This is a genomic window from Stenotrophomonas sp. STEN038, from assembly GCF_056759895.1.
In genome coordinates this window covers 1-54,271 of the sequence record NZ_JBRRDW010000022.1, presented here as the reverse complement: position 1 = coordinate 54,271, position 54,271 = coordinate 1, and the positions used below count along the sequence as shown (strand labels likewise).

Genomic DNA, 54,271 nt, shown 5'->3' with positions numbered 1-54,271 from the left:
GATGCGCGGCGCCGGCGTCAATGCCTTCTTGGTCGGCGAGACCTTCATGCGCGTCGAAGAGCCGGGCGAGGGCCTGCGTCAGCTATTCTTCCCGGCATGACTGATCCCTACCCGAACCCGCGTGATGACGCGCAACTGGTCGTCTTCGACTTCGATCACACCCTGTACGACGGCGATTCCGGCAGCCACCTGTTCGCTTGGCTGATCAAGCGCAATCCCCTGCGGCTGCTGGTGGCCATCCTTGCCACGCCGCTGCTGGGGCCGTTGGTGGCGATGCTGCCGACCCGGCGCTTCGGCATTTCCGGCTATGTCTGGATTGCCACCTTCGGCCTGCACCAGGCACGTGAGTTCAACAAGGTGATCGACAAGTACGTGCTCAAGCACGAGGACGAGATCCGCCAGCACCTGCTGCCGCATGCCTTGCAGGTATTCGCCGCGCACCGCCGTGCCGGCGACCGGGTGATCGTGGCCACCGGCGCACCGCCGGAGCTGGCCCGCGCCATCCTCGCCTTCGTGGCCGAACAGGGCGTGCCGGTGATCGGCAGCGAAGTGGGGCCGCGCATGGGTGCGATGGGTGCCACCCGCCACTGCCACAACGAAGAAAAGATGCGCATGCTGCGCGAGCGCGGCTACGGCGACATCGCCATCGCCTACTCCGACAGCACCGCCGACCTGCCGCTGCTCAAGGCCGCCAAGGCGCCGGTGGTAGTGAACCCCAAGCATTCGCGCGTTGAATACTTCGGCAAGGTACTGCCGGCCGGCACCCCGATCCTCAACTGGGGCTGCCCAGGGCGCGGCGGCAAGCCGCTGCCCAGGTAATCCAAAGCGGAGGGCAACGATCCAGCCGTTGCCGACATCCCTTCTCCCGCTTGCGGCAGAAGTTACCCGTAAGGGCGGATGAGGGGGTTTTTGACGCACCAGCAAGGCCTGCCGAAGCCGACATCGCTTCTCCCGTTTACGGGAGAAGGTGCCCGAAGGGCGGATGAGGGGAGCTTTTAAGGCTTTAAGGCAAAAGCTGCCCTCACCCCAACCCCTCTCCCGTGAACGGGAGAGGGGCTATTAAGAGCAAGACCGCCTCAAGCGCCTCATGCCCCACGCAGCTTCACCACCGCCATTCCAATCTGGAACAGGCTGATCGACAGCACCAGCACGCCGACGGCGATCAACACCCAGCGCTCCTTGACCCGCTTCACCAGCAGTGCCGCCACCGGCGCGGCCATCATTCCGCCGACCAGCAGACCGGCGACGATGGACAGGTGCTGCAGGCCCATCGACAGCAGGAAGGTCGCCGAGATCGACAAGGTGACCACGAACTCCGCCGCGTTGACCGAGCCAATCGTGGTGCGCGCCTGGCCACCACGGGCCAGCAGGGTGGACGTGGCGACCGGTCCCCAGCCACCACCGCCGGTGGCGTCCAGCAGGCCGGCGAAGAAGCCCAGAACCGGCACCCGCTTCACTTCCTGCTTGGCCACGAACCTACCGGCAGCGCGGGCCAGGATGAAGATCGCCAAGACCAGCAGGTAAAGGTAGATGAAAGGGCGAACGAGATCGCCAGGCAGCTGGGTCAGCACGTAGGCGCCGATGGCCCCGCCGATGGCGCCGGGTATCGCCAGCCGAAAGAACAGGCGCTTGTCGACATTGCCGGCCACCAGATGCGAGACCCCGGAGGCACCGGTGGTGAACACCTCGGCGGTGTGGATGCTGGCGCTGACCGCAGCGGGTGGCAGCCCCATGCTCAGCAGCACCGAGGACGAAATCAGCCCGAATGCCATGCCCAACGCACCGTCCACCAGCTGCGCGCCCAGGCCGATCAGGATGAACCAGTAAAATTCGTTGCCAAATTCCATGCCGCAAGCCTGCGGGCCACAGCAGGGCAGGTCAAGGAAAGCTGCATCGGTAAGTATTGGCCCGGGTCGATTTCTGACCGATATCAGCGCCGAATTGTCATCATCACGCGGCTATGTCTGCGAAATTTCCAAGCGCTGAGGTGGCCGGAATGACAGCTTGTGCGCGGCATCGAGCCATTGCGGGAAATATCAGTTCGCAAGACGGAATGAGATTTCAGGCGCTGACAGACATCACACTTCAACGCTGTCGCCCGGCCGACGTAACGCCCGCAGGAAGTCGGCGAAGATCGCATCAATTGGCGGGGGCTGAGGATGTGGCCATCAACGCATCAAGAACCCCGGGTGCATGTCCGCCTTCCCGGGCTGCCAGAGCGCAGGCCAAGGGCTTTCCTGAGATAAATCAGACCAGACAGCCCCCTTTGGTAAAGGGGGGGGGCGCGCCGACAGGCGCGGGGAATTGGAGGGCAGGAAGCCGGGGCCCATGGTTTGCAAAGCAAACCATGGGGTAACACCCGCCGAGCGGGTGCTACCGCGTCCCGTAAAGCACCACGGTCTTGCCGCGGGCATGCAGCAGGCCATCGGCCTGCAGCTTCTTCAGCACGCGGCCGGCCATTTCCCGTGAGCAGCCTACCAGCCGGGCGATTTCCTGGCGGGAAACGCGCAGCTGGGTGCCTTGGGGGTGGCTCATCGATTCCGGCTCCTTGGACAGGTCGTGCAGGGTACGGATGATGCGGTCGGTCACGTCCAGGAACGCAAGGCGGCTTGCCTTGCGGCTGGTATGCAGCAGGCGCCGGGAGATCTGCGAGCCAATGGCGTACAGCAGCTTGGGCGCGTCCACCGACAGTGGACCCAGGAACAGCTGGTGCAAGCGCTCGTAGCTGATCTCGGCCAGCTCGCAGGGGGTGCGGGTGCGCAGGATGACCTCGCGCTTGTCCGACTCGATGAACAGGCCCATTTCGCCGACAAACTCGCCGGCACCGAAGTAGCCCAGCACCAGTTCCCGGTCATCGTCTTCCTCGGCAATGATACTGACCGAGCCGCTGATCACGTAATACATGGTCCCGGCAGGGTCACCCGGGCGGAACACATCGGTCCGCGCCGGGTAGCGGCGGCGGTGGCTATGGGCCAGAAAGCGGTCGATGGTCGCAATGTCCAGCGCCAGCGGGCTGGAGGCAAGACGCACGTTTGACGCGGTGGTGGCGTTACCTGGGCTCATGATGGCGTTCACAGTTTGGATGAACTTGCTTAATGGGCAAGCTTAACGACGCTGAGCATAAGGGGCAAACGGGCATAACGGTGCAAGTATCACAGCGGGCCACTTTGCCCCATACTTCCGCCTTTCCCACCATCTACAGGATCGACCGCCGTGGTCAAGCCGTTGCCTCGCCTGAGGTTGCAAGGATTCAACAACCTCACCAAGGCCTTGAGCTTCAACATTTATGACGTCTGCTATGCGCGTACCGAAGAGGAGCGCCAGCGTTATATCGAGTACATCGACGAGGAATACAACGCCGATCGACTCACGCAGATCCTCACCGATGTCGCTGAGATCATCGGTGCGAACATCTTGAACATTGCGCGTCAGGATTACGACCCCCAGGGTGCCTCGGTCACAATTCTCATTTCCGAGGAGCCGGTGATCGACAAGAAGCAGGCCGGCAAGGAGTTGATCTCCGACGCCGTGGTTGCGCATATGGATAAGTCGCACATCACCGTGCATACCTATCCGGAAACGCACCCGCAGGAAGGTATCGCTACCTTCCGTGCCGATATCGACGTGGCAACCTGCGGTGTGATCTCGCCGTTGAAGGCGCTGAACTACCTGATCGAGAGTCTGGAATCAGACATCGTGATCATGGACTACCGCGTGCGTGGCTTCACCCGTGACATCAAGGGCAAGAAGCACTACATCGACCACAAGATCAATTCGATCCAGAACTTCCTGGCCAAGAACATCAAGTCGCGTTACGAGATGTTCGACGTCAACGTCTATCAGGAAAACATCTTCCACACCAAGATGCACCTGAAGGACTTCGACCTGGACCAGTACCTGTTCGAAGAGAAGGCCAAGAACCTGTCGTTCAAGGAACGCATGAAGATCGAGGCGCTGCTGCGCCGCGAGATCGAAGAGCTGTTCCACGGTCGCAACCTGGCCGAATAAGCACTACCTGCGCAGCGCCGGCATGCCGGTTCTGCGCAAAGAAAACAGGCGGGACGGCCCGCCCTGCAGTGATGCAGACGTTTGTCGACGGCGGCTCGGTGCGAAATCACCGGGCCGCTGTCTTTTTTGTAGAGGAAATTGCGATGCCCTGGATCTACCTGCTGCTTGCGGGCCTGTTCGAGATTGGATTTGCGCTGGGCCTGAAGTCCAGCGAAGGCTTTACCCGGCTCTGGCCGAGCCTGTTCACCGTGGTGTTTGCCGGCATCAGCCTGTGGCTGCTGACCCAGGCCCTGCGCACCATTCCGGTAGGTACCGGTTATGCGATCTGGACCGGTATCGGCGCGGTTGGCGTGGCGATTGCCGGGGTGATCCTGTTCGGCGACAGCGCCACCTGGCCACGCCTGCTGTGCATCGGCCTGATCGTCACCGGTGTGATTGGCCTGAAGCTGGTCAGCTGAGATAGCCAAGGTAGTGCCGAGCCATGCTCGGCAGGGGCTTCATGCAAAAGCCCAGCCATGTAGTGCCGAGCCATGCTCGGCAGTGCTTTCCCGGTAGAGCCCCAGCCGAGCATGGCTCGGCACTACAGGTGAAGCGCTCTTCAGCCGAGCATGGCTCGGCACTACAGGTGAAGCGCTCTTCAGCCGAGCATGGCTCGGCACTACAGGTGAAGCGTTTCCCTGCCGAGCATGGCTCGGCTCTACAGGTGGGGCATTAAATTCTGTAGGCCACGGCCTTCATCGCCTTGGAGGCCAGGGCCATTACCGATGGGATCGGGAACGGCAGCTTGCGTGCGCCGGCATGTTCGGCGTGCTCGGCGTGGCGCGCTTCATCGAGCTTCATGACCTTGAGGATCTCGCGGCTGCGCTGGTCGGCTGGCGGCAGGGTCTGCAGGTGCTCGTCCAGATGCGCTTCCACCTGGCGCTCGGTTTCCACCACAAAGCCCAGGTTCCAGCCGTCACCGCGCAGGCCGGCCAGGGTGCCGATGGTGTAGCTGCCGGCATACCAGAGCGGGTTGAACAGGCTGGGGCGGCTGTCCAGTTCGCGCAGACGGTCCCCGCACCAGCTCAGGTGATCGGTCTCTTCCTGTGCGGCTTCCAGTAGATGTGCGCGCGTGGCCGGGTCGCGGGCGACGGCTGCCTGACCGAAATACAGCCCCTGCGCGCAGACCTCGCCGACGTGGTTGATGCGCATCAGCCCGGCCGCGTGACGGACTTCGGCCGGTTCCAGGACCACCTCCGGGGTGTCGCCGGCCGGGTTGGGGCGGGCAGCCGGCGGGTTGCCGAACACCGTGTCCAGGGCGCGTTGGGCTTCGGTCAGCAGGTGGTCCAGCGGCGTATGTACGCGGGCGGTGATCATGGCGGGGCAGTGCAGTGGGGTATGCCCGATTCTCGCCGCTGGCTGTGAAGCTGCCAAGGCCGGGGCAGGGTGCCCGTTCAGGCGTCGGGTTGCGCCGGGGGCGTACGGCCAGTACAATCCCGCCTCTTCTGTTTCACCTTCACAACGCGTGGCAAAGTTCCGGTGGTTCATCTCGCCGAAATCAGCCCGACCTACCTGAGTTCTTTATGAGCACTTTCACTGCAAAGAACGAGACCGTCCAGCGCGACTGGTACCTCGTTGACGCCGCCGGCAAGACGCTGGGTCGTCTTTCCACCGAGCTGGCTCGCCGCCTGCGTGGCAAGCACAAGCCGGTTTACACCCCGCATGTTGACACCGGTGATTACCTGGTCGTCATCAATGCCGACAAGATTGCTGTTACCGGCAAGAAGCTGAAGGACAAGAAGTACCATCGCTTCACCGGCTACATCGGTAACCTGAAGACCGAAACCCTGGAGCAGGCGCTGGAGCGTCACCCGGAGCGCGTCATCGAGACCGCCGTCAAGGGCATGCTGCCGAAGGGCCCGCTGGGTCGTCAGATGTACCGCAAGCTCAAGGTCTATGCAGGCACTGAGCATCCGCACGCAGCACAGCAGCCGCAGGTTCTGGATATCTAATCATGGCTATCACTCAAAACTACGGCACTGGCCGCCGCAAGTCCTCCACCGCTCGCGTGTTCCTGCGCAAGGGCACTGGCAACATCACCGTCAATGGCCGTCCGCTGGACGAGTTCTTTGGTCGTGAGACTGCACGCATGATCGTGCGCCAGCCGCTTGAGCTGACCCAGAACACCGAAAGCTTTGACATTCTTGTCACTGCTGCCGGCGGCGGCACCACCGGGCAGGCCGGTGCGATCCGTCTGGGCATCGCCCGTGCACTGGTCGAGTACGACGAAACCCTGAAGTCCGAGCTGCGCAAGGCTGGCTTCATGACACGTGACGCCCGTGAAGTCGAGCGTAAGAAGGTCGGCCTGCACAAGGCACGTCGCGCCACCCAGTTCTCCAAGCGTTAATCGCTTCGGGGTGGGATTCTCCGGAATCCCACTGGGAAGGCAAAAGCCCGGCTTCGGCCGGGCTTTTGTCGTTTTTAGGGCTGGGAATGGGGTTGGGGATTCGCCAAGGCCTGGGCCAAAGCCAAAGCCAAAGCCAAAGCCAAAGCCAAAGGCAAAGGCAAAGCCAAAGGCAAAGGCAAAGCCAAAGGCAAAGCCAAAGGCAAGGCCAGGGCCAGAGCCGGAGCCGGAGCCGGAGCCGGAGCCGGAGCCGGAGCCGGAGCCGGAGCCGGAGCCGGAGCACCCCTCCCCAGCCCTCCCCTGCGCTATGCGCAAGGGAGGGGGGCGCTTCCGATGCATATCCAGCGCGGGGGAAGTGCCGCACTCGCTCCCTCCCTTGCGCGCAGCGCAGGGGAGGGTTGGGGAGGGGTGCTTTGGCTCTTGAGCTTTTGCTCCTGCCAATCCTCCAATCCTCAATCCAGGAACTTCAGCCACAAAAAAAGACCAGATCTTTCGATCTGGCCTTTTCATGAATGGCAGCCCCGGAAGGATTCGAACCTCCGAGTGTCTGAGTCAGAGTCAGATGCCTTACCGCTTGGCGACGGGGCTATGGTGCGTGACGATTATCGCACACCCGGCCTGCTGGTTGGTCTGGGTGTGATGATCTGGAATAGAAAAAAGGCCTGATCTTGCGATCAGGCCTTTTCATGTTTGGCAGCCCCGGAAGGATTCGAACCTCCGAATGTCTGAGTCAGAGTCAGATGCCTTACCGCTTGGCGACGGGGCTGTAGTGCAGGTTCAACCTGCTTCCCATGGTGGCTATAGGTGGACTCGAACCACCGACCCCAGCATTATGAGTGCTGTGCTCTAACCGGCTGAGCTACATAGCCTTGGGAGCCGGTAATTCTGGTGGTGTCGTGCCGTTTTGTCAACAGGTTTTTCTGTGCTTGTGGCATGACAGCAGCCATGTCAGAGTCCCCGACAGTAGAAATTTTAGGAGTCCGCATCGTGATCGATCCGGACGGCTATCGACCGAACGTCGGCATAGTGCTGATGCGGGAAGACGGGCAGGTTTTCTGGGCACGACGCGTGCGCCGGGATGGCTGGCAGTTCCCGCAGGGCGGCATGAATACCGATGAAACCCCGGTCGAGGCCATGTATCGCGAATTGCAGGAAGAAACCGGCCTGCTGCCTGAACACGTTGAAGTCCTGGGGGCGACCCCCGGTTGGCTTCGTTACCGGCTGCCTCCGCGGGCCATTCGCCACACCGAGAAGCAGGTCTGCATCGGTCAGAAGCAGGTCTGGTTCCTGCTGCGCCTGACCGGCGACGAGGCGCATGTGCGGCTGGATGAAACCGACACACCGGAGTTCGATCACTGGCGTTGGGTCGACTTCTGGTATCCGGTGGAGCACGTGGTCATCTTCAAACGTGGCGTTTACGCGCGCGCGTTGCGCCACCTGGCGCCCTTGGCGCGGGGGATCGCCGGCCAAGGTGTGCAGGCGATGCCTGCGTCCGCACAGGAAGCCTGGATGCCGGGTAGCAGTGCTGGTCATGAACGGCCGCGCAAGCGTCCGCGGCGTCCCGGGACGTGGCGCGGCAAGAAGATTAATAATGATTAACGCCCGGAATTGACAACCATTCGCATTTGCGATTGAATGCTGGCACGGCCGCTACGTGCCGGGTTCAGGGGCGTCAAGCCGTGTACGTTTGCATCTGCAATGGAGTTACCGATCACCAGATCCGTGAAGCCGCGCTTGCTGGCTGCGATACGGTGTCTGAGCTGACAATGCGCACCGGTTGCGGCTCCAACTGCGGTTCCTGCCTGGATATGGCCGCCGGCCTGCTGGAGCAGGCGCGCGCTACCCGCGAGCTGCCGCTGCCGTTGCTACGGGCAGCCTGAGCAGGCCCTGCTGCCACCGCCAACGGCGGTGGCTAATGATCACGATTCGCGTTCCTTCATTGTCCGCCGGCAACCGGTAAAGTGCGCTCGTTCCTCTAGTCGGAGTCAGCGCCATGAAAGGCGACGCCAAGGTCATCGAATTTCTCAACAAGGTCCTCTACAACGAGTTGACCGCCATCAACCAGTACTTCCTGCACGCCAAGATGCTGAAGAACTGGGGCCTGAACGAATTGGCCGAACACGAATACAAGGAATCGATCGACGAGATGAAGCACGCCGACGTGCTCTCCGATCGCATTCTGTTCCTCGAAGGCCTGCCCAACTTCCAGGCACTGGGCAAGCTGCGCATCGGCGAGAACCCCACCGAAATCCTCAAGTGCGATCTGGCGCTGGAGAACGAGGCGGCGCTGGTGCTGCGCGATGCAGTCGCCTATGCCGAATCGATCAGCGATTACGTCAGCCGCGAGCTGTTCGTGAAGATCCTCGACTCCGAGGAAGAGCACATCGATTGGCTGGAAACCCAGCTTGATCTGATCGAGCGCATTGGTGAGCCGAACTACCTGCTTACCAAACTGGAAGACTGATCCCGCCGCAGCGGGATCACTCCTGCGCTTGCGCGCGCTGATCGGCCTGATAACCGGCCAGCGCCATGCGCGCGCGCGAGAACTCGGCCACGATCAGCGCCACCATCACGGTGGGCCGCTCCAGCGTGCCACTGCGCGCGCCGTGCTCAAGCCGGCGCGCGGCTTCGGACAGGGCCAGTACGCCGACATTGGCACTTGAAGACTTCAGGCTGTGCGCCAGCTCGCCCAGCCGCTTCAGATCGGGCATCACCGCTGCTTCCTGCAGATGCCGCACCAGTTGCGGGGTCTCGTCCAGGAACACGTCAATGATGGCGTTGATCTCGTCACCGGCGATCTCAAACAGTTCATCCAGCACGCTGCGCTCCAGTATCGAGGCGGTGATGCCATCGGTGTGCGCGGTGGAGGCGGCGGCCAATGCATTGGCGGAAAGGTCGGTGCTGGGCATGCTGGTAACCGGTTCGGCAGTTGCGCTGGATGCGGGCTTGAAGGCCAGCAGGCAGTTCAGGAGTTGTGTGCGGGAAATGGGTTTGGACAGGTACTCGTCCATGCCGGCGTCCAGGCAGCGCTGGCGGTCGCCAGCCATGGCGTTGGCGGTCATGGCGATGATAGGCAGGCGGTTGCTGGCGCCGCTGCTGGCCTCGTGCTCGCGCCAACGTCCGGTGGCGGCAAAGCCGTCCAGTACCGGCATCTGGCAGTCCATCAACACTGCGTCGTAGCGCTTGGCGTGCATCTTTTCGAGGGCGATGGCACCGTTTTCGGCGGCTTCGGTGCTGGCGCCGAGGACCTTCAGCAGCTTCTGCGCGACCATCAGGTTGACCGAATTGTCTTCGACCAAAAGCAGTAGCATGCCGGCCAGGTCAGCGCCTGCGTTGGCGTTGCTGGTGACCGCGGCTGATGCTGTCACCGGCTTGCTTTGCGCGCTTGCCGGGAAACCTGCAGGTGCAATCGTTGCCGTTGTCGAAACAGGCGTTGTCGCAGCCGTAAAGGCATTGCTCGGCAGGAGTGAGGGAGTTGGGCTGGCAGCAAGCTGCAGCGGTTCGGCCAGGGCGTTGCGCAGCTGGGTATCGGGCAGTTGGCGCGGCAGCAGCGTGGCACCGTCGCGCAGTCCTTCGGCGATCGGGGCATCGCCATACAGCCACAGCAGGCGTGGACGGTTGTCGTCCATGCGTTCTATCGCCCGCTGCAGGGCCGGGGTACTGTTGCGCAGGGGCTCCAGGTCGCCGATCACGGCATGGAAGATGCCGGACACGGCGGGCATGCGCAGGCGTTCCAATGCTTCCTGCAGGTTGTTGGCGACAACCGGTTGGTAGCCCCAGTTTGGCAGTATCAACTGCAGCCGCTGGCGCAGACGCTGCTCAGGGGTGACCAGCAGCACCTGGCGCACTTTGCGCAGGTGATCGGGTTGGTGCAGGTCGCCGATGACTTTCAACAGCGGGATTTCGAACCAGAACGTGGAGCCGCGCAGGGGCTCGGAATGCACGCCGATGCTGCCTTGCATCAGGTCGACGATGCGCTTGCAGATGGCCAGCCCCAGCCCGGTGCCGCCGTACAGGCGGGTGGTGGATGCATCGGCCTGGGTGAAGGCGTTGAACAGCCGTTGTTGTTGGCTTGTATCCAGGCCGATGCCGGTGTCACGCACTTCAAAACGCAGGCGGTGCTGGGCAGCGGTTTCGCCCAGGCGCTTTACATGGATGCTGATTTCGCCAAGTTCGGTGAACTTGATCGCGTTGACCAGCAGGTTGCCCAGTACCTGCCGCAGGCGCACCGGGTCGCCGCGTACCGACAGGCGCACGGCAGGGTCGATGTGCAGCGACAGGCGCAGGCCTTTGTGCTCGGCCGCACGCTGCATCAGTCGCAGCATGCCGTCCAGGGTTTCGCGCAGGTTGAAGGTGGTGATTTCCAGCTCCAGCCGGTTCGCTTCCAGCTTGGAGTAATCGAGGATGTCGTCGACGATGCGGAACAGCTGCCGTGAGCTGTCGGTGGCGGTATCGAGCATGTTGCGCTGGTCCAGGCTCAGCGGACCCTGTGCCACCAGCTCCAGCATCGGCAGGATGCCGTTCAAGGGCGTGCGGATCTCATGGCTCATCGTGGCCAGGAATTCGCCCTTGGCCAGAGTGGCGGCTTCGGCGGCCTGCTTGGCTTGCAGCAGTGCTTCCTGCAGCGCGTTGTGGTCCTGTGCGGCAACCTGCAGGCGGGTGTTTTCCAATACCCGCTCTTCGAGCTGCAGTTGCAGTGCATGTGCCTGCCGCCGTTGCCTGCTGGCCGCAACGGCTGCCAGCAGCGCGGTGACCACCGCAACGCCAGCACTTGCAGTGGTGGCGACGGCAGGGAGGGCGGGAATGAAGCTGGCCGCGCCCGCAGCAGCGGCGCAGCCTGCTGCCAGCAGTGCCCAACCGCGCGCAGCACCCGATGCAGTCGCGTTCACAGCACCGCGTTCTGGAAGTCGAAGTTGAGCTCGCTGCCAGCGCGTTGCACCACATTGCCCTGGATGAAGTCGATACCGCCCATCCACATCGCGGCAGCGGCCTGTGGATCTTCGATCTGCTGGCCGATGATCTGCAGGTTGGCGCGGTGGGCAAGGTCGATCGTGCCGCGCAGTTCGTCACGCAGCGTCTGGTTGGTGTGGCTTTCGGCGTAGCGGGCGGCCATGCGTACATAACTCAGCGGCAGCTGGGTCAGCAGGGCATTGGCCTCGGCACCAGGTTCGAACTGGCTCAGGCAGAACTGCACGCCGGCCGGCATCAATTGTGCGCAGAACTGCTGCAGGCTTACCGCATGCACGAGTGCATCAGACAGGCGCACATCGATGACCAGCCCGTTGCCAGCTACCTGGCGTTCCTGCAATGCGCCCAGCAGCCATTCGGCATAAGCGCTGCGCGACAGCGAACGCAGCGACTGCGAGACGAACAGGCGCATCGGTGGCTGCGCGAACTGGTACAGGTGCAGCAGGCCCAGCGCATGTTCGACGACCTGTTGGTCCAGGTCGGCGATGCGCCCGGCCGCTTCGGCGGCGGGAATCACCTGGCCGGCAGACAGCAGGGTGCCATTGCTCTGGCGCAGGCGCAGCAGCAATTGGTACTGCGCGGTGTCTCCGCCAGCGACCGCGACAATGGGCTGGTAGGCCAGTTCGATCTGGCCATCGAGCAGGGCCAGGTGTTCGTTGTTGATGGCGACGTCGTTGCTTTCGTAGGCAGCAACACCGGTGTTGCTCAGGCGCGCCTGCAGGGCGGTACGCTCCACCGCTTCCAGCGCGGCGTCGGCGTCGTTCAGGCCCTGCGACAGGTTGGCGTGGCCGACCACGCAGCGCAGGAACACCGATTCGTCCTCGCGTGGTGCAAAGGGCTGCGCGGATAGGCCGTCACGAACCTGCTGCGCCAATGCCGGCACCGCGGTTTCTTCGATGTCGCGGGTAAGCAGCAGGAAGCTGTTGTCGTTGAGCCTGGCCAGCAGGTGCGGGCGCAGGTTCTCGGCCAGACGTTGCCCGGCCTGCACCATCAAACGCTCATAACTGGCATAGCCATAGCGCTCGCGCAGGCCCAGCGCGCTGGCAATCTCGATGAACATCAGACCGGCCGGTTGCTGTTCGGTGATGGCGGCCTGCAGCTGCTGCATCACGTTGTGGCGGGTCGGCAGGCCGGTCTCGGGGTTGTTCATCAGCGGGCCGGCGTCGGCCTTGCCTGGCGCCTGCATGCGGTTGCGGCGGATGCGGTTGGCGACGGCGGCGACCAGGTGGCGCGGCCGGATCGGTTTGACCAGCACATCGTCGGCGCCGCAGTCGAGGACTTCGAACTGGCGGTCGGGATCTGCTTCGCCGGTCAGGAACACGATGGGCAGAAGTTGTTGGTTTGGCTGCTGGCGGATCATCGCGGTCAGGCGCATGCCATCGAGCCCTGGCATGTGCAGGTCCATCAGGATCAGGTCCGGGCGGTGTTCACTGATGGCCTGCTGCACACCTTCCACATCCATCTGCACGAAGGCCTGCATGCCGGCGCCATGCAGCACGCTTTGTGCGAACAATGCCTGCGAGCGGTTGTCCTCGACGATCAATACGCGGTACGGCGTGTCATCGCCGACGTCGCTGGCCATGGCAGCCGCAGCTGCGTCGGCGCCGGGTTTGAGCTGTGCCTGCACGGCTTCGGTGGGCGGCGCATTGCGCACGCTCCAGCGCTGCCAGTAATCGGCGGGTGGGGTTTCCGCGCGTAGCGGGCGGTTAGCGGCGGTAAGAGTGTCGTTGCTGGCCATCGATGGGGATTATGCGGTCACGGGGCGGGTGGCAGCGAGTGGTTACCTGGTTTGGATGGTGCTGAAGCTGGCGCATCGGTGCTGGCGAAGACGCGCTTGAGTCCACGCCATAGCATGCGCCAGACCAGCCATACCGTCAGCGCACCGATGATGCTGGCGCTGAGCACGAAGATCAGCGCCAGCCACGGGTGTGCCAGTGCCAGCGCCAAGGCACCGATCACTACACTGTCCTCGGCAAACGAAGCCACCCAGTTGCTGGCAGGTTCCGGAGAGGTGTTGAGCAGGGCGCGGGTGCCGGCTTTCAGGCCGTGGCTGGTCAGCGCGATGCCGGCACCGGCAGCCAATACGCCGGTACTCAGTTCGCCATTGGGTGACAGGGTGGCAGCGGCAAGGAACGCGCCGGCCGGGACCCGCGCCAGGGTCTGCAGCAGATCCCAGATCGAATCCACGCCGGGGATCTTGTCGGCAAAGAACTCGGCCACGGCCAAGGCGCCGGAGGTGCCCAGCACCCACCAGGATTCGGTGGCCTGCAATGCCGGCGGCAGGTCCACCCAGCCCATCAGCCCGGCCATGCCGACGCCGAAGACGGTGAGGTAGACGCGGATGCCTGCCAGCCAGGCCAGCAGGATGCCGATGACGAATACGTGGGCTTCTGTCATGGGAAGTGATTCAGCCGGATACTGTGAGCAGGATCGCAACTATCGAGCATGCCTGCGGTGATTGCCAGCCGCCAGCGCATAAGCGCATGTACATAAGTGTCGTTTACACTGGTCCGTCGTTTCAGACCGAGCACGGGTGTCGCCCTTCCGGGAGCACTGGAGCCTGCCATGACCAACCGACCTTCCTCACGTTTCCAGATCACCCCCCGTGGTGGCGCGGCCCCGCGTCCAGGCTGGGTGCCGATCGCTGTCCTGGCGGCGGCATGGCTGCTGTCGCTGCTGCTGGTTGGCTGGTTGGCGGCACGCTACGCCTCGCCTGATGCCGGCGGCATGCGCGAAAAGCTGCGCCAGAGCGAGGCCTTGGTCGGCCAGCAACGCAGCCAGCTGGACGAACTGCGCCAGCGCCAGGCTACGCTGGAGGCCTCCGACAAGATCAGCCGCGCTGCCAACAGCGAAGTGCAGACATCCTTGGGTGAGCGCGACGAAGAGATTGCCGGCCTGCGTGCCGACGTTGCCTTCTATGAACGCCTGGTCGGTTCCACCAGCCAGCGCAAGGGGCTGAACACCCATTCGGTGGAGTTCACCCCGGAAGCGGCCGGTACCTGGCATTACAGCGTGGTGCTGACCCAGAATCTCAATCGTGGTGCGATCAGCCAGGGCCAGATGCGGTTCTCGGTTGAGGGTGTGAAGGACGGAAAGCTGACAACCGTCAGCTGGGATGACCTACACCAGCGCAAAGGCACGCCGGGGCAGGATTATTCCTTCCGCTATTTCCAGCAACTGGACGGTAGCGTGATGCTGCCCCGGGATTTCACACCGCAACGTGTGCGAGTCTCCCTGTCCGGATCCGGGGGGGGCTCCAACCAGACATTCGATTGGAAACTCGCCGGCAACGGCAGAGGGGAATAAACATGTTCAAAAGCAAGTCCAAGCACGACACCGATCTGGCCGTAGACGCCCTGATCGGCTCCCAGGTGGAAATCCGCGGCGATGTGGTATTCAGCGGCAGCCTGTACGTTGAGGGGCGCATCATCGGCAAGGTGATTGCCGAAGAAGGCGCCAAGGCCATGCTGACCCTGGCCGAGCACGGCCGCATCGAGGGTGAAGTGCGCGCCGCCGTGGTGGTGCTCAGCGGCAGCATGGAAGGCGATGTGCACGCCAGTGAGCGCATCGAATTGACCCCCAGCGCCCGCGTCACCGGCAACGTGCATTACACGGTGGTGGAAATGAGCGCCGGTGCCCAGCTCAACGGCCGCCTGCTGCACACCGCGGCGATGGCTGCGCTGCCGGCGCCGGAAGCCAAAGCCACCGAGAAGTCCAAGAAAGCTGAAGCCACTGCAGCTTGAAACAGGGGCTTGCCGCCCCCATCCTGAGCGCCATGAGCACCTTAGTTTCCCTGCCCGGCGTGCAGCCGGCGCCTGATTACCAGTCCTTGGACCGTCCGCTGAACTTCACGCCGGCGGCTGCCTCCAAGGTGCGTGAGCTGATCCAGGACGAGGGCAACGCAGCGCTCGCCTTGCGTGTCTATATCCAGGGCGGCGGCTGTTCCGGCTTCCAGTACGGTTTCGAGTTCGATGAAAACCGTGCCGAGGACGATCTGGCGGTGGTCACCGAAGGCGTGACCCTGCTGGTCGATCCGCTGAGCCTGCAGTACCTGATGGGTGCCGAGGTGGATTACAGCGAAAGCCTGACCGGTGCCCAGTTCGTGATCCGCAACCCCAACGCCCGCACCACCTGCGGCTGCGGTAGCAGCTTCTCGGTCTAAGCCGTTCTGGCCGTACTGCGGCTGGTTGCGCTTGCTGTGCTTTGTCGTCAGGCTCTGACGGATGCTGAATTCTGAATCCCGTTTTGTCGGGCACGCCTTTGTCGGCGCGCCCTTGGACCGTGCCGATGCGCTGCGTGCTGATGCCGATGCATTGGCCGCTTTATGGCCGACCGCGCAGGTATTGGTGCTGGACGTTGATGGCACTGCGTTTGCCGACGATGACCGGCAGCCGGCCTTGTTCAGCGGCACCGATCTGGGCGGTGGTCCGGGCACGGCGATCTTCCTTGGCTTGCGTGAAGGCCGCGCCTGGTTTGTCGCCGAGGCGGCGACGCTGGCGGTCAAGGCACCGCAGCGCATGGACCTGCGCCAGGCCGCAGTGACCTGGCCGGCCGAGGTGGCCGACGTGTTCTGTTATGCACGCGGGATGTCGTACTGGCATTCGCGCAATCGATTCTGTGGCGTTTGTGGCTCGCCGGTGCGATTTGGTCGCTTCGGTTTCATTGGCCATTGCGACCAATGCCGTACCGAGCACTACCCACGCGTGGACCCGGCGGTGATCGTCGCGGTCGAAAACAATGGCCGCTTGTTGCTGGGCCGGCAGAGCAGCTGGGTCGCGCGCCGCTATTCGGTGCTGGCCGGGTTTGTCGAGCCCGGTGAAACCTTCGAACAGACCGTGGCGCGTGAAGTATTCGAGGAAGCGCGGGTGCGGGTGATCCACGCGCAGTACCAGGGCACCCAGCCGTGGCCGTTCCCGGGCGCCTTGATGGTGGGGTTCCGTGCCAGCGCGCACGATGACGTGCCGACCGTGGATGGCGAGCTGGAAGACGCGCGCTGGTTCAGTGTCGAGGAGGTCGGCGCGGCGCTGCAGCGTGAGAAAAATGACGACGGGCAGGGCATCCTGCTGCCGCCGCGGCTGTCGATCGCGCGCACCCTGATCGAGCAGTGGTACCAGAGTCAGTGCCGTGGGGGCTGATGGCCGCGCAGCTTGCCAGCCGTTGCAATGCTGGCAGGGCCTACAATCAGGGGCCGGAGGGATCGCATGTTCACAACCTTGGTAGCGGTAATCGCAGCGCTGGTGCTTGGCCATCTGGCCCCGTCGCTGCTGGCGACGTTGCGGGATTGGCGCTGGTACGGGCGTTGCCTGGGCTGGCTGCGTGCCCAGCTGGGTGAATCTGCCGCGCGCTACAGTGTGTTGCTGTTGATCGCGCCCTGCGTGGTGTTGGTTGGTTTGCTGCAATGGGCTCTGGCCGAGCGCCTGTTCGGTCTGCCGGGGCTGTTGTTTGGTATTGCGGTGTTGGCGCTGTGCTGGGGCCCGCGCGATCTGGATCGCGATGTCGAGGCGGTGATCGATGCCGAGGACGAGGCCGCGGCAGCGCTGGCGGCATCCCGGCTGCAGGCTGCGGGCGGCAGCATGCGCGAGGACGCGCCGGGTCTGGTCGAGGCGACCGCGATCAATGCACTGCGGCGCTGGTTTGCACCGCTGTTCTGGTTCCTGTTGCTGGGGCCGTTGGGTGCGGTGTTGTACCGGTTGTTGGCGCAGTCCTCGCAAGGCCTGCAGTCACAGCTGCTGTCCACTGAAGAGCGGCGTTCCGGTGATTTGTTGCTGGCGGTGCTGGAATGGCCGGTGGCGCAGCTGATGACGCTGTCGATGGCCTTGGTGGGCAATTTCGACACGGTGTTTTCGGCTTGGCGTCGCGCCGCTGGCAACCGCTGGGCGCTGCAGCTTGGTTTTCTGGCCGAGGCGGCACGCGCCAGTGTTGGCGCCGAGCTGGTCGAGGAGGCTGAAGAAGCGCGACTGGCCGGGCAGGTGCCTGCAGACGAACGTTACCCTGAACTGCGCGATGCGATGAGTCTGGTCTGGCGCATGTTGCTGCTGTGGATGACGTTGCTGGCGTTGCTGGTGATTGCCGGCTGGGTAGGCTGAAGCAGGCGATTGGGGAACACCCCTGGCCTGGGCAAGCGCAGCACACCATCGGTTGGTCGGAGGTATCTCCGGCTGTCCGCCAAGTGCTCCGGGTGCGCTGTACTCAATTGGGCTGCACCACCGTGCTTTGTCGTTGCGCGTAGCGATACCCGGTGGCCGCTCGGGCTTTCAGGTTGGCGCGAGCAGGGTAAAGGGGAACCATGGCAGGTTGCGCGCGAGCCAATACGAAGGCAGCAGGAACAGCCAGAGCTTGGGCTCCATGACTACTCGCATCAGCGGATGCAACCAACGCGGCTGCCAGCCGGCTGACCACAGGGTCATCAGCGGAATCAACGCCAGCGTGATGAGGCCGAGCGGATTCATAGAGAAGGCCCGGGCCAAATCGCCGTGGGCCAATGCATGCAGTGCGCGGGTCAAGCCACAGCCGATGCAATAGTGACCGGTGAAGGCGTAGAACATGCAGGGCGGGAACGGGTTGCCTGCAGCATTCGGATCGAACTTCCACAACAACCACGCACCCGCCGGGACGGCGACAGCCATCCCGGCCAGTGCAAGCTTGTGGCTGGTTTTAAGCGTCAGCGCCAAGGTATTACTGGTACTGCTGCAGCATTTCCATGTAACCGGCACTGCCGACCATGGCGAAGTAGCCGATGTTGATCAGCAGGCCGAGGATGGCCATGCCGGTAGCAACCCAGCACCAGGTCTTGGCGTTGTTGGAAGCGCGACGGGCGCCTTCCAGGTCACCCTGGTTCAACAGCGTGTTGACCTTGCTGGAGAACACGATCGCAACGATGCCTACCAGGCCCAGTGGGCAGCACAGGCAGGTAGCCAGAACAGTGGCGATGATTGACCACGCCAGGTGGTTGGGAATGCTGGTGTTGGTGTTGACGGCGTTCATCCATTTCTCCGATAGGACAACAGGGGGGTTACTTGGACTTGCAGGCATTCGCCGCAGTCAGCGGCGAGATGATCATTGTGGCGATCCAGCACAGGGGCCACGTGATGAAGCCGATGAAGACAAAGCACAGCAGGAAGTTGACGAAGGCAATTGCCCAGTAGCCGAACATGATGATCAGCCCGGTGGCGACATTGCCCGCATACAGGTGGCCAATGCCGAAAACCTGGAAAAACCCCGGCAGCACTTCCAGCAACGCTGCTATTCCGCCGGATTTCTGCGGGTGATAGTAGTGGTGCACCTGCTGCGGCGCGGTTGGCGGCGCAGGTGGTACGGCTGGCAGTGATGGCGTGGCGTTGTCCATATATCCCCTTGCTCCTTGGCTGTGCTGCGGTCCCCGGCAGGCACATAGGGGGCTAGCCTAGCCACTTGTCCTATTTCTGGAAAGTGGTTTCCCCTACTCAGGCCTCATCACCACGCAACTTGCGGACCAGGATCTCGAGCTGCGGGGCATCGGTATGGGCTCCATCCACCGGCGGCCCGGCGACCACCTCGATATGCGCACGGAAGCGGCGCGGCACCCGCATCTGCCCGAGCCGGGAATCGCGGCGGCTCCACATGCTGGACCACATGCCCTTCAGCGCCATCGGCACCACCGGCACCGCGCGCCGGGCCAGGATCTTCTCCACCCCGGACTTGAAGGCGGCAATCTCGCCGTCCTTGGTCAAGGCACCCTCGGGGAAGATGCAGACCAGTTCGCCTTCGGCCAGCGCCGCATCCACCTCGTCGAAGGCGCGCTGCATCAACGCAGCGTCTTCCTTGGGGCTGGCGATCGGGATGGCCTTGGCGGTCTTGAAGATCCAGCGCATCACCGGCACGTTGAAGATCCGGTAATACATGACGAAGCGTGCAGGGCGCGGGATCACCGCTGACAGGATCAGCGCATCCATGTAACTGACGTGGTTGCAGACGATCAGCGCGGCACCTTCGTCCGGCACATTGTCTTCAACGCCCTTGACCCGCAGCCGGTACAGGGTGCGCACCATCACCCAGCTGAGGAAGCGCATCAGGAACTCGGGCACGATGCTGAAGATGTAGACCGCGACAACGATATTTGCGATGGCCAGCGCCAGGAACAGCTGCGGGATGCTCCACTTGAGCACGCTCTGGGTGATCAGGCCCAGCACCGCTGCGAGCACGATGAAGCCGGAATTCTGGATGTTGAGCGCAGCGAACACGCGCGACATCTCCGATTTCGGTGTGCGGCTCTGGATCAGCGCGAACAGCGGCACCACGAAGAAGCCGGTGAACAGGCCGATACCGAGCAGGTCGATGATGATGCGCCAGCTGCCGGCTTGCTGGACGAAGCCGGCAACATCCAGGCCTGCCACTGTCACCGCGCCGGTGCGCGCGAAATACAGATCCAGCAGGAACGCGCTCATGCCGAAGGCGCCCAGCGGCACCAGGCCGATCTCGACGATGCGCCCGGACAGCTTTTCGCACAGCAGCGAGCCGACGCCGGTGCCCAGCGAGAACAGCGCCAGCGCGAAGATGTACAGCACCTCGTCGCCGCCCAGGTTCACCACCGCATAGGTCGGCAACTGCGAGGTCAGCACGGTGCCGAAGAACCAGAACCAGGACACACCGAGGATGGCGTTGCGTACCGCCTTCTGCTTTTTGGCCAGGCGTAGCACCACCAGCGATTCGCTGATCGGGTTCCAGTTGATCTTCAGTTCGGGTGCGCCGGCATCCACGCGCGGAATCATGCGCGCGGTGATGTTGCCGATCAGGGCAAGTGCGATGATGGCCACGGCAGCAACGATGGGGCCATGGGCACCGGCCAGCGCGAAGATCATGCCGCCAGCAATCATGCCGGTGAGGATGGAAATGGAAGTGCCCATTTCTACCAGACCATTGCCGCCGGTCAGTTCCTCAGGCTTGAGGATGGACGGCAACACCGAGTATTTGACCGGGCCGAACAAGGTCGATTGCAGGCCGGTGCAGAACAGCGCCACCAGCAGCACCGGCATGTTCTGGGTAAGGAAGCCGACTGCGGCCAGCGACATCACCACGATCTCCATGGTGGTGGTGATGACGATGAGCTTCTGCTTTTCCAGCTTCTCGGCGATCTGCCCGGCGAGTGCCGAGAACAGGAAGTAGGGCAGGATGAACAGCGCCGGTGCCAGGTTGGTGTACAGCGTGCGTTCTTCGCTGCTGACGCCCAGGTAGAACAGCAGGCCGATGATCGCCTGGCGATAGATGTTGTCGTTGAACGCACCCAGCGCCTGGACGATGAAGAACGGGAGGAAACGGCGCTGCTTGAGCAGGGCGAACTGGTTGTGGCCGGACATCGTGACTCCTCGGTGCTGCGCGGCACATTAGCAGAACGGCATGGTGGTATTGGTCAAGCCGGGCGTTGCATTGCAGATGTATCTCAAGCGTCGCTGGCGGGTAACAGGCCCAGCAGCGCACGGGCCGCTGGGGTCGGATCGGCACGCCATACCGCGCAGGTGCGGAAACGGAACAGCTCTGCCAGTGGCCGTACGACCGTGCGCTGCATGCGTGCGGCCATGCTGTCCGGCACCACCGCCACCGCCAGGCCGGCGGCGACCAACTGCTGCTGCAGCTCGCTGTGGGTGACCTCGTATTGCAGCTGCGCCTGGATGCCGCGTTCGCGCAGGGCGTCGTCGAGCATGCGTCGCACCCCGGCGCCGGGTACCAGGGCAGCCAGGGGCAGGCCTTGCAGCGCCTGCAGCGGGATTGCCGCGAGACTGGCCAAGGGATGATCGATGGGCATCACCAGTGACAGGCCTTCCTCGTGCAACAGGCGGTGCTGCGGCGGCAGGCTGATCTGTGGGCCAACCCCGACCAGCGCCACGTCCAGGCTGCCTTGCTCCAGCTCGGCCAGCAGCACATCGCTCATCCCGGCCTTCAGGTGTACCTCGACGGCAGGGTGGGCGGCCCGGAACGCCGACAGCAGTGCCGGCACATCAACCACATTGAGCGAGGTGATCTGGCCGATGTTGATGCGGCCACGCACTGTGCCAAGGGTCAGCGCCATTTCCTCCTGCAGGCGTGCGGCCGCCTGCAGGGTCAGCCGGGCGTTGTGCAGGAACACCTCGCCGGCAGCGGTGGGCCGTACCCGCCGGTGGCTGCGCTCGAACAGGCGGGTGGCGAAGGCATCCTCCAGCCGCGCGATCTGGTGGCTCAGCGCCGACTGCACGGTGTGGCAGCGGGCCGCTGCAGCGGTGAAGCCGCCTTCCTCGGCCACGGCGACGGCGAATTCGAGCTGGCGCAGGGTAAACATGCCATCACTGAAACAGATGGATGGGATGAAAACAATACATTGGCGTCATTGATGGCGGCGGCCCAGACTTGCCCCTGTTCCCGCCGTGGCCTCCCCCATGAATACCCCCGCGTCCCCATCCCACCACCGTCCGCTAAGCCAAGCCCAGGTCCTGCTGCTGGCCGCGGCCACTGGCCTGATCGTGGCAGGCAACTATTACGCACAGCCATTGCTGCAGATTCTGGCCGAGGCCTTCCGGATCGGCGCCGATGAGGCGGGCTGGGTGGTGACGGTGGCGCAGCTGGCCTATGCCGCCGGCCTGCTGCTGATCGTGCCGCTGGGCGACCGGGTGGAGCGCCGCCGCCTGATCGTCGCCCTGTTCGTACTGGCAGCGGTAGGTCTGGCGATCAGCGCCACCGCCACCCACTTCGTGCAGTTGCTGGCGGGCACGGCGCTGTCCGGCCTCAGTGCGGTGGCGGCGCAGGTGATCGTGGCGCATGCGGCAGGGCTGGCCGAGCCCGAACATCGCGGGCGGGTGGTCGGCACCATCATGGCCGGCCTGCTGCTGGGCATCCTGTTGGCGCGCACCGCCTCCGGCGTACTGGCCGGGCTGGGTTCCTGGCATACGATCTACTGGGTGGCCTGCGTTGCCTTGGTAGTACTGGCGGTGGTGCTGGCGCGGCTGCTGCCGGCGCATCAGCCCAGTGCAACGCTCTCTTATCCGCGTCTGATCGGTTCGGTGCTGGCCTTGCTGCGCGATGAGCCGCTGCTGCGTCAGCGTTCCGTGCTGGGCGGCTTATTGTTTGCCGGTTTCAGCGTGTTCTGGACGCCGCTGGCCTTCCTGTTGTCGGGCCCGGCTTATGGTTACTCGATTGCCACCATCGGTTTGTTTGGTTTGATTGGTGCGGCCGGCGCATTGGCTGCCAGCAGCGCCGGCAGGCTGACCGATCGCGGTCATGGCCGCGCGGTGGCGCTTGGCGGCCTGCTGATGATGTTGCTGTCGTGGTTGTTGCTGGCGTTCGCGCCGGTGTCGCTGGCGGCGCTGATCGTGGGCGTGCTGTTGCTGGATATCGCCGTGCAGGCAGTGCACATCAACAACCAGAGCGTGATCTACCAGCTGGATGAAAGCGCCCGCAGCCGCATCACCTCGGCTTACATGACCTGCTACTTCATCGGCGGTGCCAGTGGTTCGGTGCTGAGTACGATGGCGTGGACGCGCCATGGCTGGAACGGCGTCTGCGCGCTGGGCGGCATGTTCGCGGTGATTGGCCTGTTGGTGTATTTCATGCCAGCCCGCAAGCAAGCCGCAAAGAATGTGGGAGCGGCATAAGCCGCGAAGCCGATAACGCGACCGTCGCCGAAGGGTGTGCATGCCAGGCTTTTGTAGGAGCGGCGTAAGCCGCGAAGCTGGCAACCATTCCGTTGACGGATCGTCTGCGCACTGGGCTGTAGATTGGTGGTTGAGGACTGACGCCAAAGCCAAAGCCAAAGCCAAAGCCAAAGCCAAAGCCAAAGCCAAAGCCTCCCCCCATCCGCCCTCCGGGCACCTTCCCCCGCAGGCGGGAGAAGGGACAGCGAATAGCAGCAGCCAAAGCCACAGCCACAGCCACAGCCACAGCCACAGCCACAGCCAAAGCTAAAGCTAAAGCAACAGCAACAGCCACAGCCACAGCCACTACGCCGGCAACATCGCCTCTTCCGCTGCCGCCCTCAGCTTCGGCAACAGCCGCAACATCAAGGCCAGCTGGGTACGCACCAGCCGCGACTTTTCATCGATCTCGTCCGGCATCTGTTCCAGCGCATCGGCCAGTGCTATCTCGTCTTCCTGCGCTTCCGCCGGCTGGCGCCTGCTCAAGGCTTCAGACAATGCAGCCAGGGACTGCTGCAGCTGCCGATGCCCACCGGCAACCAGGGCATCCTCGTTGACTGCATCCGCTTGCGCGCGATGTGCGCCCAGCGCCGACAGATAACCGAGCAAGGTGTTGGAGAGCCCAAGAAAACGAAAACCCGCATCCAGATTGCCGCGTGCATAGCCCGGCTCGCGCAGCATGTTGGCCAGGGCCACCGACAGTGCGACGTCGGCGTTGTGCATGTCGCGGCGCGCGATGCGGTAGGGCAGATCGTCGCGCATGCCGCTGCGGTATTGGCCCAGCACTTCATCCAGATAGGCGGTGCTGGTCGCGACCACCTGCGCCATCACCTTGTGCAGGCGCCGCCCTTCCCAGTCGGGCAGGATCAGCAGCGAGGCGATGGCGGCGATGATGCAGCCGATCAAGGTGTCGAGGAACCGCGGCCAGATCAGCACGAAGCCGTTGCCGATCAGGTTGAAGCACAGCAGTGCCATCACCGTGATTGCCGCTGTCGCCAACAGGTAACGGTCGGTACGGGTAAAGAAGAACAGCAGTGCTGCCGCCAGCGCCAACAGCAGTTGCAGGCCGGTGCCGGGGAACAACTGCATCAAGGCCCAGGTCACGCCCAGACCGAGCAGGGTGCCGGCGATGCGTTGCACCAACCGCAAGCGGGTTGCGCCGAAGTTTGGCCGGCAGACGAAGACGATGGTCAGCAGGATCCAGTAGCCATTGTCCGGGTGCACCAGTTTCAGCAACGCGTAACCGGCGATCAGCGCCAAGGCGATGCGCACGCCATGGCGGAACAGCAGCGAGCCCGGGGTCAGTGCCTGGCGCAGGCGCGTGCCCATTTCGCGCAGGGTGTGTGGCGAGGAATCACGCAGGCGCGTATCGATGCCTTCCAGTGGGGTATCGGCCAATGCCGCCTCGGACAGCTGCCGCTCGATGTTGGTCAGGTTGGCGGCCAGCAGCTGCAGCGAGCCAAGCAGGCGCGTCCACTGCGGATTGCGCTGCTCGCGCAGGTATTGCAACGAGGACTGCAGGTCCTGGCCGGCGACGCGGGCGCGCTCGCCATAGTCGAAGGGCTGGCGCAGGCGGATGGCCTCCCCCAGCGACTGGCAGGCCCTGCCCTGCAGCGACAACAGGCGCCGGCAGCGGTACAGCACGTCGCTGTGGAAGAAAGCGTCGGCCAGCGCTTCATACGGGTAGTGCGAGGAGCTGGCGCGCTCGTGGAAGTCCTGCGCCATGTAATACAGGCGGAAGTACAGGCCCGACTGCACGCCGGGGCGACCGGAGCGGCCAAAGCGGCTGAGGATGGCGGTCTTGGCGATGTTCAGCGCCTGCACCACGCGCACGTTCTGCTCGGCCAAGGCCAGCCGGCGCGCTTCCAGATCGCCTTGCCTTACCGGTTCGAACAGGTCGGCCTTGAGCTGCAGGTACTGGCCGAGTTCATGGAACAGCCGCGCCAGACGTTCGCGTACCGGGCGGTTGGCGAACATCGCCGTCCACAGGATCGACAGCAGCCCGTACCAGCTGGCGCCAACCAACAGCGGGATCACCTCGCGCAGTGCCTGTTGCTGGCTGGCGTTGTGGTGCTGGTCCATCGCGATCATCGCGTAGATCGCCAGCGTCACCGTGGCCTGGCCGATGGAGGCGTAGCGCTCGCCCAGCGCGCCGAGCAGGGTCAGACCGAAGGCAGTCAGCGCCAATGCACTGATGAAGGGAACGGGGTAGGCGAACAGTGCGATGACCGCCGCCGCCGCAGCGGCAAAGCACAGCAGCGACAACAACACGGATTTTGTGCGGCCCCACCAGTTGTCATCGGTCTCGGCGATGGCGCTGGCGATGATGCCCAGGAACAGGCCGGGGATGGCTTCGATATGGCCGTCATACCAGCCATAGGCGATGGCGGCAGTGAGCGCGATGAACACGCGCAAGCCGTAGCTGGCTTTTTCGTGGGCCCAGAGTTGGCCCAGGTGGCGGTCGAGACGGCGCATGCCGGGAGCGGGTACTCGCTGTGATCAGGCTGTCAGCTTGCGGTGCCGCCGCGATGCAGGCAAGCGCGATCCGTCTGCAAGTACGCGGGAATCAAGCTGCAGCGTTGGCCGCCCGCATGAAATCGAGGAACACGCGCAGCTTGGGTGCCAACTGTTCGCGCGAGGGGTAATAAAGATGGAAGCCGGCATAGGGCGGTTGCCAGTCATCCAGCAGTCCTTGCACGCGACCAGCGTCGATGTCGGTGCGGGCGATGGCTTCGAATATCTGCAGCAGGCCAAGCCCGTCGCGCGCTGCCTGCAAGGCCAGGGTGCTGTCGTTGAGCAGCAGTGGCCCGCTGACGTCGAGGGTGAAGTCGCGGCCCTCACGGCTGAACTCCCAGGGCATCACCCGGCCATTGCTGTTGCGGTGACGGATGCAGGCATGGCCGATCAGCGCTTCAGGCGTCTGCGGCGTGCCATGCCGTTGCAGATAGTCCGGCGCGGCGACCACCGTCCAACGCATTGGCGGCCCCAACGGCACCGCGATCATGCCGTCGGCCAGCGCTTCGCCCAGGCGGATGCCGGCATCGAAGCCCTCGCCGACCACATCGACCAGCGCTGCCTGCATCGACAGTTCCACTTCCACCTGCGGATAGGCGGCGTGGAAGGCGGGCAGGTGTGGCAGCAACAGGTACTCGATGGCGAAACGTGGCGCGGTGATGCGCAGCTGGCCGGTGGCGACATCGCGGTTGGCCTCCACCGCATGCAGGGCCTCGCCGATCCGGGCCAGCGCCGGGGCGGTGTCCAGCAACAGGCGCTGGCCGGCCTCGGTCAGGCCAACCCTACGCGTGGTCCGCTGCAGCAGACGGGTGCCGAGCCGGCGCTCCAGGTTGCGGATGGTCTGCGACAAGGCCGACGGCGATACCGCCAGTTCGACAGCTGCCTGGCGGAAGCTGGCATGCCTTGCGACACAGGCGAAGGCCGCCAGGGCTGGCAACAGGCTTGGGTCTACTGTGAAGTCAGGCTTCATGGTCAATACGGAGTATCCGCCTTTATCGACATAGTGGCGAGGGCCTACAGTTGCCTTCGTCCTTTCCCCGTTGGAGTTGCCGATGAAAACTCGAGTTCTGGGCCGCAATGGTCCCGTCGTTTCCGCGCTTGGCCTGGGCTGCATGGGCATGAGCGCGTTCTATGGCGGCCGTGGTGATGACGCCGCCTCGATTGCGGTGATCCATCGCGCGCTGGAGCGTGGCGTGACGCTGTTGGATACCGCTGACATGTACGGCCCGCATACCAACGAGGTGCTGGTTGGCAAGGCGATTGCCGACCGTCGCGCGCAGGTGTTCCTGGCTACCAAGTTCGGTGTGCGGCTGGATGCCAATGATCCGCAGGCGCGCGGTGTCGATGGCCGCCCGGAATATGTGCAGTCGGCCTGCGAGGCCAGCCTGCAGCGTCTGGGTGTGGATCATATTGATCTGTACTACCAGCACCGTGTTGATCCGCAGGTGCCGATCGAGGACACCGTGGGTGCGATGTCGCGTTTGGTGGAGCAGGGCAAGGTGCGTTACCTGGGCCTGTCCGAAGCGGCACCGGAGACGATCCGCCGCGCGCATGCGGTGCATCCGATCACCGCGCTGCAGACCGAGTATTCCTTGTGGTCGCGCGAGCCGGAGCAGAACGATGTATTGGCTACCGTGCGTGAACTGGGCATTGGCTTCGTGCCGTACTCGCCGTTGGGTCGTGGTTTCCTGACCGGTGCGATCCGCAGCCCGGCCGATTTCGAGGAAGGTGACTACCGGCGCAATTCGCCGCGCTTCCAGGGCGAGAACTTCGATCGCAACCTGGCCTTGGTGGAGCAGGTCAATGCGATTGCCGCCGACAAGGGTGTGACGCCGGGGCAATTGGCGCTGGCCTGGGTGTTGGCGCAGGGCGATGACCTGGTGCCGATTCCCGGGACCAAGCGTTTGCCGTATCTGGAAGAGAACCTGGGTGCGCTGGATGTGGTGCTGGGTGCCGAGGACCTGGCACGGATTGACGCGGTGTTCCCGGTGGATGCGGCGGCGGGGCTGCGTTACCCGGCGGCGAGCATCGGCAGCGTGCATCGGTAGAGCCGAGCCCTGCTCGGCTGAGGCTTTCCCGATAAGGTCCCTGCCGAGCATGGCTCGGCACTACGTTTCGGCTCCCTCCCTTGCACGCAGTGCAGGGGAGGGCTGGGGAGGGGTAGCTTCTGCGGCATTGCCGGTGAAGCCCCTGCCGAGCATGGCTCGGCACTACCGTTTGCGTCTCGCTTACTGCTGCTCGCGTGCGATCGCGCGCCAGCCGATGTCGTTGCGGTGGAACTCGTTCGCCCAGTGGATCTTGGCTACACCTGCATACGCATGCTTTTGCGCATCACCAACGCTGTCTCCCAGCGCGGCAACACACAACACACGGCCGCCGGCGCTGACCACATTGCCGTCAGCATCCAGTGTGGTACCCGCATGGAATACCTTGGCACTGGCCGGTACATCACTCAAACCGCTGATCACATCACCGGTGATCGGGTTCTCCGGATAGGGCTTGGCAGCCAGCACAACACCCAATGACGGACGCGGGTCCCACTGCGCTTCCACACCTGCCAGCGCGCCATCAATGGCCGCTTCGACCAGATCCACCAGGTCTGACCGCAGGCGCAGCATCACCGGCTGGGTTTCAGGGTCGCCGAAGCGCACGTTGAATTCGATCACCTTCGGCGCGCCAGCGGCATCGATCATCAAGCCGGCATACAGGAAGCCGGTGAACGGCACACCATCGGCGATCATGCCGGCCACGGTCGGTTCTACTACTTCGCGCATCACACGGGCATGCACTTCCGGCGTTACCACCGGTGCCGGCGAGTAAGCGCCCATGCCGCCGGTGTTCGGGCCGGTATCGCCATCACCAACGCGCTTGTGGTCCTGGCTGGTGGCCATCGGCAATGCGATGCGGCCATCGACCATCGAGATGAAGCTGGCTTCTTCGCCTTCGAGGAATTCCTCGATCACCACGCGTGCGCCGGCATCGCCAAACGCATTGCCGCTGAGCATGTCATGCACGGCGGCCTCGGCTTCTTCCATCGTCATCGCCACGATCACGCCCTTGCCGGCGGCAAGCCCGTCGGCCTTGATCACGATGGGCGCGCCCTTCTCATGCAGGTAGGCCAGCGCGGCATCCACTTCCGTATGCACGGCGTAGTACGCGGTAGGAATGCCGTGACGGGCCAGGAAATCCTTGGCGAAGGCCTTGCTGCCTTCCAGCTGCGCGGCCGCGGCGGTCGGGCCGAAGATGCGCAGGCCTGCCTCACGGAAGCGGTCGACCACGCCCAGCACCAGCGGTACTTCCGGGCCAACCACGGTCAGGCCCACGGCCTCGTCCTGTGCCAGCTTCAGCAGGCCTTCGATGTCGTTGACCTTGATCGCGACATTGCGGCACTTGCCTTCGGTGGCGCTGCCAGCATTGCCGGGGGCGACGATCACTTCGCTTACGCGCGGTGATTGCGCCAGCTTCCAGGCAAGTGCGTGTTCGCGGCCGCCAGAGCCGATGACGAGGATTTTCATGGGGTCAGTTCCTGTGGGGCATCAATGGGGAAGGCAATGGGAGGCTTTCAGCGTGACTTCGAAGAACGTCGCGCCACTGGCATCCACGAAGCGCCGGCGCACGCCGCCGCCAGCGGCATAGACCGGCTGCAGTGCCGGTTCCCTGCACAGCTCGGTGATGGCTTCGTCCTCGTCACGGCGCAATGCGTCGAACACGTCGGGCTTGGCCTTGGCCATGGCCACGCTGGCGCCAGGAAAGCTCACCACGAACACGATATCGTCGCCATGGCGATGCGCCGAGGCAGTGATCAATCCATCGCGGTAAGGCGCCGGCAGTTGCTTGTCGAACGTGGCGAGTGCGGCGTGCTGGGCATCGCTCAGCGTGCTGTTGCCACAGCCGGCGAGCAGGACGGCACACAGGCCGGCGGTGACTGCGAGAAGGGCGTTACGCATCAGGTGCAAGCCTCCAACTGCATGGTGGAAGGGATCAGGTAGCGCGATTGGGCACTGTCGTAGGCGATGCTGTGGCTCTTGTTCACCGTGCCGGCACAGCCCCGACCTTTCTCCTGCACGCGCAGCGGCCAGTTGGCGAGCTGTGGCTGGCTGTTGTCGGGTACCGCGTCGAAATTCAGGTCCAGGCGCCCGTGCGAGCAGTTGCCGGAGGCATTGCAGTCAATGGCATTGCGATCATCCAGATGGCTGCGCAGCCAGCCTGCGCTGGATAGCTTGTCGTTGCCGTCGAACAGGTACCAGGCGCGATTGCGCATTGCCGCGCCAACCACCACCAGTTCATCGTCGACCTGGAAGCCCCAGACGTTTGCGCCCATCTGCAGCGTGGTGACGCTGCCCGGCTTGCCGCCGGTGCCGCTGCCCTGGCCGGGCAGTTCGGCGGCGATGCGGACGCCGTCATCGGCGGCACGCTGCAGGACGATGAAATCGGTGCTGCCCAGTTCAATCGGGCTGGCGTCGTCGTAGCTGGTGCAGATCGCCAGCATGCGGTAGTTGCCGTTCTGCACGTTGATGCTCTGGTCGGCGCAGATTTCGCGATGCACTGGACGTGCCTGACCCAGATCGGCATCACTCAGTTGCTGCGTCCATTGCCCCTGCAACTGCACGGCGCTGCCATAGCGTTCCTGCAGTAACGCCATTACCCCAGCCTCGTAGCTGAGCTTGGGTTTCGCTGCAGCAGCGTCGTTCTGTGCGGGCGTACCCTGCTGGCACGAAGCCAGCAGGGCGGCGGCGAGCAGGGAAATCAAACGCGGGAAAACCCTGGTCGCCATGTGCCAGCTCTCGGTAACGGAATCAGTGACGGAAGTGGCGCACGCCGGTGAACACCATGGCGATGCCATGTTCGTCGGCAGCGGCGATTACTTCGTTGTCACGCATCGAACCGCCCGGTTGGATCACCGCGGTGATGCCGGCCTCGGCTGCTGCATCCAGGCCATCACGGAACGGGAAGAACGCATCCGATGCCATCACCGAACCCGGCACGACCAGGCCTGCATCCGCCGCCTTGATGCCGGCGATGCGGGCCGAGTAGACGCGGCTCATCTGGCCAGCGCCCACGCCGATCGTGCGTTCGTCCTTGGCGTAGACAATCGCGTTGGACTTGACGTACTTGGCCACGCGCCAGGCGAACAGCAGATCGCGCGTTTCGGCTGCGGTCGGCGCGCGCTGGGTGACGGTCTTCAATTCGTCAGCGCTCATGCCGCGGTTGTCGGCGCTCTGGATCAGCAGGCCCGAACCAATACGCTTGGTGTCATAGTTGTTGCGCGCATCACCGGCCGGAATGCGCAGCACGCGCACGTTGGCTTTCTTGGTGGCGTAATCCAGTGCGGCCGGCTCGTAGTCCGGTGCAATCAGCACTTCGACAAACTGGCGGTCGAGGATGGCTTTGGCGGTGGCCAGGTCCAGCGTGCGGTTGAAGGCGAGGATGCCGCCGAACGCACTGGTCGGGTCGGTGTTGTAGGCCATCTCGTAGGCGGCGCCGACATCGGCTGCCACGGCTACACCGCACGGATTGGCGTGCTTGACGATGACGCAGGCCGGCACCTCGAACTGACGCACGCATTCCCATGCGGCATCGGCATCGGCCAGGTTGTTGTAGCTCAGTTCCTTGCCCTGCAGCTGCACGAAGGTGGCCAGGGTGCCCGGCACCGGATACAGGTCGCGGTAGAACACGCCGCTCTGGTGCGGGTTCTCGCCGTAACGCAGGTCCATGACCTTGATGAAAGAGGAATTCATCTGTGCCGGATATTCATTGCGCACCGGCACCGAGGCGCTGGTGTCAGTCACGGCCGACAGATAGTTGCTGATCGCAGCGTCGTACTGGGCAACGCGGTTGAACGCGGACACCGACAGTTCGAAGCGCTTGGCGGCGGACAGCTTGCCGTCGTTGTTGGCCAGTTCGGCCAACAATGCGTCGTACTGGTCCGGGCTGGTCGCCACGGCGACGCGGGCGAAGTTCTTGGCAGCGCTGCGCAGCATTGCCGGGCCGCCGATGTCGATGTTCTCCACCGCGTCGGCGAGCGTGCAGTCGGCCTTGGCGGTGACCGATTCGAACGGGTACAGATTCAGCACCAGCAGGTCGATCGCGGCGATGCCATGCTCTGCCATCACCGCGTCATCGGTGCCGGCACGGCCGAGCAGGCCGCCGTGCACCATCGGGTGCAGGGTCTTGACCCGGCCGTCCATCATTTCCGGGAAGCCGGTGACATCGGACACGTCCTTGACCGGCAGGCCGGCCTCGCGGATCGCCTTGGCGGTGCCGCCGGTGGACAGCAGCTCGACGTTGCGGGCAGCCAGGGCACGGGCCAGATCGATCAGGCCGGTCTTGTCGGAAACGGACAGCAGAGCCCGGCGTACGGGCAGCAGATCAGAAGACATGGGGAGGCAGGGGGAAGCGGAAGCGGGCCCATATTGTAGCCGCGCGGTCACACAGAAGCAGGGTGTAGTGCCGAGCCATGCTCGGCAGAGGCCTTTCAAGCAATGCACATGTAGTGCCAAGCCATGCTCGGCAGGGGCTTTCCCAGCAATGCAATGTAGTGCCGAGCCATGCTCGGCAAGGGGCCTTCCCAGCAATGTACGACGGCGGGGACTACCGGTAACGCTTCTGCCGAGCATGGCTCGGCACTACAGACAGCCCGAGGCTTACGCCAGCCCGTATTCCTTCAACTTCTTGCGCAGGGTCGCGCGGTGAATGCCCAGCAATGCCGCCGCGCGGCTCTGGTTGCCTTCGCAGTGGTTCAGCACTTCCACGAACAACGGGATTTCCATCTCGCGCAACACGATCTCGTACACATCGTCGGCGTCGCAGCCGTCCAGATCGCGCAGGTAGCGCCGCACGGACTGGGCAACGTGTTCGCGAAGCGGCGGCTTCGGAGCGCCACGACTGGTGTCAGGACGGGTGGGGGCAGCGTTCAAGGAGAGTTCCCGGGTTCAGCAAGGTCGGGCGCGTTGGCCCGGCATGGGGGAGGGAGTCTAGCGCGTGGGCCGTCGGCCTGCCACGCATTGTCCCGCGTTTACTGAAATTCGAAGCTGAAGGCGACGGTGGCGGCGGCCGGTTCGCGCAGCCGGAACGACACCTGCGCACTCTGCCCAGGCTCCAATCGCGCCAGTGGATCAGCGCCTGGACCCAGGTATTCGGCCGGCTGCAGGGTACGCCGGCCGATCACCCGACCGTCGGCATCGGACAGCGACAGGCGCAGCGCCGGCCAGGCCTGTGCCCAGCGGGCATCGTTACGGAAGCTGGTCTGCACCTGCAGCGCACCTGCCTGCCCGGGGACCGGACGGATATCGCGGCTGAGCATGCTGAACGCGCTGGGCTCATGCCACGGCGGCAATGAGCAGCGCAGCACGCTGCACAGGCCGCTGACCAGCGGCCGGGTGCCGGCATCGGCGGCCAACGTGGCGCGGTCGGCCAGAATGATCTGCAGGCCAAGCAGCAGCGCCAGTGCCAGCACCAGTCCCCATTGCCAGCGCGGGGTATCGGCAGGCGGTGCCGCATGCGCGCGGTTCGCACGCGCGAAGCTGGGCGCAAGGACAGCCGGCGATGCGCCGTCTTCCGTCGGCTCCGTGTCCTCGCTGCCAGCGTTGCCACTGATGACGGCAGCTTCCGGCAGGACCAGCTCGGGTTGCGCCGCTTCCAGCTGCGGTACTTCCGCGTGCTCGGCTACCACGTGCTCGGCTGCAGCCGGTTCAACTTCAGCCCGCTCGACGTCGGCCTGCACCACTTCGGCGTGATCCGCCGGCAAAGGCAGATCAAGCGCCAGCGTCGCCTGTGTGTCATCGCTCGTCGCTGCAGCAGGCGCGCCTTCCGGCGTGCCTGGCTTGGGCGAACTCGGCTTGGCCGGACCTTGCAGGAAGGTGGCCAGGGAAGGCTGGGTCGGCGCGGTTTCGTCAGTCATGGCAGGGCTGGCTGAGGCACTGTCCCCATTCAAGCACGGCGCACGCCGGTGATGCGCATCCAATCGCCATCCTGGGTGGCTTCAAGCTGGTCGAACCAGGCGGCGTAGCGTTCCAGCAGCTCGTCTTCCTGGCCGTGCAGGATGCCGGACAGGGCAATCTGCCCACCGGCCGCGACGCGTGCGGCCAACAGCTCGGCCAGCGCGTCCAGTGCCGAGGCCAGGATGTTGGCGACCACCACCGGATAGGTAGCAACCGGCTCGTCTTCCGGCAGGTAGGCGGCGATATGCACGCCGTTGCGCTCGCCGTTGTCGTGGGTGGCGATCAGCGCCTGCGGGTCGTTGTCCACGCCCACGGCATTGGCGGCACCCAGCTTCAGCGCGGCCAGTGCGAGGATGCCGGAGCCGCAACCGAAATCGAGCACGGTGTTGCCGGCCAGCTTGCCCTCGGCCGAGAGCTGGTCCAGCCAGCGCAGGCACAGCGCGGTGGTCGGGTGGGTGCCCGAGCCGAAGGCCAGGCCCGGATCCAGGCGCACGATGGCGGCATCTGCCGCCTGCGCGGCTTCCGGCAGCTCATGGTTCCACGGCACGATCCAGGTGCGCTGACCGAACTGCATCGGCTGGAACTGGTCCAGCCAGGCGCGTTCCCAGTCTTCATCCTGGACGGCGCGGAAGCTGGCGGTGGTCCATTCCAGGCCCGGGTCGAAGGACTCCAGCGCCGCCAGCAGGGCCAGCGCATTGGTATCGGCCGGGAACAGCGCGCTCAGGGTCAGCTCGTTCCACAGCGGGGTTTCGCCAACGCCCGGCTCCAGGATCGCGCGCTCGTTGCTGGTGTCCGCATCGGCGTCGAGCATGGTCACTGCCAGTGCGCCGACGTCGTCGAGGGCATTCTCGTAACGGGGCTGGGTGGCTTCGGTGCAGCGCAGGGTCAATTCAAGGAAGGGCATGGCGGCGTACGGCAACGGCGGGACAGGGCACGCATCCTAGACGAGGCGGGCACCAATTGCGCGTTCAGCTGGCTGGTTCAGCCGGTCTGACCGTGGGTATTGATAGAATCCCCGACCTATAACCGTGTAACCGGCTGACGCCTTCCCATGCTCTCCTTGCTGGCCAGAAAACCCTGGTATCTGTTGGTGCTGCCTGCGGCGGTGCTGATGGCTGCGCTTGGCGTTCGCAGTGGCAACCTGCTGCATGGCGATACGGCGGAGGTAGCTGCGGCAGGCAATGCCAGCCCTGCCGAGCTGGGCACGCCGTTGCTGGCTGTAGTGGCGCCTGAGCCTGAGCAGTCCACTGCGGTTGCGGCGGGCTTGCCGCTGGACCTGCGCGCTGCCTTTGAGAACGGCAGCGATCTGTTTGCCTATGCCCGGCAGCTGCAGGCTGCTGCGGACGCGGGCAATGCCGAGGCCGGCTGGATGGCCAGCCGCATTTACGATTACTGCGGCGTGTTCGCAATGGACCCGTCGGGCTACGCGCTGGACAGCGCCGCATTGCAACGCATGGACCTGGATGCCATTTCCGCGATGCTGGCTGCACGCGGCAAGGTGCGCCAAGGCTGCGCGGGTTTTACCGCTGCAGATGGATTGGGCCGCGGACGTCTGCTGCAGCAACGGTTGGCTTCGGCCAAGGCCGGCAATCTGGCGGCCGAGGCAGCCCTGTTGTCGATGGGTGAACCCCTGAGCGAGGACCCCAAATACCGGCGGGAGCTGGTGGAGCGGGTGCAGTCCTCGCAGGACCCGGAGGCTTTCCTGGCGATCTCCGGCGCAATGGGAACTGCAGCCGCTGGTGACGATGCCTACAGGGGCATGGTTGCCGGCACCCAGTTCAGCCAGCTGGCCTGGCAGCTGGCTGCCTGTCAGCTCGGTTTGGCCTGCGGGCCCAACAGCGCCTTGATGGTGGCCTATTGCGCCAATGGCGGGATCTGTTCGCGCGATCCGCAACAGGATTTTCATTCATTCGTTTACGACGCTGCGGTACCGCGGCAGGGTGTGGAAAAAATGAACGAGATGGTCAGCAGCTTGCGCAAAGCGCAGCGAGGTGTGCGATGAACTACCGACGTTTCATACACGGTGCAAAGTTCTGGGTCTGGGTTGTTTTGTTCGTGGCCTACTCGGCGGGCGCGGTCGGCGTGGTGCTGATCGATACCTATGAAGATCGTTACCGAGCGCTGTCCAAGATCAAATTGACCAGCGTCAAATCCGACGCGGACCTGCGTCGTGCTGGCGCTACCCAGGCCGCAGCGGTGTACCGCGCGCAGAGTGGCATGCCGTTCAATACCTTGCAGCCCGGCAGCAGCTTCCAGATCGTATGGCCCGATGGTTCGGTGGAAACGGTGACGGTGGTTGATCCGAGTTCGCCGCTGGGCACCGAGCCGCTCAAAGGCAGCGCGGTGGACGCCGAGTAAGCCGGCGTTTCCAGCAGGCACAAAAAAGGCGGGAATCCCCGCCTTTTTTGTGCCTGTTTGTTTCTGTAGTGCCGAGCGATGCTCGGCACTGCGAGCCCCTCTCCCGTGTACGGGAGCGGGGTTGGGGTGAGGGCTGGAGCATTACCGGTAAAGCCTCTGCCGAGCATGGCTCGGCACTACCGGTGCTGCCGCCGATCAGGTCAACGCGATCGAGCGGGTCTTGCGCTCGGCCAGGCGCTTTTCCAGGTAGTGGATGTTCTGCCCACCGGCCTGGAAGCCCTGGTCGCGCATGATGCGCTGCTGCAACGCGACGTTGGTCTTGATGCCGTCCACCACCATCTCGCTCAGCGCCACCCGCATGCGGGCAATGGCTGTTTCGCGGTCCGGACCGTGCACGATCAGCTTGCCGATCATCGAGTCGTAGTTCGGCGGCACCTTGTAGCCGGCGTAGATGTGCGTATCAACGCGCACACCCGGGCCACCCGGCGGATAGAAGCCGGTGATCAGGCCGGGGCTGGGAATGAAGGTTTCCGCGTCCTCGGCGTTGATGCGGCATTCGATCGCATGGCCGTGCAGCACCACGTCGCTCTGCTTGATGGTCAGCTTCTGGCCGGAGGCGATGCGCAGCTGTTCGGCAACCAAGTCGATACCGGTCACCATCTCGGTCACCGGATGCTCCACCTGCACGCGGGTGTTCATTTCGATGAAGTAGAACTTGCCGTCTTCGAACAGGAACTCGAAGGTGCCGGCGCCGCGGTAACCGATGCGGATGCAGGCTTCCACGCAGACCTTGCCGATCTGCTCGCGCAGTTCGGAGGTGATGCCCGGTGCCGGTGCTTCTTCCACTACCTTCTGGTGACGACGCTGCATCGAGCAGTCGCGCTCACCCAGGTGGATGGCGTTGCCTTGGCCGTCGGCCAGCACCTGGATTTCCACGTGACGCGGATTTTCCAGGTACTTCTCCATGTAGACCTCACCATTGCCGAACGCCGCCTTGGCTTCGGACTTGGTGGTCTCGATGGAGGCCTTCAACGCGCCCTCGGCGTGCACAACGCGCATGCCGCGGCCGCCACCGCCACCGGAGGCCTTGATGATGACCGGGTAACCGATCTCGCGGGCGATCTTGGTGTTGGCGACGATGTCTTCGCCCAGCGGGCCGCCCGAACCGGGCACGCACGGCACGCCGGCGGCCTTCATCGCGCGGATGGCTTCCACCTTGTCGCCCATCAGGCGGATGGTTTCCGCACGCGGGCCGATGAAGATGAAACCGGACTGCTCCACGCGCTCGGCGAAGTCGGCGTTCTCGGACAGGAAGCCGTAGCCCGGGTGGATGGCCTGGGCGTCGGTGACCTCGGCCGCGGCGATCAGCGCCGGGATGTTGAGGTAGCTCTCCGACGACGGTGCCGGACCAATGCAGACCGACTCGTCGGCCATGGCCACGTGCTTGAGATTGCGGTCAACGGTGGAATGCACCGCGACCGTGCGGATGCCGAGGGTGTGGCACGCGCGCAGGATGCGCAGCGCGATTTCACCCCGGTTGGCGATGACGACTTTATCCAGCATGGCCGGCGCCTCAGGCAATCACGAACAGCGGCTGGTCGAATTCAACCGGGCTGCCGTTCTCGCCGAGGATGGCCACCACGGTGCCGGACACTTCGGCCTCGATCGGGTTGAACATCTTCATCGCTTCGATGATGGCCAGGGTTTCACCGGCCTTGACGGTCTGGCCAACGCTGACGAAGGCCGGCTTGTCCGGCGAGGACGACGCGTAGAAGGTGCCGACCATCGGCGCGCGCTGCACGTGGCCTTCCGGCAGGGCATTGCCCGGCTTGGCGGTGCCGCCGGTGGAGGCTTCGGTCGGACCGCTCATCGGCATGGCCGGGGCGGCAGCAGCCGGGGCGGCTGCATAGACCGGTGCCGGCGCGGCGACGAAACCACCGACCGGGTTGCGCGACAGGCGGACGGATTCTTCGCCTTCCTTGATCTCGATTTCAGCCAGGTTCGACTCTTCCAGCAGGTCGATGAGCTTCTTGATTTTGCGCAGATCCATGAGGGCCTCTTTGGTTGCAGTAAGTCAGTAAGGAGAAGGCGCGGTGCGCCCGGGTCAAAGTTCGTAGAAATCGCGCAGCTGCCGGGTACGGTCCTGCGCGTGGGTGGTGAGGCAATGCATCTTCGCGCCATTGCGCGAGGTGCCATCAGCGTGGAACGCGTAGACCGCGTCGCAGTCCTTGTCGCGCAGCTGGATCCAGGCGCGCTGTGCCTCGATCAACTGCTGCTCGGCAGCGGCGCAGTGCGTGCAGCTGCCATCAGCGGCCTGCTGCTGCAGCTGGCGGCGTGCCAGCTTGTAGGTGGTGTTCAAGACCGTGTCGGCGTCAGCGGCACGGTCAGACGCGCACAGGTCGCTTTCCATCGTGCTGGTGACGTTCGCGCAGTCGATGCCTTCGGCGGCGCGATCCAGGTTCTGCGCATGGGCAGCTGCCAGCGGCAGGCACGCCATGGCCATACCCGTCAGCAAGCGTGGCAGCGTGTTCACGCAGCCGCTCCCACGCGCGCCAGTGCGGCGTCCATCGCATAGCGGTAGCTGTCGGCGCCAAAGCCACAGATCACGCCCACCGCCTTGTCGCTCAGATAGCTGTGCTGGCGGAACGGCTCACGCGCATGCGGGTTGGACAGGTGGATCTCGATGAACGGAATCGCCACCCCGGCCAGCGCATCGCGCAGGGCCACCGAGGTATGGGTGAAGGCGGCGGGGTTGATCAGGATGAAAGCGGTTCCATCGGCACGCGCAGCCTGCACCCGGTCCACCAGCACATGCTCGGCGTTGGACTGCAGGTGCTCGCTCTGGTGCCCCTGTGCCTGCGCCTGTGCGGCCAGCGCAGCGTCGATCTGGGCCAACGTGGTGTGGCCGTAGACGTCGGGCTCGCGGGTGCCCAGCAGGTTGAGGTTGGGGCCGTGAAGGACCAGCAGTTTTGCCATGTGCCAAGGGTCGGCGGGGAAGGGCGGCAGTGTGAGGGAAGCGGGGAATGCTGTCCAGTTCGGCGAAATTAGCAGTGTTTTAATCGTTTGTTTGAATTTTGGGCTTTACTGGGACCGCCTGCGGTGCGGTGTTTCAGTTCTGTCTTGGTAGGCCTTCGGTACGCCTGCAGCAGCCTGGCCAAGAGTAGCCCGCGTGCGCGATGCGCAGAACTTGCGGGGAAATGAGCGAAGTTGGGCCTTCCCCAAGACCCACGGCGACCAGAGCCTCTCTCCCGCTCGCGGGAGAGGGGTTGGGGTGAGGGCAGAGCGAAGTAGTCATCTTTGATCTGCGGGTAAACCATCGGCGCCCGGCTTTAAGCGCGATGAAGCCAAAGCCAAAGCCAAAGCCAATGCCAAAGCTCCCCTCATCCGCCCCTCCGGGGCACCTCGCTCCGCGCCCCAGCCCCGCGTAGCACGCGGGGCGTACGAACAGTCACGTGCCTACGGCCCGTAAACGCCTGTTCTTAACCCCGCAAGCGGGAGAAGGGCGGCAAGGGCCCCGTGTCCGATCTGTGCTCGGCGACTGTCCACCGTCTGCCAGTAATCGTTGGTTAATAGACGACCGGTCTATTCGGAGTAAGCTCCACCCCATGAACCTCTCTCCAAAAGCCCAAGCCACCCGCCAGCACATCCTGGACACCGGTTATCGGCTGGTCCTGCAGAAGGGCTTTGCCGCCCTCGGCCTGCAGGAAATCCTCAAGGCCTGCGCCGTGCCCAAGGGCTCGTTCTATCACTACTTCGCGTCAAAGGAAGTGTTCGGCTGCGAGCTGCTGCAACAGTACGTAGACGGCTACGGCTGCAAACTCGAACAACTGCTCGCCGAACCCGGCAACGGCCGCGAACGGCTGATGCGCTACTGGGATGCCTGGGCGCGTGACCCGGCCGATCCGGCGCAGGGCTGGGCCGAAGAGTGCCTGGTGGTGAAGCTGGCCGCCGAAGTGTCCGACCTTTCCGAGGACATGCGCCGCGTGCTCGACCAAGGCGTGCAGCGTCTGCTGCAACGTATCGCCGCATTGGTCGAAGAAGGCCGCGCCGACGGCTCGCTGCCGAGCGGCAAGCCCGCACTGGATGTCGCCCGCGTGCTGTACCAGATGTGGTTGGGCGCGGCCCTGCTGTCCAAGCTCAGCCAGGACCGCCTGCCACTGCAACAGGCACGCGAAGCCACCGAACACCTGCTGTTGTGCGGCAACGCCGTCGCAATTTCCACCCCCACCCATTGAAGGCACTGCCATGAATGTTCTGTTCGTACTGACCTCGCACGACCAGCTCGGCGACACCGGGCACAAGACCGGCTTCTGGCTGGAGGAATTCGCCGCCCCGTACTACGTGTTCAAGGATGCCGGCGCCACCATTACCCTGGCATCGCCGGCCGGCGGGCAACCGCCGCTGGACCCGCGCAGCGATGAGCCCGATGCCCAGACTCCCGCCACCGACCGTTTTCGCAGCGACCGTGACGCGCAGCAGCAGCTGGCCACCACGCTGCCGCTGAAGCAGATCGACGCCAGCAAGTTCGACGCGGTGTTCTATCCCGGTGGCCACGGCCCGCTGTGGGACCTGGCCCGCGATGGCGACTCCATTGCTCTGATCGAAACCTTCGACCGCGCCAACAAGCCGCTCGGCCTGGTCTGCCATGCCCCCGGCGCACTGATCGCCGCACGCGCTGCCGACGGCAAGCCGCTGGTGGCTGGCCGCAAGGTCACCGGTTTCTCCAACAGCGAAGAAGACGCCGTCGGCCTGAGCGCGGTGGTGCCCTTCCTGATCGAAGACGAGTTCGCCCGCCTCGGCGGCGACTACAGCAAGGGCCCGGATTGGGCGCCCTACGTGCTCAGCGACGGCCACCTCGTCACCGGCCAGAACCCGGCCAGTTCCGAAGCCGTGGCCAAGGCGCTGCTCGCACAACTGGCCTGAGCCCCGTAGCCCGGGTAGGCGAAGCGCACCCGGGAAACAAGCGATCAATCAATGACCCCGAATGCGCGTCCCACCGACGCACCCAACGCACCCATACAAGGAATCACCAATGAAGATCTTCTACAAAACCCGCGCCACTGCCACCGGCGGCCGCGCCGGCCGCACCGCACTGGACGACGGCAGCCTCGCCCTGGATCTGGCCCTGCCGGGTTCCGGCAAGGCGGGCGCAAACCCCGAACAACTGTTCGCCCTCGGCTACGCCGCCTGCTTCGACAACGCCTTGCCGGTCGCCGCCAAGCAGCTGCAGTTGCAGCCGGCAGGCACCGCCACCTCGGTGGAAGTCGGCATCGGCCAGACCGCTGAAGGCGGCTACGCACTGGACATCGACCTGCACGTAGAAGTGAAGGGCTTGGAACAAGCCGATGCCCAGCGCCTGGTCGAAGCCGCGCACAAGATCTGCCCGTACTCCAACGCCACGCGCGGCAACGTTGATGTTCGCCTGCACGTAACCGCCGCCTGATTCACGAATCAATGCTAGGTCAGTGCATGGCGCTGAAAAGCACTTGTAGGAGCGGCGTGAGCCGCGAAGCCGACGCTGCTTAAGCGAATGGCGCCCCTGCCATCTGAAGATGTGCGTGCTTCGCGGCTTACGCCGCTCCTACAAAAGATCCATGCCGGAGCTCTGACTACGGCTATTCCTCCAGCAACAGGAGACACACATGCGTAGCGCCATCCACACCACCTTCGGTGAACCCGCCGACGTGCTGGCCTTGGGCGATAGCCCCATCCCGCAGCCCGGCCCCGCCGAAGTACGGATCAAGACCCTGCTTGCGCCCATCCACAACCACGATCTGTGGACCGTACGCGGCAAGTACGGCTACAAGCCCACGCTGCCAGCCATCGGCGGCAGCGAAGCCGTAGGCATCGTTGAAGCACTGGGCGAGGGCGTCGAAGGAATCGCCATCGGCCAGCGCGTCATGGCCGCATCGGTACACGGCACCTGGGCCGAATACTTCATCGCACCCGCACGCATGGTCATTCCAGTGCCTGACGGCATCGCCGATGAAGCCGCAGCACAGCTGATCGCCATGCCGTTGAGCGCGTTGATGCTGCTTGAGTTCCTGCAGGCCGAACCCGGCCAATGGATCGTGCAGAACACCGCCAACGGCGCCGTCGGCAAGACCCTGGCGATGCTCGCTGCCGCACGCGGCGTGCACGTGCTCGGACTGGTGCGCCGCGATGCAGGTGTCGATGAACTCAAGGCACTCGGCATCAACAACGTGCTGTCCACCACCCAGCCGGATTGGAAGGCGCGCGCACAGGCACTGCTTGGCGACACCCTCGCACACGCAGCCGTCGACTCCATCGGCGGCCAAGCGAGCGCGGATCTGGTGTCACTGCTCGGCGACAACGGCACGTTGGTTTCGTTCGGCACCATGGCCGGCGAAGCGATGCAGATTCCCTCTGGCGACCTGATCTTCAAACAGGCCACGGTGAAGGGCTTCTGGGGCAGCAAAGTCAGCCAGCAGATGTCGGTTGAGAACAAGCGTCGACTGGTAGGCGAACTGCTGCAGCGTGTGCTGAGTGGTGAGCTGGAACTGCCGGTGCAGGCGATCTACGGGCTGGGTGATGTTGCTGAAGCGGCTACTGCAAGCTTGCTGCGTGGGCGTAAGGGGAAAGTACTGTTACGTCCGTGAAGGGGCCAGCTTGGAAAAAAAAGCCACGCAGACATGCTGCGTGGCCTTTCCGGTTCTGATGCTATCGGCTGTCGCTTTCGATATCCGCTGGTGGCGATATTGCCTCTTGTCAGGGCGGAGCGGAAATGTGGCTATTCGCGGATTCTGTCGCGCAACTCGGTGGCAATCCGATATGCGATCACATCTGCATTCTCATTCAAGGGCGGAAGATGGATACCGCCTTCGCCGCCGACATGAGCGGGCCCTCCAATATCTTCATCCCACAGTGATCCATCATCGTTGATTGCAAAGTAGCGGTCCTTGCTCAGATCGTGACCCAGTAGCCGCGAAAGATGCATCCAAACCCAAGCTTGTTCTGGCGTTTGCTCATGGGTGCTGATCAGTTCCTGCATCGCGTGAATATCGCCTTCTTCTGCTGAAATGGTGAGCCAGTACTTCAGCTTCGCCATGTCGCCATGTTCTGCGGCGAACTCAGCCATGCTGGTTGGATCCATTGACTCATCTGGATCCCGCTCGAGTATTGCTGGATTTCCATAGCGTTCAGCGGCTTGTGTGAGTGCACGGATATCCCCGTCTCTGGCGGCGGCAAACAAGTGGTAGCGGTACTTCTCTTCAACGCGCAACGGGGCGGCATCGATGTCCGAGAAGCTGACGTAAGCCACTGTCCACGTGCCTTCGCGCTTTACCTGACGTCGAAGTCGCGCTTGTTCATCACCATAGAACTCAGCCTCATCTTCGAGCAATTTGGCTATGGCTAGATGGGCGCCGGTCACACCACGTATTGCAGCTGCCTCTAAACCGCTGCGCAAAATCGGCTGTTCCTCATTTGCGACCCTGCAGAGGTAGTTCCAAACCCATTCCAGGGGGCTTGATTCGTCCTCGTCTGGGGAGCCTTGACCATCGATTGTTCTTATTAGCTCTTCAAATCGCAGTGATGCGTAGCCAGACTCAAGCAGGAAATCGGGCAGGGCTTTGGTGACTTTTGGGATGTCGTCAGCAGGGATGTGAAGTTCCAAGCATCGTTCCCGCAGAAGGTTCGCACTGGGCCGAGTTCCCGTTGCACGAAAAGGGGCGTCGCACCAGATGGCGTCATGCTGGAATGCAGCAAGTGTCTTATATCCGGTCGCGGCGGCGAGAAGTTCGTGTACGTGGCTACGCTTGATCGATGAAATGCCACGCGCCTCCAGGTAGGCGTGTGCCTGATAGGCCATTTCTTTGATGCTCATGATCCGTCCTCGTTGTCCAAGCTGAACCGGTCAGAGCGCACACGTTTAAAACACCGGCAGCTGGGCCAGAAGAAGGAGTGAACAGCATGACGTCAAACCTGTTTTTGCTCGTGTGCAAGCAAGGCGGGCGCCGCAGATAGCTTATACGTGTTCGGGTTGAGACTTTCAATCAACCCGCCGTAAGGGCAGGGGGCGGGTTCTCTAACCCCGAAACCGCTCAAGAACCCCCGCCGGATAATCCCGCTGGAACGGCAGATCCTTGCGGTGCGCATAGCCGATGTAGCAATCACAGCGCTGGTTCGGGCAGCCGCGCGGTTTCAGTTGGGCCGCAAAGCTGCCGTCGTACAGATTGCCCAACGGCTCGGCGACGAAGTGGCAGCGTTTGACGTTGCCGTCGCCATCCACCGACACCACGTTCTCGCCGGTGAAGCAGGGTGCGCCGAGGCTTGCCGAGGGTTCGAGGTTGAACAGGAAGTGCGGGTCCACGCGTTGCAGCTGCTGGATCTCGGCATCGCTGTAATAGCCGGCAGGGCGCTCATCGTAGGCGTTGATCCACATCGGCACCTCGTCCGGCAGCTCACCTCGCAGCAGCTGGATTTCTTCCAGATGCTCACGCATCGCCACCATGCCAACCGTGTAACGCACGCCACGCCGGGCCAGTTCATTGCAGCGGGCCAAGAAGGCGGCGCGGGTTACCTGCCCCGGGTGGTAGGTGCACCACAGCGCGAAGCTGTCGAGATTGACCTCGTCCAGCCAGCGCGTGCCGATGCACAGGTTGGTCTGTATCACCACGCGGCGGACGTGCTGCATATGGCTCAGCTGCACCATCGCATCGCGGTAGTGGCGGCGCACCAGTCCCTCGCCCCACGGCGTGAACAGCACCGACAACTCCATCGTCTGCCGCTCCGCCCAGTCGACGAAGCGCGCAAGGTCCTCGGCGTCGCGGCGCAGGGCGGCGCGGGTGTCGTAGGTCTTGGCGAAGGGGCAGTACGGGCAGTCGTAGTTGCAACTGCTCAGCCGGCCGCGATAGAGGATGGAAAGATGCATGCGCGGCTCAATCCAATTGATAGTCGCGCATGCGCTCGGCCACGCCGGTGGAGATCAGCCACGGACCAATGGTGTCGGCACGGGCAAGCCCGGTGTCGTTCAACGCAACCAGTGCATCCTCGCGCGTGGCCAATCCTTGCTCGAACAACTCGTCCAGCTGCGGAAGATCGTCGAAGCACTCCGTACCGAAGCGCTCGCGGTACTGCGCAAGATCCAGGCCCGGCTGCGCCAGCAGTGACTGGATCACGAAGCGGCGGCGGCGCTCGTCCTCATCCAACCGCACGCCGTAGTCGATGCGCGCGAAGGAAGCCTCATCGCGTTCCAGGTAATGCGCAAGAATATCCGCCACCGAGCGGCGGCTGACACCGTATTCGCTGGAGTAGTGCAGGCCGCTGGTATACGAGCGGGCGCCACAGCCGATGCCGACCATGCCGTCGCTCTGGCAGCAGTACGCCGGCCCGCCGGAGTCCGGTGCGTTCGCCGCGCGGAACATGCGCATCGAGACCTGCTCATAGCCCGCGGCAAGCAGACGCTCGCGGCCGGCTTCATACAGTGCCAGGCGGTTGTCCACCGACTCGGGATGAATGACGAAGGAGCGCTTGCCGCCTTCCTTCGCACCGATGCGGTCCAGCCCGGTATGTGGGCGCACGTACAGCGGATAGAGGTAGAGCTCTTCCGGCTGGAAGGCGAGGGCGCTGTCGATCGAGGTCAGGAAGCTGGCCACGGTCTGCCCGGCAATGCCGTAGATCAGGTCCAGGTTGAGCGTTGGAATACCCGCCGCACGAATCTGCGCGATGGCTTCCTCGACCACCGCGCGTTGCTGCGGGCGCACCAGCGAGCGCACTTCCGCATCGCTGAAGCTCTGGATGCCCATGCTGACGCGGTCGATGCCGGCGTCGCGGCAGATCTTCATCTTCGCCGCGTCCACGGTTTCCGGCGACACCTCGATGCCGGCAGGAATCGAATGCAGGTCGATGTTGGCGTGGCGCTGCACGAAGTCGAACAGCCGCTGCAGTTGCGGCGCATCCAGGTAGGTAGGCGTGCCGCCGCCCAGCGCGAAGCGCACGAAGCGGTGTTCACCCAGAGCTCCGGAAGTCACCCGCAACTGCTTCTCCATCTGCGCCAGATAGGCTTCCACCTGTGCCGGCGCCGGCCGCGCCATTGCGAACAGATTGCAGAAGCCGCAACGGTAGCTGCAGAACGGCACGTGCAGGTATAGGAACAGCGCATCACGCGGTTCACTCGCCCAGGCATCGGCAAGCAGCGGCGGCTGGGTGATCGGCCGGTACGCGGACTTGTGCGGGTAGGAGTAGGAATAGGCCTGGTAGGGCTCGAGCCGCAGCAGCTCTGACAAACGATGGGCGGTCATGGGCTCAACACAAAATGCGCATAGGGGACGTTCATCACCGTCTCGTGGGCGAGGCGGTGGCCGTGGAAGCCATCCTCGCCGTAAGCAGTGCCATGGTCGGAACAGAGGATCACGAAGGCCGGCCCACGCGCACGCAAGGCCGCGAACAATGTCGCCAACTCGCCATCAACGTAGCGCAGCGCGGCGCAGTGGCTGTCCAGTCCATCCGCGTCGCAGCCGGGCAGGTAGTGCCGGTTCGGCTGGTGGATGGCCGAGACATTGATGAAGAGGAAGCAGCGTTGGTCGCCCGCTGCCTGCAGGCGCTCGCAGGCCAGTGCCACCTGGCGTTCGGTGGAGTCGATCACGGTCACGCCGAGCTCAGGCTGCCAGTGGCTTTCCTCGAACAGGCCCGGCAGCTGCGAGCCCAGCGCATTGCGACGGTTGAAGAAGCCGACGCCGCCGATGCAGATGCTGCGGTAGCCCTGGTCACGGAAGCCGCCGATGATGTCGGCGCGGCCGGAGAACACGAAGGTCTCCGGCACGATGGTCTCGCTGCCTTCAAACTCCAGCGCGAACAGGCGCGGATGCGGGCCCGGACGTGCAGGCGTGGGCAGGAAGCCGGCAAAGAACGCCGAGTGCGCCGCATAGGTGAAGCTGCCCGGCGTATGCCGCAGCTCCCAGCCATCGGCCGGCAGGTGCGGCGCAAGCACCGGCAGCTCGCCGCGCTCGAAGCAGCGCTGGGCCGCATCGAAGCGCAGCGCGTCCAGGGTGATCATCACCACGTCATGGCTACCGACGATGCGGTGCATGTCGGGCAAGCGGGTCTCAAGCATGGGCGTACTCGTTGATGGCAGAACGCGCAGGCGCCAACAGCGCCTGGTCTTCGTAGGTGGTGCGCCCGTCATGGCGCAGGTCCAGCAGCAGGTCGCCGAAGCCATTGGCTTCCAGCACCCAGCTGCGCGTACCGCGCACGATCAGGTCGAAGCCGATCATGCGGCTGGCGGGGAATGCAGCTGCGGCGCTCACCGTGGCTGCTTGCAGGTGGCGGATGGCATCGGCATCCAGCAGCGCTTCCAGCTGTGTGCGCGCATTGCCCAGGTGCAGGTTGGTCAGCGCGCCCGCGCTCATCCGCGCCACCCGCTGCCGTGGCTGGCCATCCAGCGCGATCACGCGCACGTCATAGCGGCGGCCATCGCTGCCCGGCACGGTGGGCTTGGGAATCCAGCGCTCGATGTAGGCGCCCTGCTCGGCCAGCAGGTCCACCAATCGCGCGATATCGCCGTGGCGGTCGTACCGACGCTGCCGCAGCGAGTTGAACACCCGCCACCGGCCGTCCTGTTCCACCAGCTCCGCCGAGCCATAGGCGACCTCGCGCCCATCGCGGTTGCGCGCGTAAGCCAGCACGCCCGCGCCGGACGAACCGTAGCGGGCCTTGATGAAGACGCGCTCGCAGGCCGCATCGCGCAGTCGCGCGCATAGATCCTCGTAACCGCTGATCGCACCGAACAAGGGTGGCACCGCCACGCGCGCATCGGCCAGCAGGCGCTGGCAGCGGAGCTTGTCCGACATGCAGGCCAGATCGGCCGGTGCATTGAGGTAGCGCGGCCCCGCCGGAAGCGACGCCAGCACTTCGGCAAAGCCGGCATACCAGAACTGCTGATGCACCAGCTCGCCATGCGCGGCAGGCAAGGGCGCATCGCCGGCCGCGCCGGACAACTCCCAGCCACGCAGCACCAAGGCCTGATGCAGCGCAGGCGCTTCGCCGGGCGATTCCAGTTTGACGATCGCGTCCGGCGCCTGTGCGAGTGCCTCAAGCAGCCGCGCGGGCTCGGCGAGCAGGGTTTCGTAATCGAACACATGCGCGGCAGGCGCGCCCTGATCGTGCAGGGCACGCTGCAGCCACCCGATACGGCGGCTGCCGCGCGGGCCGATCAACAGCCAATTGGCCATCTTCGCCTTACTCGGACACCGCCACGTAGCGGTCGCCGTCGTCTTCTTCTTCCGGATCGTCCAGCACCACCGTGCACGGCAGCGCCTGCAGCTTCTGCTGCCAGGCTGCGGAAATGTAGTGGTGGCTCAGGTCGATGCGCTGCAGGCTGCCGAGGTTCGGGCTCTCGCACAGCGCCTGCGCGCCGACGTCGCCGATGGTGCCCAGCGACAGGTCCAGCGTCTGCAGCGAGCCCAGCCACGGCTCACCGGCCAGCCACACCGCCAGCTCATCGCTGATCATGGCGTTGCGCAGGCCCAGGTACTGCAGGCGCTCCGGCCCGATCGCCAGCAACAGGCGCTGGTAGACCGCCACATCGCCATCGAAGCCATAACCGTCATCGCCAAGCCACAGCTCAAGATGGCGCAGGGCCGGCAGCGTGGAGTTGGCGATGGCAATGACGATCTCGTTGGGAAGGCCACCGCTCTCGATCGCCAGTTCCTGCAGCGACGCATGCGTGAAGGGCTGCAATTCAAGTTCGGAGGTACCACGGATGCGCAGCGACTCCAGGCCCGGGAAGGCCTCCAGCAGCGGGTTGTAGGAGATCTGGTTGATCCACGACATCTCGCAGTCTTCGTAGGTCATGTCGCCCACGAACAGCGCCTTCAGGTTGCCCAGCTCGGCACGCCGCGCAATCAGCCCATCGATCAGACCCTGCGGGCCGTCACTGGAAGCCTCATCCCATGCACCGATGATCAGCACTTCAATCGACTTCGGATCAACCTGCTCGAAGAAGTTGGCCAGCAGTTCCTCCTGGCTCTCGTCGCTGTCGTATTCCTGCATCAAGCGGTAAGCGACATCGCCGGCTACGGCCGAGCCACCCATCTTGAAGTCAACGACTTTCTTGCCACGATAAACCTGCGTGTATTCGCCAATGGTCACGGTACGTCCTTGCCGGAATGGGTGCCGTAGCATAACCGAGAGGATGCGAATTCTGGCAGCAATGCATCACGTTCGATGGAAGGCGTACAGCCTTCGCCATTCCGTAACCATGCTGTGCTAACGCAGCAATCAAGCGCAAACAAGCAAGCAGAAGAAACGCGTAAGGAACGAGCAAAGAAACAAGCGAAGCCAGCTCAGCCCCCTCCCTTGCGCAACGCGCAGGGGAGGGCCGGGGAGGGGTGCTCTTCGCAGCAATCCAGCAGATCAAGCATCCCAAGCTTCGCAGCTAACGCAGCTCCTACAAAAGCCACCAGCAACGCAGCAGCTCAAAGCGAAGCCAGCTGTAGCCCCCTCCCTTGCGCAACGCGCAGGGGAGGGCTGGGGAGGGGTGCTCTTCGCAACAAACCAACACCTCAAGCCCCCCAAGCTTCCCAGCTAACGCAGCTCCCTCAGAACGAAGCAACCAGACCTACAACGAACTACAAACAGCCACATAGTTTCCCTGGCTGATATTCAAATACTTAACCCCGTTGTAGTACTTGTACCCAACCCCCATCACCCGATGCCCACTCTCGGTAGGGAACACCACAAACTCATACTCATCCCCAAACAGCGGATCAGCAGGCGTAAAGCTCAAATTGACCTTGTCACCAAGATCATCATGCTTCCGCTTCCAGGTCATCTTCCCCTGCAAGTCCTCGCCCAGCAGCTTCACCTGCGCCCGCTGCGTCTTGGTGTCCCAGGAGATCAATTCCGGGCCAATCGAATCACCCTCGATCTTGCAGATGGTCGTCTGGGCAAAAGCAGGCGCAGCAACGCCCAGCAGAAGAAGGGCAGCCAGGTGAGATGGTTTGAATCGCATTGAGTTAAGTCCAGTAGTTCGGGCCAGCGTTGCTCCGCAACGCCGTGCCGCGTTGTACCAGACTTGCGCAGTTGAAGACCATCGCCAAACGCACCCTCGCGCGATCACTCCGCCAGATAAGCATCCGTAGCAAGCACCCGCCCATACCCAAACACAAACGACGCCATCATCGCCGCATGCACCTGCGCAGCCGCCGCCACAACCCCGTTGAACTCCAGGTCGCGCGTAGCGCAGGCGTCATGCAGCACGGTGACCGCATAGCCCATGTCGGCGGACGCACGCACCACCGCATCCACGCACATATGGCTCATCGCACCAACCACCACCACATCCTCGATTCCGCGCGCCTCAAGCTGCTGCTTCAGATCGGTATCGCGGAACGAATTGACGTGGTTCTTGACGATCACCGGCTCATCGCCGATGGGTGCGACAGCGGCCATGATCTGCACCCCGTCCGAGCCCTGCACGAAGATCGGCGCATCACTGCTGGCAGACTCATGGCGGACATGCAGCACCGGCACGCCCTTGGCCCGCGCATCGGCAATCACGCGCACCGCATTGGTGGTGGCGGCATCAATGCCCACCAAGGGCAGCTTGCCGGTGGCGAGGTATTCATTCTGAAGATCGACGACGATAATGGCGCGCTTGCTCATGTACGGCTCCCTGATGGGTGGTTGAATGGTGTGGGAGAAGTCTCCGCGACCGGCCAGCCACCACGAAGGGGCGCTACCGACATTCTTGAGGGCTGTACCGACAGATGCGCACCGACGGTCACATCCAAGTGGGAATCCTGCTGTATCCCGGCGCCCAGCTGGCGGCGGTGCTCGGCCTGACCGACCTGTTCGCCCTGGCCGGCCGGCTCGCCAGCGAACGCGCAGCACCCGCCGCCCCCGAACTGCAGGTCACGCATTGGCACATTGAGGCGCCCGGCCAAGCGCCGCAAGCCGTCTACAGCTCAAGCCAGTCGCCAAGCAGAACACCGCAGGTGATAATCCTGCCGCCCAGCATGCAGCCGCCGATTTCCACCGAAGCCGCCGCGCCCTACCTGGGCTGGCTGCGCGCACTGCACGACGACGGCGCCACCCTCGCATCGGTCTGCGCCGGCGCATTCCTGCTGGCCGAAACCGGACGCCTGGCCGGCCGCACCATCACCACCAACTGGCAATACGCCGAACTGCTGGGCGCACGGTTTCCGGACGTGACGCTTGACGTGGACCAGATGCTCATCGACGGCGGCGACATCTTCAGCGCAGGCGGCGCCATGGCCTGGACCGACCTCGGCCTGCGGCTGGTGGACCGCTACCTTGGCGCCGCCGTGATGCTGGATGTCGCACGCACGCTGTTGATCGATCCACCCGGACGCCAACAACGCTACTACAGCAGTTTCTCGCCACGCCTGACGCACGGCGACGCCGCAGTGCGTGTCGTGCAGCAATGGCTGCACGACACCCATGCCAAGCAGGTTGCATCCGCCGAACTCGCACAACGCGCAGGGCTGGAAGAGCGCACCTTCCTGCGCCGCTTCCAGAAAGCCACCGGCATGACCGCCACCGAATACTGCCAGCGCGTACGCGTGGCCCGCGCACGGGAGATGCTGCAGACCAGTAATGTGCCGTTGGAGCGGATTGCCTGGGACGTGGGTTACAGCGACCCGGGCTCGTTCCGGAAGGTGTTCAGTCGGATTGTTGGGTTGTCGCCGGGGGAGTATCGGAGGCGGTTTGGTGGGAGGTGATTGAGTAGTGGTGGGCGGAAAAAATCGCTCTATTCTCGATGCTCTTGGCGGTAGCTTCCTTTCGATCCTTCGGCCGCTATAGGCCAGAAGCGGACATAGTCGGATTCCATAGTTGGGCCGTGCCGCGAAAAGGAGGTTGGAGGCCATCCTGCCGCCAACCGGAGTCGCCTTGTCACTTAATGGCCCGTGCGTCCTGCTGAAGTAAAAAGTCCGCCATCCCATCAGCGAGGCTGATATAGCTCTGTTCATCAGGCGGCGCTACGGGAGTCGTTGCTTCCATAGCCTCGGCAGCTACGACGCCTACTAGCAGCTCCGCCAGACCTGAATTCTCTAACTCGTCGTGATATGGCTCTCGAGTCTTGTATCCGAGCATTGCAGAAAGAAAATCCGCAGTCGCACCTGCTACGATATCTGCTAGCTGGAGCTGGGGCTGACTTGCAGAATTCGCAAAGGCTATCTTCTTGACTCGCAATGGCAGCTCCATTCGACGACCTGGATGGCCAATCTGGACAGGACTGGCATCCGGATCCATAAGCTGACGTAGCAATCCCATCGTTTCCTGTAGAGGCTTTGATGTGTCATGGATGACCGAAAACCAGCCATCCTTAATACTCATGTAGTTAGCTACCAGCGAAACGAAACTGTCAGTGGCGGGGTCAAAAGCGGTGGCGGAAGTATAGCTAGCCAGACGATTTGCCAAGGTTCCTCGAGTGCTAAAAATCCAAGGTCCAATAAGAAATTTTTCTCTATAACAACTTTCGGCTTCGTCCACCAACATATCGTAAGCAGCGTAGGCGGCATCGTTTCGCTCTCGCATCGCCTGGCCCCAAGCCTCAAGCAATTTTCCCCAGACCCCGCTCGGAAAGGCATGTTCACCAGCAAAATGAATAAGTCTGGCTAAACTCTGCACGAACTCCCCTTCGTATGCATCCAATCCACGCTCGTGCATCGCAGGCTCAATTAACTTGTCAACCAACTGGGCACTTAGCGAAAAGCGCTTATCTGCAGCACATGTCCAGAAATTCGCAGGCGAAACAATGCCAGACCTCAAGATCGCCAGAACCGACTGCTGCCCTCGGTGGCTTTTTCTCAGCTTTGCGTACTTTGCTTCGAGCTGATTCTGACTCAAGACTTTACTCACCAAGTACTCGGCAGTACTCGTTGTAATATCTGTGCAAGCAAGAGCAAAGATCGGCTGCGCTGAATCGAGGAGATTTGCTCCAGTGTATCCGGATTCGTCAAAGTAAAGCTCCACTCTCATGTTCTCCAATTCGAAATTAATTCTTCCTGGGCGTTGTAGGGGCTGAAAATGGCGCCTCGGTGCGTATGATTATGATGCCTTGCGTCCAAAAGCGGTCATAACCAGAAGCAAAAAGGCGCAGCATGCAAACGCGGGAGGGTCCGGCCCATAGAGCTAGCCACGGATAGATGCAGTAATGGAAAACTTCTCTGTCGTTCCATCAGAGCGGTTAACCCAAAAACATTTAGTGCCGTAATCGGCGCTTCGAACGCTAAAGTCAATAATGCCACAACCAATTTTTTTGACGGAATCCGGATGATTCTCTAGCGCCGCCCGCAAGAAAACTGCGTCGTCGGTGGTGACCCGGTCGCCTAAATCATAGCGAGCGAGCATTGCTTTGAGAAATTCAATGGCGTCTCCCCTCCTGTCGAAGTATAAAGGTCCGAGAGTAATGGGCTTTGCTGGCATAGGAAACCTCTAAGTCCTAGGTTGATGTTGCTTGGCTGCTTCATCGGGTAGTGTAAGACGCTCGCGCACCTCGCGAATGATAATTGCTGGAATACCCATTGCATGGAATTGGTTTGCGCGCTCGTATGCCCAAGCCATGCATCCCTCCTTGCTTAGATCGTCGCGGGCAATTTTCTCGTATAAAGCAACAGCGCTCATGCGTGAGAGGCCAAGCTCCATCAACGAAAGTAGCGTTGTCGACGAAACGCCAAATTCGAGTTGCATTCCGATATCCAAATCGCCATCGATTAGATCTTCACGGCCAATCTCGCGAAGGTGCAAATGCAGCACATCCATATAGGCGGAGAGGTATTTTGGCGCTCTAAATCGGGCGATTTGCTCTACTAACTCCATCGTGTTGCGGATGAGCTCAGGCAATTTGAAAGACCTGCCGACCTCTTGGTGCCAATCAATACTGTCACGAATGATCCTGGCCAGCGAATAGCCCTTTAGCCATTTGACGACGATTAACGCATATAGTTTGATACGAGTCTCGGGAGTGAAAGCAAAAAACAAGTGCTCGTTGACTCGCCCCATAATCGTTATGAATCGGTCATAGCTGTCGTTGCTCGCGACTTCAGCAGGGAGCAGGTTTTCTACATCGCCAGGATAGGCGCGAAAAGCTTCGAGAAGGTGCTGAAGGCCTATCGCATTTACGCCAGGATGCCGAGCGGCCAAGTCGACGCTGATTTCGATCTGCTTTGCTAGCCCCCCAAGAACTTGGTCGAGTTTCGCAAGCGATGCGGCGTCATGGCGTTTCGCGAGGCTAGCCGCTGATATGGAGCCGAGCCGCATAAAAGTAGTGAGTAAATAGGCTCCAACCTGCTCGAACTTATCCTTGTCCTCAATACTGGAGGGATCCGATAATCCACGATTGGAGAGGTAAGTCGCCATGCCGTCACTGGAGTTCCCAGGATTTCCTAGACAGAGCTAGCCTCTGTTGGGGGTAGCATTGGGAGACAGTCATGTCTGCAGGCAAGATCACCAGCAAGACCCGGCAAGCCTACAAATTC

The 54,271-nt window shown here is 63.4% G+C and carries 58 protein-coding genes and 3 tRNA genes (1 of these 61 cut by a window edge); 23 read left to right on the top strand and 38 right to left on the bottom strand.

Annotated elements, in window-relative coordinates; translation table 11 throughout:
- Window positions 1-100 carry the end of an indole-3-glycerol phosphate synthase TrpC gene (gene trpC / locus ACVOLS_RS10985; RefSeq protein ID WP_481545636.1) on the top strand. It extends 695 nt beyond the left edge of the window, so 100 of the gene's 795 nt are visible here — the last part of the coding sequence; its start codon lies beyond the left edge, outside the window; the stop codon is at window positions 98-100.
- On the top strand, window positions 97-819 hold the full coding sequence (locus tag ACVOLS_RS10980) for a haloacid dehalogenase-like hydrolase (RefSeq protein ID WP_481545635.1): 723 nt from the start codon (window positions 97-99) through the stop codon (window positions 817-819). The genes trpC and ACVOLS_RS10980 overlap by 4 nt, the downstream gene beginning before the upstream one ends.
- Window positions 820-1,085: 266 nt before the next feature.
- Here ACVOLS_RS10980 and ACVOLS_RS10975 read toward each other — a convergent pair whose 3' ends face one another.
- The gene (locus ACVOLS_RS10975; protein WP_481545634.1) at window positions 1,086-1,847 is read right to left on the bottom strand and encodes a sulfite exporter TauE/SafE family protein; all 762 of its coding nucleotides are present in this window, start codon (window positions 1,845-1,847) and stop codon (window positions 1,086-1,088) included.
- 526 nt (window positions 1,848-2,373) lie between these two features.
- Window positions 2,374-3,063, bottom strand: a complete 690-nt coding sequence (crp, locus tag ACVOLS_RS10970; RefSeq protein ID WP_282271632.1) for a cAMP-activated global transcriptional regulator CRP — start codon at window positions 3,061-3,063, stop codon at window positions 2,374-2,376.
- 150 nt (window positions 3,064-3,213) lie between these two features.
- Between crp and speD the strand changes: the two genes are divergently transcribed.
- Window positions 3,214-4,008 (top strand): adenosylmethionine decarboxylase, encoded by a 795-nt coding sequence (speD, locus tag ACVOLS_RS10965; RefSeq protein WP_282271635.1) that lies wholly within the window; start codon window positions 3,214-3,216, stop codon window positions 4,006-4,008.
- Window positions 4,009-4,151: 143 nt separating this feature from the next.
- Window positions 4,152-4,466 carry a DMT family transporter gene (locus ACVOLS_RS10960; RefSeq protein WP_481545633.1) on the top strand — a complete coding sequence of 105 codons (315 nt, stop codon included), beginning with the start codon at window positions 4,152-4,154 and terminating at the stop codon, window positions 4,464-4,466.
- Window positions 4,467-4,719: 253 nt separating this feature from the next.
- Here the strand turns inward: ACVOLS_RS10960 and coq7 are convergent, their stop codons facing one another.
- Window positions 4,720-5,364 carry a 2-polyprenyl-3-methyl-6-methoxy-1,4-benzoquinone monooxygenase gene (gene coq7, locus ACVOLS_RS10955; protein ID WP_481545632.1) on the bottom strand — a complete coding sequence of 215 codons (645 nt, stop codon included), beginning with the start codon at window positions 5,362-5,364 and terminating at the stop codon, window positions 4,720-4,722.
- Between the two features lie 206 nt (window positions 5,365-5,570).
- On the opposite strand from coq7, the gene rplM reads away from it, so the two are divergent.
- Together rplM and rpsI are read left to right on the top strand one after the other, a co-directional pair.
- Complete coding sequence (rplM, locus tag ACVOLS_RS10950; RefSeq protein WP_282273385.1) at window positions 5,571-5,999, top strand: 50S ribosomal protein L13; 429 nt, start codon at window positions 5,571-5,573, stop codon at window positions 5,997-5,999.
- A 2-nt stretch (window positions 6,000-6,001) separates the two neighbouring features.
- Window positions 6,002-6,394, top strand: a complete 393-nt coding sequence (gene rpsI / locus ACVOLS_RS10945; RefSeq protein ID WP_057626426.1) for a 30S ribosomal protein S9 — start codon at window positions 6,002-6,004, stop codon at window positions 6,392-6,394.
- Window positions 6,395-6,904: 510 nt separating this feature from the next.
- Here rpsI and ACVOLS_RS10940 read toward each other — a convergent pair.
- The 3 genes from ACVOLS_RS10940 to ACVOLS_RS10930 form a co-directional block, all read right to left on the bottom strand.
- Window positions 6,905-6,979: transfer RNA gene (locus ACVOLS_RS10940), tRNA-Gln, on the bottom strand.
- Window positions 6,980-7,082: 103 nt separating this feature from the next.
- A tRNA-Gln gene (locus ACVOLS_RS10935) sits at window positions 7,083-7,157 on the bottom strand.
- Between the two features lie 26 nt (window positions 7,158-7,183).
- A tRNA-Met gene (locus ACVOLS_RS10930) sits at window positions 7,184-7,260 on the bottom strand.
- Between the two features lie 118 nt (window positions 7,261-7,378).
- Here ACVOLS_RS10930 and ACVOLS_RS10925 point away from each other — a divergent pair.
- The 3 genes from ACVOLS_RS10925 (at window position 7,379) to bfr (ending at window position 8,855) form a co-directional block, all read left to right on the top strand.
- Complete coding sequence (locus ACVOLS_RS10925; protein ID WP_481545631.1) at window positions 7,379-7,990, top strand: RNA pyrophosphohydrolase; 612 nt, start codon at window positions 7,379-7,381, stop codon at window positions 7,988-7,990.
- 80 nt (window positions 7,991-8,070) lie between these two features.
- Window positions 8,071-8,271, top strand: a complete 201-nt coding sequence (locus ACVOLS_RS10920; RefSeq protein WP_296249808.1) for a (2Fe-2S)-binding protein — start codon at window positions 8,071-8,073, stop codon at window positions 8,269-8,271.
- Between the two features lie 113 nt (window positions 8,272-8,384).
- Window positions 8,385-8,855, top strand: coding sequence for a bacterioferritin (gene bfr, locus ACVOLS_RS10915; protein WP_481510232.1), 471 nt, complete (start codon window positions 8,385-8,387; stop codon window positions 8,853-8,855).
- Window positions 8,856-8,871: 16 nt separating this feature from the next.
- Here bfr and ACVOLS_RS10910 read toward each other — a convergent pair whose 3' ends face one another.
- The 3 genes from ACVOLS_RS10910 to ACVOLS_RS10900 are packed head-to-tail and all read right to left on the bottom strand — an operon-like array spanning window position 8,872 to window position 13,756.
- Entirely contained in the window at window positions 8,872-11,280 is a 2,409-nt protein-coding gene (locus ACVOLS_RS10910) for an ATP-binding protein (protein WP_481545630.1), read from the bottom strand.
- On the bottom strand, window positions 11,277-13,097 hold the full coding sequence (locus ACVOLS_RS10905) for an EAL domain-containing protein (RefSeq protein WP_481545629.1): 1,821 nt from the start codon (window positions 13,095-13,097) through the stop codon (window positions 11,277-11,279). The genes ACVOLS_RS10910 and ACVOLS_RS10905 overlap by 4 nt, the downstream gene beginning before the upstream one ends.
- A gap of 17 nt (window positions 13,098-13,114) precedes the next feature.
- A complete protein-coding gene (locus ACVOLS_RS10900) occupies window positions 13,115-13,756 on the bottom strand; it encodes a DUF4126 domain-containing protein (protein WP_481545628.1) in 642 nt (213 codons plus the stop codon).
- Window positions 13,757-13,924: 168 nt separating this feature from the next.
- Here ACVOLS_RS10900 and ACVOLS_RS10895 point away from each other — a divergent pair, with 168 nt between their 5' ends.
- From ACVOLS_RS10895 to ampE, 5 genes are all read left to right on the top strand, one after another.
- A complete protein-coding gene (locus ACVOLS_RS10895; protein ID WP_282270655.1) occupies window positions 13,925-14,665 on the top strand; it encodes a DUF6776 family protein in 741 nt (246 codons plus the stop codon).
- A gap of 2 nt (window positions 14,666-14,667) precedes the next feature.
- Window positions 14,668-15,102: a bactofilin family protein gene (locus tag ACVOLS_RS10890; protein ID WP_481545627.1), complete on the top strand. Its 435-nt coding sequence runs from the start codon at window positions 14,668-14,670 to the stop codon at window positions 15,100-15,102.
- Between the two features lie 32 nt (window positions 15,103-15,134).
- Window positions 15,135-15,521 (top strand): iron-sulfur cluster insertion protein ErpA, encoded by a 387-nt coding sequence (gene erpA, locus ACVOLS_RS10885; protein WP_282270651.1) that lies wholly within the window; start codon window positions 15,135-15,137, stop codon window positions 15,519-15,521.
- A gap of 61 nt (window positions 15,522-15,582) precedes the next feature.
- Window positions 15,583-16,494 carry an NAD(+) diphosphatase gene (nudC, locus tag ACVOLS_RS10880; RefSeq protein ID WP_481545626.1) on the top strand — a complete coding sequence of 304 codons (912 nt, stop codon included), beginning with the start codon at window positions 15,583-15,585 and terminating at the stop codon, window positions 16,492-16,494.
- 66 nt (window positions 16,495-16,560) lie between these two features.
- Window positions 16,561-17,445 (top strand): regulatory signaling modulator protein AmpE, encoded by an 885-nt coding sequence (ampE, locus tag ACVOLS_RS10875; protein WP_481545625.1) that lies wholly within the window; start codon window positions 16,561-16,563, stop codon window positions 17,443-17,445.
- A gap of 168 nt (window positions 17,446-17,613) precedes the next feature.
- Here the strand turns inward: ampE and ACVOLS_RS10870 are convergent, their stop codons facing one another.
- The 5 genes from ACVOLS_RS10870 to ACVOLS_RS10850 form a co-directional block, all read right to left on the bottom strand.
- Window positions 17,614-18,024 (bottom strand): DUF2752 domain-containing protein, encoded by a 411-nt coding sequence (locus ACVOLS_RS10870; protein ID WP_481545651.1) that lies wholly within the window; start codon window positions 18,022-18,024, stop codon window positions 17,614-17,616.
- A 10-nt stretch (window positions 18,025-18,034) separates the two neighbouring features.
- On the bottom strand, window positions 18,035-18,343 hold the full coding sequence (locus ACVOLS_RS10865) for a CD225/dispanin family protein (protein WP_481512352.1): 309 nt from the start codon (window positions 18,341-18,343) through the stop codon (window positions 18,035-18,037).
- A gap of 28 nt (window positions 18,344-18,371) precedes the next feature.
- The gene (locus tag ACVOLS_RS10860) at window positions 18,372-18,704 is read right to left on the bottom strand and encodes a hypothetical protein (RefSeq protein WP_481529679.1); all 333 of its coding nucleotides are present in this window, start codon (window positions 18,702-18,704) and stop codon (window positions 18,372-18,374) included.
- A gap of 97 nt (window positions 18,705-18,801) precedes the next feature.
- A complete protein-coding gene (locus ACVOLS_RS10855; protein WP_481545624.1) occupies window positions 18,802-20,691 on the bottom strand; it encodes an MFS transporter in 1,890 nt (629 codons plus the stop codon).
- A gap of 83 nt (window positions 20,692-20,774) precedes the next feature.
- Window positions 20,775-21,647 (bottom strand): LysR family transcriptional regulator, encoded by an 873-nt coding sequence (locus ACVOLS_RS10850; RefSeq protein ID WP_481545623.1) that lies wholly within the window; start codon window positions 21,645-21,647, stop codon window positions 20,775-20,777.
- Between the two features lie 97 nt (window positions 21,648-21,744).
- On the opposite strand from ACVOLS_RS10850, the gene ACVOLS_RS10845 reads away from it, so the two are divergent.
- Window positions 21,745-22,956, top strand: coding sequence for an MFS transporter (locus ACVOLS_RS10845; RefSeq protein ID WP_481545622.1), 1,212 nt, complete (start codon window positions 21,745-21,747; stop codon window positions 22,954-22,956).
- 345 nt (window positions 22,957-23,301) lie between these two features.
- On the opposite strand, the gene yccS is transcribed toward ACVOLS_RS10845, so the two are convergent.
- Entirely contained in the window at window positions 23,302-25,470 is a 2,169-nt protein-coding gene (gene yccS / locus ACVOLS_RS10840) for a YccS family putative transporter (protein ID WP_481545621.1), read from the bottom strand.
- A gap of 91 nt (window positions 25,471-25,561) precedes the next feature.
- Window positions 25,562-26,479, bottom strand: a complete 918-nt coding sequence (locus tag ACVOLS_RS10835; RefSeq protein ID WP_481545620.1) for a LysR family transcriptional regulator — start codon at window positions 26,477-26,479, stop codon at window positions 25,562-25,564.
- A gap of 82 nt (window positions 26,480-26,561) precedes the next feature.
- On the opposite strand from ACVOLS_RS10835, the gene ACVOLS_RS10830 reads away from it, so the two are divergent.
- The gene (locus ACVOLS_RS10830; protein ID WP_481545619.1) at window positions 26,562-27,557 is read left to right on the top strand and encodes an aldo/keto reductase; all 996 of its coding nucleotides are present in this window, start codon (window positions 26,562-26,564) and stop codon (window positions 27,555-27,557) included.
- A 180-nt stretch (window positions 27,558-27,737) separates the two neighbouring features.
- Here ACVOLS_RS10830 and purD read toward each other — a convergent pair whose 3' ends face one another.
- From purD to prmA, 7 genes are all read right to left on the bottom strand, one after another.
- Window positions 27,738-29,024, bottom strand: coding sequence for a phosphoribosylamine--glycine ligase (gene purD, locus ACVOLS_RS10825; RefSeq protein ID WP_481545618.1), 1,287 nt, complete (start codon window positions 29,022-29,024; stop codon window positions 27,738-27,740).
- 21 nt (window positions 29,025-29,045) lie between these two features.
- Window positions 29,046-29,456, bottom strand: a complete 411-nt coding sequence (locus ACVOLS_RS10820; RefSeq protein WP_481545617.1) for a hypothetical protein — start codon at window positions 29,454-29,456, stop codon at window positions 29,046-29,048.
- Window positions 29,456-30,283 (bottom strand): hypothetical protein, encoded by an 828-nt coding sequence (locus ACVOLS_RS10815; RefSeq protein WP_481545616.1) that lies wholly within the window; start codon window positions 30,281-30,283, stop codon window positions 29,456-29,458. Before ACVOLS_RS10815 ends, ACVOLS_RS10820 begins: the two co-directional genes overlap by 1 nt.
- Window positions 30,284-30,305: 22 nt before the next feature.
- Entirely contained in the window at window positions 30,306-31,889 is a 1,584-nt protein-coding gene (gene purH, locus ACVOLS_RS10810; protein WP_481545615.1) for a bifunctional phosphoribosylaminoimidazolecarboxamide formyltransferase/IMP cyclohydrolase, read from the bottom strand.
- Between the two features lie 264 nt (window positions 31,890-32,153).
- Complete coding sequence (gene fis, locus ACVOLS_RS10805; protein ID WP_057626401.1) at window positions 32,154-32,426, bottom strand: DNA-binding transcriptional regulator Fis; 273 nt, start codon at window positions 32,424-32,426, stop codon at window positions 32,154-32,156.
- A gap of 98 nt (window positions 32,427-32,524) precedes the next feature.
- Window positions 32,525-33,409: a DUF3426 domain-containing protein gene (locus ACVOLS_RS10800; protein ID WP_481545614.1), complete on the bottom strand. Its 885-nt coding sequence runs from the start codon at window positions 33,407-33,409 to the stop codon at window positions 32,525-32,527.
- A 29-nt stretch (window positions 33,410-33,438) separates the two neighbouring features.
- A complete protein-coding gene (gene prmA / locus ACVOLS_RS10795) occupies window positions 33,439-34,353 on the bottom strand; it encodes a 50S ribosomal protein L11 methyltransferase (protein ID WP_481545613.1) in 915 nt (304 codons plus the stop codon).
- Window positions 34,354-34,500: 147 nt separating this feature from the next.
- Between prmA and ACVOLS_RS10790 the strand changes: the two genes are divergently transcribed.
- Window positions 34,501-35,451, top strand: a complete 951-nt coding sequence (locus tag ACVOLS_RS10790) for a hypothetical protein (protein WP_481545612.1) — start codon at window positions 34,501-34,503, stop codon at window positions 35,449-35,451.
- Entirely contained in the window at window positions 35,448-35,807 is a 360-nt protein-coding gene (locus tag ACVOLS_RS10785) for a hypothetical protein (RefSeq protein ID WP_481545611.1), read from the top strand. The genes ACVOLS_RS10790 and ACVOLS_RS10785 overlap by 4 nt, the downstream gene beginning before the upstream one ends.
- A gap of 195 nt (window positions 35,808-36,002) precedes the next feature.
- Here ACVOLS_RS10785 and accC read toward each other — a convergent pair whose 3' ends face one another.
- From accC to aroQ, 4 genes are read right to left on the bottom strand one after another with little or no spacing between them, the layout of a single operon-like run.
- Window positions 36,003-37,370, bottom strand: a complete 1,368-nt coding sequence (gene accC, locus ACVOLS_RS10780) for an acetyl-CoA carboxylase biotin carboxylase subunit (protein WP_481545610.1) — start codon at window positions 37,368-37,370, stop codon at window positions 36,003-36,005.
- A 10-nt stretch (window positions 37,371-37,380) separates the two neighbouring features.
- Window positions 37,381-37,857, bottom strand: a complete 477-nt coding sequence (accB, locus tag ACVOLS_RS10775; protein ID WP_282272816.1) for an acetyl-CoA carboxylase biotin carboxyl carrier protein — start codon at window positions 37,855-37,857, stop codon at window positions 37,381-37,383.
- A gap of 54 nt (window positions 37,858-37,911) precedes the next feature.
- On the bottom strand, window positions 37,912-38,340 hold the full coding sequence (locus tag ACVOLS_RS10770) for a lysozyme inhibitor LprI family protein (RefSeq protein WP_481545609.1): 429 nt from the start codon (window positions 38,338-38,340) through the stop codon (window positions 37,912-37,914).
- Window positions 38,337-38,783: a type II 3-dehydroquinate dehydratase gene (aroQ, locus tag ACVOLS_RS10765; RefSeq protein WP_293707546.1), complete on the bottom strand. Its 447-nt coding sequence runs from the start codon at window positions 38,781-38,783 to the stop codon at window positions 38,337-38,339. The genes ACVOLS_RS10770 and aroQ overlap by 4 nt, the downstream gene beginning before the upstream one ends.
- 629 nt (window positions 38,784-39,412) lie before the next feature.
- Here aroQ and ACVOLS_RS10760 point away from each other — a divergent pair.
- The 4 genes from ACVOLS_RS10760 to ACVOLS_RS10745 all read left to right on the top strand — a co-directional run bounded on the left by ACVOLS_RS10760 (window position 39,413) and on the right by ACVOLS_RS10745 (window position 42,427).
- Window positions 39,413-40,042: a TetR/AcrR family transcriptional regulator gene (locus ACVOLS_RS10760; RefSeq protein WP_481545608.1), complete on the top strand. Its 630-nt coding sequence runs from the start codon at window positions 39,413-39,415 to the stop codon at window positions 40,040-40,042.
- A 10-nt stretch (window positions 40,043-40,052) separates the two neighbouring features.
- Entirely contained in the window at window positions 40,053-40,730 is a 678-nt protein-coding gene (locus ACVOLS_RS10755; RefSeq protein ID WP_481545607.1) for a type 1 glutamine amidotransferase domain-containing protein, read from the top strand.
- A 109-nt stretch (window positions 40,731-40,839) separates the two neighbouring features.
- A complete protein-coding gene (locus ACVOLS_RS10750; RefSeq protein WP_481510615.1) occupies window positions 40,840-41,250 on the top strand; it encodes an organic hydroperoxide resistance protein in 411 nt (136 codons plus the stop codon).
- Window positions 41,251-41,449: 199 nt separating this feature from the next.
- Entirely contained in the window at window positions 41,450-42,427 is a 978-nt protein-coding gene (locus ACVOLS_RS10745) for a zinc-binding dehydrogenase (protein WP_481545606.1), read from the top strand.
- A 131-nt stretch (window positions 42,428-42,558) separates the two neighbouring features.
- Here the strand turns inward: ACVOLS_RS10745 and ACVOLS_RS10740 are convergent, their stop codons facing one another.
- The 8 genes from ACVOLS_RS10740 to ACVOLS_RS10705 all read right to left on the bottom strand — a co-directional run bounded on the left by ACVOLS_RS10740 (window position 42,559) and on the right by ACVOLS_RS10705 (window position 50,432).
- Window positions 42,559-43,653 (bottom strand): hypothetical protein, encoded by a 1,095-nt coding sequence (locus ACVOLS_RS10740; protein WP_481545605.1) that lies wholly within the window; start codon window positions 43,651-43,653, stop codon window positions 42,559-42,561.
- 201 nt (window positions 43,654-43,854) lie between these two features.
- Window positions 43,855-44,700 carry an STM4011 family radical SAM protein gene (locus ACVOLS_RS10735; RefSeq protein ID WP_481545604.1) on the bottom strand — a complete coding sequence of 282 codons (846 nt, stop codon included), beginning with the start codon at window positions 44,698-44,700 and terminating at the stop codon, window positions 43,855-43,857.
- A gap of 7 nt (window positions 44,701-44,707) precedes the next feature.
- The gene (locus ACVOLS_RS10730; protein ID WP_481545603.1) at window positions 44,708-46,069 is read right to left on the bottom strand and encodes an STM4012 family radical SAM protein; all 1,362 of its coding nucleotides are present in this window, start codon (window positions 46,067-46,069) and stop codon (window positions 44,708-44,710) included.
- Window positions 46,066-46,881, bottom strand: a complete 816-nt coding sequence (locus ACVOLS_RS10725; protein ID WP_481545602.1) for an STM4013/SEN3800 family hydrolase — start codon at window positions 46,879-46,881, stop codon at window positions 46,066-46,068. The genes ACVOLS_RS10730 and ACVOLS_RS10725 overlap by 4 nt, the downstream gene beginning before the upstream one ends.
- A complete protein-coding gene (locus ACVOLS_RS10720) occupies window positions 46,874-47,983 on the bottom strand; it encodes an STM4014 family protein (RefSeq protein WP_481545650.1) in 1,110 nt (369 codons plus the stop codon). The genes ACVOLS_RS10725 and ACVOLS_RS10720 overlap by 8 nt, the downstream gene beginning before the upstream one ends.
- 22 nt (window positions 47,984-48,005) lie before the next feature.
- Complete coding sequence (locus ACVOLS_RS10715) at window positions 48,006-48,917, bottom strand: STM4015 family protein (protein WP_481545601.1); 912 nt, start codon at window positions 48,915-48,917, stop codon at window positions 48,006-48,008.
- Between the two features lie 469 nt (window positions 48,918-49,386).
- Window positions 49,387-49,779 (bottom strand): hypothetical protein, encoded by a 393-nt coding sequence (locus ACVOLS_RS10710; protein WP_481545600.1) that lies wholly within the window; start codon window positions 49,777-49,779, stop codon window positions 49,387-49,389.
- A 104-nt stretch (window positions 49,780-49,883) separates the two neighbouring features.
- On the bottom strand, window positions 49,884-50,432 hold the full coding sequence (locus ACVOLS_RS10705) for a cysteine hydrolase family protein (RefSeq protein ID WP_481545599.1): 549 nt from the start codon (window positions 50,430-50,432) through the stop codon (window positions 49,884-49,886).
- 104 nt (window positions 50,433-50,536) lie between these two features.
- On the opposite strand from ACVOLS_RS10705, the gene ACVOLS_RS10700 reads away from it, so the two are divergent.
- Window positions 50,537-51,511: a GlxA family transcriptional regulator gene (locus tag ACVOLS_RS10700; protein WP_481545598.1), complete on the top strand. Its 975-nt coding sequence runs from the start codon at window positions 50,537-50,539 to the stop codon at window positions 51,509-51,511.
- A gap of 172 nt (window positions 51,512-51,683) precedes the next feature.
- Here ACVOLS_RS10700 and ACVOLS_RS10695 read toward each other — a convergent pair whose 3' ends face one another.
- The 3 genes from ACVOLS_RS10695 to ACVOLS_RS10685 form a co-directional block, all read right to left on the bottom strand.
- On the bottom strand, window positions 51,684-52,766 hold the full coding sequence (locus tag ACVOLS_RS10695) for a DUF3800 domain-containing protein (RefSeq protein WP_481545597.1): 1,083 nt from the start codon (window positions 52,764-52,766) through the stop codon (window positions 51,684-51,686).
- Window positions 52,767-52,925: 159 nt separating this feature from the next.
- Window positions 52,926-53,219, bottom strand: coding sequence for a DCL family protein (locus ACVOLS_RS10690; RefSeq protein WP_481545596.1), 294 nt, complete (start codon window positions 53,217-53,219; stop codon window positions 52,926-52,928).
- 9 nt (window positions 53,220-53,228) lie between these two features.
- Window positions 53,229-54,152 (bottom strand): hypothetical protein, encoded by a 924-nt coding sequence (locus ACVOLS_RS10685; protein ID WP_481545595.1) that lies wholly within the window; start codon window positions 54,150-54,152, stop codon window positions 53,229-53,231.
- Between the last annotated feature and the right edge of the window lie 119 nt (window positions 54,153-54,271).

Excerpts from the sequence above, each read along its gene's own strand:
- ACVOLS_RS10685 (WP_481545595.1), bottom strand. The coding sequence starts at position 54,152 with ATGGCGACTTACCTCTCCAATCGTGGATTATCGGATCCCTCCAGTATT.
- ACVOLS_RS10900 (WP_481545628.1), bottom strand. The coding sequence starts at position 13,756 with ATGACAGAAGCCCACGTATTCGTCATCGGCATCCTGCTGGCCTGGCTG.
- ACVOLS_RS10790 (WP_481545612.1), top strand. The coding sequence starts at position 34,501 with ATGCTCTCCTTGCTGGCCAGAAAACCCTGGTATCTGTTGGTGCTGCCT.
- accB (WP_282272816.1), bottom strand. The coding sequence starts at position 37,857 with ATGGATCTGCGCAAAATCAAGAAGCTCATCGACCTGCTGGAAGAGTCG.
- ACVOLS_RS10785 (WP_481545611.1), top strand. The coding sequence starts at position 35,448 with ATGAACTACCGACGTTTCATACACGGTGCAAAGTTCTGGGTCTGGGTT.
- prmA (WP_481545613.1), bottom strand. The coding sequence starts at position 34,353 with ATGCCCTTCCTTGAATTGACCCTGCGCTGCACCGAAGCCACCCAGCCC.
- crp (WP_282271632.1), bottom strand. The coding sequence starts at position 3,063 with ATGAGCCCAGGTAACGCCACCACCGCGTCAAACGTGCGTCTTGCCTCC.
- ACVOLS_RS10800 (WP_481545614.1), bottom strand. The coding sequence starts at position 33,409 with ATGACTGACGAAACCGCGCCGACCCAGCCTTCCCTGGCCACCTTCCTG.
- ACVOLS_RS10815 (WP_481545616.1), bottom strand. The coding sequence starts at position 30,283 with ATGGCGACCAGGGTTTTCCCGCGTTTGATTTCCCTGCTCGCCGCCGCC.
- ACVOLS_RS10960 (WP_481545633.1), top strand. The coding sequence starts at position 4,152 with ATGCCCTGGATCTACCTGCTGCTTGCGGGCCTGTTCGAGATTGGATTT.
- ACVOLS_RS10755 (WP_481545607.1), top strand. The coding sequence starts at position 40,053 with ATGAATGTTCTGTTCGTACTGACCTCGCACGACCAGCTCGGCGACACC.
- ACVOLS_RS10760 (WP_481545608.1), top strand. The coding sequence starts at position 39,413 with ATGAACCTCTCTCCAAAAGCCCAAGCCACCCGCCAGCACATCCTGGAC.
- ACVOLS_RS10845 (WP_481545622.1), top strand. The coding sequence starts at position 21,745 with ATGAATACCCCCGCGTCCCCATCCCACCACCGTCCGCTAAGCCAAGCC.
- nudC (WP_481545626.1), top strand. The coding sequence starts at position 15,583 with ATGCTGAATTCTGAATCCCGTTTTGTCGGGCACGCCTTTGTCGGCGCG.
- ACVOLS_RS10835 (WP_481545620.1), bottom strand. The coding sequence starts at position 26,479 with ATGAAGCCTGACTTCACAGTAGACCCAAGCCTGTTGCCAGCCCTGGCG.
- ACVOLS_RS10820 (WP_481545617.1), bottom strand. The coding sequence starts at position 29,456 with ATGCGTAACGCCCTTCTCGCAGTCACCGCCGGCCTGTGTGCCGTCCTG.
- ACVOLS_RS10690 (WP_481545596.1), bottom strand. The coding sequence starts at position 53,219 with ATGCCAGCAAAGCCCATTACTCTCGGACCTTTATACTTCGACAGGAGG.
- ACVOLS_RS10860 (WP_481529679.1), bottom strand. The coding sequence starts at position 18,704 with ATGGACAACGCCACGCCATCACTGCCAGCCGTACCACCTGCGCCGCCA.
- ACVOLS_RS10745 (WP_481545606.1), top strand. The coding sequence starts at position 41,450 with ATGCGTAGCGCCATCCACACCACCTTCGGTGAACCCGCCGACGTGCTG.
- yccS (WP_481545621.1), bottom strand. The coding sequence starts at position 25,470 with ATGCGCCGTCTCGACCGCCACCTGGGCCAACTCTGGGCCCACGAAAAA.
- purH (WP_481545615.1), bottom strand. The coding sequence starts at position 31,889 with ATGTCTTCTGATCTGCTGCCCGTACGCCGGGCTCTGCTGTCCGTTTCC.
- rplM (WP_282273385.1), top strand. The coding sequence starts at position 5,571 with ATGAGCACTTTCACTGCAAAGAACGAGACCGTCCAGCGCGACTGGTAC.
- rpsI (WP_057626426.1), top strand. The coding sequence starts at position 6,002 with ATGGCTATCACTCAAAACTACGGCACTGGCCGCCGCAAGTCCTCCACC.
- ACVOLS_RS10725 (WP_481545602.1), bottom strand. The coding sequence starts at position 46,881 with ATGCTTGAGACCCGCTTGCCCGACATGCACCGCATCGTCGGTAGCCAT.
- ACVOLS_RS10895 (WP_282270655.1), top strand. The coding sequence starts at position 13,925 with ATGACCAACCGACCTTCCTCACGTTTCCAGATCACCCCCCGTGGTGGC.
- accC (WP_481545610.1), bottom strand. The coding sequence starts at position 37,370 with ATGCTGGATAAAGTCGTCATCGCCAACCGGGGTGAAATCGCGCTGCGC.
- aroQ (WP_293707546.1), bottom strand. The coding sequence starts at position 38,783 with ATGGCAAAACTGCTGGTCCTTCACGGCCCCAACCTCAACCTGCTGGGC.
- ACVOLS_RS10750 (WP_481510615.1), top strand. The coding sequence starts at position 40,840 with ATGAAGATCTTCTACAAAACCCGCGCCACTGCCACCGGCGGCCGCGCC.
- ACVOLS_RS10710 (WP_481545600.1), bottom strand. The coding sequence starts at position 49,779 with ATGCGATTCAAACCATCTCACCTGGCTGCCCTTCTTCTGCTGGGCGTT.
- ACVOLS_RS10740 (WP_481545605.1), bottom strand. The coding sequence starts at position 43,653 with ATGAGCATCAAAGAAATGGCCTATCAGGCACACGCCTACCTGGAGGCG.
- ACVOLS_RS10975 (WP_481545634.1), bottom strand. The coding sequence starts at position 1,847 with ATGGAATTTGGCAACGAATTTTACTGGTTCATCCTGATCGGCCTGGGC.
- ACVOLS_RS10700 (WP_481545598.1), top strand. The coding sequence starts at position 50,537 with ATGCGCACCGACGGTCACATCCAAGTGGGAATCCTGCTGTATCCCGGC.
- ACVOLS_RS10730 (WP_481545603.1), bottom strand. The coding sequence starts at position 46,069 with ATGACCGCCCATCGTTTGTCAGAGCTGCTGCGGCTCGAGCCCTACCAG.
- purD (WP_481545618.1), bottom strand. The coding sequence starts at position 29,024 with ATGAAAATCCTCGTCATCGGCTCTGGCGGCCGCGAACACGCACTTGCC.
- ACVOLS_RS10855 (WP_481545624.1), bottom strand. The coding sequence starts at position 20,691 with ATGTCCGGCCACAACCAGTTCGCCCTGCTCAAGCAGCGCCGTTTCCTC.
- ACVOLS_RS10735 (WP_481545604.1), bottom strand. The coding sequence starts at position 44,700 with ATGCATCTTTCCATCCTCTATCGCGGCCGGCTGAGCAGTTGCAACTAC.
- bfr (WP_481510232.1), top strand. The coding sequence starts at position 8,385 with ATGAAAGGCGACGCCAAGGTCATCGAATTTCTCAACAAGGTCCTCTAC.
- ampE (WP_481545625.1), top strand. The coding sequence starts at position 16,561 with ATGTTCACAACCTTGGTAGCGGTAATCGCAGCGCTGGTGCTTGGCCAT.
- ACVOLS_RS10705 (WP_481545599.1), bottom strand. The coding sequence starts at position 50,432 with ATGAGCAAGCGCGCCATTATCGTCGTCGATCTTCAGAATGAATACCTC.
- ACVOLS_RS10905 (WP_481545629.1), bottom strand. The coding sequence starts at position 13,097 with ATGGCCAGCAACGACACTCTTACCGCCGCTAACCGCCCGCTACGCGCG.
- ACVOLS_RS10890 (WP_481545627.1), top strand. The coding sequence starts at position 14,668 with ATGTTCAAAAGCAAGTCCAAGCACGACACCGATCTGGCCGTAGACGCC.
- ACVOLS_RS10850 (WP_481545623.1), bottom strand. The coding sequence starts at position 21,647 with ATGTTTACCCTGCGCCAGCTCGAATTCGCCGTCGCCGTGGCCGAGGAA.
- erpA (WP_282270651.1), top strand. The coding sequence starts at position 15,135 with ATGAGCACCTTAGTTTCCCTGCCCGGCGTGCAGCCGGCGCCTGATTAC.
- ACVOLS_RS10980 (WP_481545635.1), top strand. The coding sequence starts at position 97 with ATGACTGATCCCTACCCGAACCCGCGTGATGACGCGCAACTGGTCGTC.
- coq7 (WP_481545632.1), bottom strand. The coding sequence starts at position 5,364 with ATGATCACCGCCCGCGTACATACGCCGCTGGACCACCTGCTGACCGAA.
- ACVOLS_RS10830 (WP_481545619.1), top strand. The coding sequence starts at position 26,562 with ATGAAAACTCGAGTTCTGGGCCGCAATGGTCCCGTCGTTTCCGCGCTT.
- ACVOLS_RS10865 (WP_481512352.1), bottom strand. The coding sequence starts at position 18,343 with ATGAACGCCGTCAACACCAACACCAGCATTCCCAACCACCTGGCGTGG.